The organism is Actinoplanes awajinensis subsp. mycoplanecinus (assembly GCF_001509495.1).
GTDB lineage: Bacteria > Actinomycetota > Actinomycetes > Mycobacteriales > Micromonosporaceae > Actinoplanes > Actinoplanes palleronii.
In genome coordinates this window covers 1-57,671 of the sequence record NZ_LLZH01000002.1, presented here as the reverse complement: position 1 = coordinate 57,671, position 57,671 = coordinate 1, and the positions used below count along the sequence as shown (strand labels likewise).

Below are 57,671 nucleotides of genomic sequence, written 5' to 3'. Positions count from 1 at the left end.
AACACCCACGCGGAGGTGTGCTGCTCGACCGCACCGTCCCAGGCGACCCCGAAGGCGAGCAGGACCACGGAGGTGATCACGGCGGTGCGCAGGTGACCGGTGAGCGCGACGACGACCAGGGCGGCGGTGGCCGGCCAGACCCAGCCGGACTCGATCAGGTGAGCGGTGTGCCAGGCGCCGACGATCGACACCGACGTGACCAGGGTGGTGCGGGGCCAGCGGCGGGCGGCGAAGACCAGCCCCGCCATGGTCACCGCGAGTGAGACGGTCATCACAGTGTCGGCGTCGCCGCCGGTCATGGCGAGCCCGGCGGGCACGCCGAGCAGGGTCGCCAGCGCGGCGAGATAGATGAAGTTCATGGTCAGGACGCTAGGGGCCGGGGCCGGTGCGGCGCGTCGTCCGGCCGTTGTCACCCGCATGGACTCCTCCCGCGTACGAGCTACACCATTCGATGTATGCGGTCTTGCTGGTTAAGGTAGTCCCGTGACCGCCGCGGAACTGCTCGCCGCCTCCGGACGCTTCACGATCGCGCCCGGACTGACCGATCGTGAGGTCGCCGACCTGGAGGCCGAGTTCGCCTTCACGTTTGCCCCCGACCACCGGGAGTTTCTCAAGGCCGGCCTGCCCACCGGCATCGGCTGGCCCGACTGGCGCGGCGGCGACCGCCCCTCGCTGCGGTCGGCGCTGGCCGGGCCGGTCGAGGGTGTGCTGTTCGACGTGGCCGAAAACGATTTTTGGTACGAGGGGTGGGGCTCCCCGCTCGGCGATCGGGTCAGCACCGCCCGCGCGGGCCTGATGATCGCGCCACGGATGATCCCGCTCTACGCGCACAGGTATCTGCCGGCCGTCATCCCCGGCCACCCGGTGCTGTCGATCTACCAGAGTGACGTGCTCTGCTACGGCGTGGACATCAGCGACTGGGTGAACCGCGAGTTCGGCCTCGGCGAGCCGGCCAACCGGCGGGTGCGCCCGACCGTGCCGTTCTGGAGCGCCCTGGCCTCCTGAAGCCGGCTGGTCCTCAGGGGTGCCTCCGGGCCTCGGAGGCACCCCTGAGGACCAGCCGTCAGCCTTCCGCGTCCCGCTTCGCCTTGGCCCGGCGTTTGCCCTCGTGCATCGCCTGCACCCGGGCCACCGGAATGGTGTGCCCCTCCTCGATCAGCCCCGCGCTCAGCTCCTGCGCCGCCGGCATCCCCGCCACCCACGGGTCCCGGTCGCCCAGCAGTTCCGCCGCGTTCAAGATCGTGAAGTCGCCGGGTGTCACGTCGTCCAGGTCGTCCCAGCCGAGCGGGAACGACACCGGCACCCCCGGCCGGATCCGTGGGCTGTAGGCCGCCGCCACGGTCGCCCCACCGGCCCGGGTCGCGTCCAGGAACACCTTGCCGTTCCGGTCCTCCCGGATGAACGCCGTGGTGGCCAGCTCCGGGTCGATCCGTTCGGCGCGGGCCGCGACGGCGCGCTGCGCGGCGGCCACGTCCTCCGGCGCCGGATCACCGGCCAGCGGGACGAAGACGTGCAGCCCCTTCGAGCCGCTGGTCTTCACCGCGCCGCTCATCCCGGCGTCGGCGAGCGCCTGCCGGACCAGCCGGGCAGCGCTCACCGCCACGGCGAAACCACCACCCTCCGGCGGGTCCAGATCCATGATCAGGTGGGTCTGCCGGTGCGGGGTCGCCGCCAGGGCCAGCGCCGGATGGAACTCGACGGCGCGCTGATTGCCGAACCACAGCAGGGTGCGGCGGTCGTTGCCGAGGGCGTAGATCACCTCGCGCTTCGACGCCTCGGCCCACACCGTGGTGCGCGGCACCCAGTCCGGCGTGTATTTCGGCAGGTTCTTCTGCATGAACCGGTCCTGGCCGCGCAGCACCCGGATCACCGAGAGCGGCCGGTCCCGCAGCACCGGGATCAGCCGGTCGGCGAGCACGTCGAGATAGTCGATCAGGTCCCGCTTCGTCGCACCCGCACCCGGGAACAGCTCCTGATCCAGATTGGTCAGCGGCACACCGTCGCGCTCATCGGCCATGCCGTCCATCATCCCCCGGGGCAGCGGGTGTCGCCGCCGCTGAGCTCCACACAATGTCGCGCGGGTGTCGTCGCGACGACCGGCGCCGGTTTCTCCACCAGCCCGGTCTCCCGCAGCCCGCTGAGCGCGATGAGTCCGCCGGCCACCAGACCGGCCAGGCTGAGCACGGCGCAGACGGTCGCGTAGATCTTCCGCTGGTGGCGTACCCCGATCCCGGTCGCGGTCAGCGGCGCGGCGACCAGCAGCACCGCGCAGGCCAGCAGGAACCAGCCGCCCCGCACCGGATTCGCCGGCTCGGTGTCGGCGAAACTGAACAGGTCCCGCAGCGCGAGCAGCGACAACACCGCCCCGCCGACCCCACCGCCCACCAGCAGCCCGGTCATCCAGGCAGCCGGATCCCGCTCCCGAGTCCCTCGCACGCCGCCGACTGTAGATCCCGGCGCGGCCCCGCCGCTCGCCGCGCCCCGCCGCTCGCCTCGGCCCGCCGCTCGCCTCGGCCCGCCGCTCGCTGACGCGGAACCGGCTGGTGCTGAGGGCTGCCTCCGCCGCCGGGACACAGCCCTGAGCGCCAGCCGAGGGCCGGGACACGCGCCGCCACCAAGACCAGGCGTCACCCGCCGCGGGGTCAGCGGGCGCGGCGGTGGAGCCAGGTCAGGAGCAGGGCCGGTGGGACGATGCCGGCCAGGTACCAGAACAGGTCGGCCGGGTCGAAGCTGACGCCGAGGATCAGGCGGGCCGCCACGCTGCGCGCGGAGAGCCACGCCGGGATCGGGCTGAGCTGCAGGAACTCGACCGCCCAGCAGTACCCGGCGGCGATCAGCGCGACCCACCCGGACGCCAGCCGGGGCCACAGCGCCACCACCCCGGCGAAGACGGCCGCCGCGTACAGCGCGGTCCCGGACGCCTGCTCGACCAGGCCGTTGCTCAGCAGCGGGCTGCCGGTGAAGCGCCGGATGCCGAACGCCAGCACCACACAACCCACCGCCGCGCCGAGTGCGGTCACCCGCCGTCCGACGTCCGCAACAGGCTGGACGGTCAGGGGTAGACCCGGGTCGGGGTGATCAGGACGGCGGCGCGGCGGTCGTCGACCATCGTCCGGTCGTACGCGGGCCAGTCGTCGTGGGTGCCCCCGGCCGCCGTGAAGATCTCGCGGAGCAGCAGGCGCAGGCGTTCCGCGTCGAGCCACGGCTGCGGGTCGTCCGGGCCGGCCAGTTGTGCCCGCCCCTCCACGGTCGCGTACCGCCAGCCGCTGCGGAAGGCCACCGCCAGGTCCGGGCGCTCCCGCAGGTTGCGCAGCTTCACCGGCCCGTACGTGACGAACGCCAGCACCGGGGTCCCGTCGCCGGGATGGTTGATCAGACCGGTGTTGACCAGTGTGGACTGCACCGTGAGATCGGCTCGCGCGGTGGACACCACGGCCAGCCCGGTCTCGCCCCGGCTCAACTCCCAGGCACCTTCGAGTGTGGTCACCCGGCCCACGCTACCCGGTGACTAACCTGCCCTCATGCTGATCAGTTTCGGGTGCCCGGTGTCCGGCGCGTGGGCCCAGCCGGAAACACTCACGTCGATCGCCCGGCAGGCCGAGGAGCTCGGCTATCACGGGCTCTGGGCGTTCCAGCGGCTGCTCGCCGGCCGTGATCAGGACCTGGCCCCGAGCTATCAGAGCGTGCTGGACCCGATCGTCGCGCTGACCTGGGCCGGCGCGGCCACGTCCCGGATCCGGCTGGGCGTCTCGGTGATCAACCTGCCGTACCTGTCGCCGGCCTACCTGGCGAAGCAGGTGAGCAGCCTGGACCGGCTCACCGGCGGCCGGTTCGACCTGGGACTGGGCACCGGCTGGTCGGAGCCCGAGTTCGTGGCCACCAACGCCGACCCGCGTCCGCGCGGCCGCCGGACCGAGGAGTACCTCGCGGTGCTGCGCACGCTGTTCACCGGCGAGGAGACCGCGTTCGAGGGCGAGTTCTACCGGGTGCCGCCGAGCCGGATGCTGCCGCGCCCGGTGCAGCCCGGCGGCCCGCCGATCCTGCTCGGCGGGACCGCGGAGGTCGCGTTGCGCCGGGCCGGGCGGATCGCGGCGGGCTGGGTGAGCAGCAGTCGCGCCAGTCTGGCCGAGGTCGAGCACGGGGCGCGGATCGTCCGGCAGGCCGCGGCCGAGGCCGGCAAGAACCCCGATGACGTACGGGTGGTGGTCCGGGCCGCGGTCGACTCCGGGACCGAGTCCTGGGATCAGATCCGGACACGCGCCCGGCAGTACGCGGACGCCGGCGCCACCGAGCTGTTCTACGAGCCGAACTGGGACCCGCGGATCGGTGGCCCGGATGCGGATCCGGACGCCGCCGCCACGCTCGGTAGCGAGATGCTCGTCAATCTCGCACCGGTGTGATCACCGGCGGATCAGGGTGTTTACCCTTGCCGGGTGGACCAGCCCTCTCCGTCCGTCTACCGGACCCGCGCCTGGACGAACCGCAACCGGGCAGTGGCCGGCGCCGCCGGTCTCGGCCTGCTGTTCGTCGGCTATCTGATCGGCCGCTGGCAGGACACGCCCGCCGCGACCCCGGTGCCCGCGTCGATGGCCTCGACCGTGCCGTCCGCCGCGCCGACCACCCCGTCACCGGCGCCGACCACGCCCGCGCCGACCCCGGTGAAGTACCCGCTGCTGCAGGCCGAGTCGGCGAACGAGCTGAAGGGCCTCGAGGCGCAGGACACCGAGGACGAGGGCGGCGGGCAGAACGTCGGCTGGATCAACCGGGGCGACTACCTGCGATTCGACAACTTCGTGTTCGGCGAGGTGCCGGCGACGAAGGCGAAGATCCGGGTGGCGTCCGACGCCGGGGTGGCCGGCCGGGTGCAGATCCGGCTGGACGCGGCGGACGCCGCCCCCGTCGGTGAGCTGTCGGTGAGCAACACCGGCGGGTGGCAGAACTGGCGTACCGACGTCGCGGCGCTGACCCCGGTGACCGGGACGCACACGGTCTACCTCACGTTCACCGCGGGCGACGACAGCGAGTTCATGAACGTCAACTGGATCCAGTTCGAGCACTAGGCCGCGGCGGGCCGGTGCTCAGCGGGCCGCGGCGACCTCGGCCTTGCGGGGCTGGCGCTCGTCGACGACCGGGATGCTCAGGGTCAGCACGCCCTGGTCGTAGCGGGCCTCCAGGCGGTCGGTGTCCAGCAGGTCGGCGAGCTGGACGTCCCGGCTGAAGCCCACCGGGCGCTCCGCGATCACGTACTGGACGTCGGCACCGGCGGCACACTTGCGCTCGGCGCGGATCGTCAGCACCTTGCCCTCGACGGTGATGTCGATCGACGCGGCGTCGTAGCCGGGCAGGTCGATGTCGATGAAGAAGTTGGCGTCGTGGCGGTACGCGTCGATGCGCGCGCCCGCTGTCCGGGTCGAGTTCTCCAGGACCCGGGCGGTGAGACGCTCGAGGTCGCGCACGGTGGGGGTGGTGAGCAACATGGGTGGTTCCTCGATTTCACGTGAGCGTGGGTGACTCGATTCTAAAAACCGAGATTTCCAGGACGCGATTCCCTCGCTTTTTGTGACCGCCGTCGCGTTTTGTCCCCTCAGTAACGGGAACATTTGGGGCCCTTTGCGAGGTGAACCCGACGGGAAGATCGGGAAGTGCTCGAGCGGGTGATCGACCTCTCATAGGGTCGCCGCATGAAGCCGCGGGTCGAGCACCTCGAGGAAGCGTTCGGGATCGGCGAACGGTCGCCACGGCTGTCCTGGCGGCTCCCGCCCGGCGCCGACGCGCAGACCGCCTTCCGGGTGCGGACCACCGACGGCCAGGACACCGGCTGGCTGCCCGGCACGGACCACGTGCTGGTGGCGTGGCCGTTCGCCGCGCTCGGCCCGGCGCAGCGGGTCACCTGGCAGGTCCGGGTCCGCACCTCACTCGGCGAGAGCCCGTGGTCGCCGCCGTGCGTGCTGGAGACCGGGTTGCTCTCCCCCGCCGACTGGAGCGCCCGGTGGATCCGCCCGGCCGAGGACAGCGTCGCGCCGGCCGGGCAGCGCCCCGGGCACGAACTGCGCGGCGAGATCGTCTGCGCCGGGCCGGTGGGCTCGGCCCGGCTCTACGCCACCGCGCACGGCCTCTACGAGGCCTTCGTCAACGGGGTCCGGGTCGGCGATCAGGAGCTGACCCCGGGTTTCACCCAATACGCTTCGCGTCTCCAGACCCAGACGTACGACGTGAGCGCCCTGCTCCGGCCCGGCGTCAACGAGATCACCGTGCTGCTGACCGACGGGTGGTTCCGGGGTCAGGTCGGCCTGTTGCGGGCCGCCGACCAGTGGGGTGCGGCGACCGCCTTCCTGGCCCAGGTGCACGTGGACGGCCGGGTCGCCGGGGGCACCGGGGACGGCTGGACCAGCCGGGTCTCGGCAGTGCGGGCGGCCGACCTGATCGAGGGCCAGCACGCCGACCTCGCCGCCGGGCCCGGGCCCTGGTCTCCGGCCCGGCTCGCGCCGGAACTGGGCTTCGACGGGCTCGTCGGCGCGGTGGCGCCACCGGTGCGCCGGATCGAGGAACTCCGGCCGGTGGCCATCACCACGCTCGCGCCCGACCGGCGGGTCGTGGACCTGGGCCAGAACATCAACGGGTGGGTGCGGCTCACCGGCCCGGCCGGCGCTGAGGTGACGCTGACTCACGGGGAGGCGCTCGGCGCGGACGGCGACGTGGACATGACCCACCTGGCGCCGGCGCTGCCCTTCCTGCCGCATCCGCTGTCGGCCGGGCAGGTGGACCGGGTCACCTTCGCCAGCGCCGGCGTCTTCGAGCCGCGGCACACGACACACGGCTTCCGCTACGTACGGATAACTGGTCTTGCGGATTTTTCGGCCGACGACGTGACCGGTGTCGTGGTGCACTCCGACCTGACCATGACCGGCTGGTTCAGCTGCGACGACGAGCGGATCGAGCGGCTGCACGAGGCGGCCGTGTGGAGTTTCCGGGGCAACGCCTGCGACATTCCGACCGACTGCCCGACCCGGGAACGGGCCGGCTGGACCGGGGACTGGCAGGTCTTCGTGCCGGCCGCGGCGTTCCTCTACGACGTGGCCGGGTTCAGCACCAAGTGGCTGCGCGACCTAGCCGCCGACCAGTGGGACACCGGGGTGGTCGCGAACATCTCGCCGACCCCGCCGGCCGAGGGACGGCACGGGCCGCTCGGCGGCTGGAACGGGTCGGCCGGCTGGGGCGACGCCGCGGTGATCGTGCCGTGGGAGATCTACCGCGCCTACGGCGACGTGCGGCTGCTCGCCGAGCAGTGGGACTCGATGCGGGCGTGGCTCGGCTTCGTCGAGCGATCCGCGGCGGCCGGCGCGCACCCGGACCCGCACCTCTGGGACTCCGGCTTCCACTGGGGTGAGTGGCTGGTGCCCGGTGACGTGATCGGGGACATGGCGACCTACCAGGCGCGGGACTTCACCGACGTGGCCACGGCCTACTTCTACCGCTCCGCGTCCCTGATGGCAGAGATCGCCGCGGTGCTCGGCCACGACCCGGCGCCGTACGCGGAGCTGGCCGAGCGGGTCCGGGCCGCGTGGCAGGCCGAGTTCGTCGCGGCCGACGGCCGGATCCGGCCGGACACCCAGGCCAACCTGGTCCGGGCGCTGGCCTTCGGACTCGTCCCGCCGGAGCACACCCGGGCCGCCGCGGACCGGCTCGCCGCGCTGATCCGGGACGCCGGGACGCATCTGGCCACCGGGTTCCTGGCCACCGCGGACCTGCTGCCGGTGCTGGCCGAGCACGGGCACGCCGCCCTCGCCTACGACCTGCTGGCCCAGGACACCGAGCCGTCCTGGATGACCATGCTGGATCGTGGCGCGACAACCGTCTGGGAGTGGTGGGACGGGGTGAACGCCGACGGGGTGGCGCGGGACTCGCTGAACCACTACTCGAAAGGGGCGGTGATCGGCTTCCTGCACCGTTACACGGCCGGGATCCGGTGCCTGGAGGCCGGTTATCGGCGCTTCCGGATCGCCCCGATTCCGGGTGGCGGGCTCACCCGGGCGTCGGCGACGCACGACAGCCCGTACGGCCGGATCCGCTCCTCATGGGAGATCACCGACGGCGTCCTCCGCCTGACCGTCGAGGTGCCGCCGGGGACGTCTGCCGAGGTCGTCGTGCTGTCGGCGACAGAAGACGTCGGCCCGGGCACTCACATCTTCGAACATGCGTACTAATATGACGTCGTGATCCTGCACGCGGACCTGGACTCCTTCTACGCGTCGGTCGAGCAGCGCGACGATCCGGCGCTGCGCGGCCGGCCGGTCCTGGTGGGCGGCGGCGTGGTGCTGGCCGCGTCGTATGAGGCGAAGGCGTTCGGCGTGCGCACCCCGATGAGCCTCGGCCGGGCCCGCGCGCTGTGCCCGCAGGCGGTGGTGGTGCCACCCCGGATGAGGGCGTATGCCGAGGCCAGCGAGGCGGTGTTCGCGGTGTTCCGGGACACCACGCCGATCGTCGAGCCGATCTCCATCGACGAGGCGTTCCTCGAGGTCGACGGGCTGCGGCGGATCAGCGGCACGGCCGAGCAGATCGCCGCCCGGCTGCGGGCCGAGGTGCGCCGCCGGGTCGGTCTGCCGATCACGGTCGGTGTCGCGGCGACGAAATTCCTGGCCAAGGTCGCCAGCGGCGTCGGCAAACCGGACGGGCTGCTGGTCGTGCCGCCCGGGCAGGAGCTGGCCTTCCTGCACCCGCTGCCGGTCGAGAAACTCTGGGGTGTCGGCCCGAAGACCGCGGCCAAGCTGCGCGAACGCCAGATCCACACGGTCGGGCACGTCGCCCGGGTGGGTGAGGCCGCGCTCGTCGCGATGCTCGGCGCGCACGCCGGCCGGCACCTGCACGCCCTGGCACACAACCACGACCCGCGCCGGGTCACCACCGGCGCCCGGCGCTCGTCGATCGGGGCGCAGTGCGCGCTGGGCCGGGGCCGGCGCTCGTTCGCCGACGTGGAGGCGGTGCTGGCCGCCCTCGTCGACCGGGTCACCCACCGGCTGCGCGGGGCGAAACGGGCCGGGCGGACGGTCACGGTGCGGCTCCGCTTCGACGACTTCGCGCGGGTGACCCGGTCGCGCAGCCTGCTCAAGGCCACCATGCAGACCGGTGCGGTGCTGCGGGTCGCGGTCGACCTGCTGCGCGAGGCCCAGCCGATGATCGACCAGCGGGGCCTGACCCTGGTCGGCGTCGCGGTGAGCAACCTGGACGGTGAGGGCAGTGTCCAGCTCGAGCTGCCGTTCGAGCCGCCGCGGGCGGACGGGCTGGACGCCGCGGTCGACCGGGTCCGCGACCGTTTCGGCGCCGCCTCGCTCCAGCGCGCCGACATGATCGGCCGGACCCTGCACCCCTCGGTGCCCCTGCTCCCCGACCCCTAGGGCCCGGTGAGGCAGACTGCACTGCGTGCGGAAGATCTACGTGATCGGGATCGGCGCGGGCGACCCGGACCATCTGACCCTGCAGGCGGCCAAGGCGATCGGCCGGACCGACGTGTTCTTCCTGCTGGACAAGGGCGAGACCAAGCAGAGCCTGGTCGACCTGCGGGAACGGATGATCCGCGGGTATTCGACCCCGCGCCGCCGGATCGTCGAGGGCCGCGACCCGGACCGTGACCGGGCCCCGGCCGACTACACCGGGACCATCGCGGACTGGCGGACCCGCCGCTCCCAGGTGATCGAGGACCTGATCGCCGAGCACCTGAAGGACGAGGAGACCGGGTCGTTCCTGGTCTGGGGCGACCCGTCGCTCTACGACTCGACGATCGCCATCCTGGACGAGATCCTCGGACGCGGCGCGATCACTTTCGAGTACGAGGTGATCCCCGGCGTCAGCAGCGTCTCCGCCCTGGCCGCCAAGCACCGGATCGGGCTGAACCGGGTCGGGCAGCCGTTCCAGGTGACCACCGGCCGGCGGCTGGCCGAGGGCTGGCCGGAGGGCGCCGACGACGTGGTCGTGATGCTCGACGCCCAGCAGGCGTTCACCGGGCACCCGGACGCGGAGATCTACTGGGGCGCCTACCTCGGCACCGAGGACGAGCTGCTGGCCTCGGGCCGCGTCGCGGACGTCGCCGACGAGATCCTCTCCACCCGCGCCGAGGCCCGCGAACGCCACGGCTGGATCATGGACACCTACCTCCTGCGCCGCCACGCCTCCGACTGACCGCGCCGCGCCTCGCTGTTTCTGGCTGGTTGTCAGGGGTGTCTCCGCAGCGCGGAGGCACCCCTGACAACCAGCCGGGAGAGCACGACCGGGCCGCGCTGGCCCTGGCCGAGTACGCGACCCGGCTGGCCGACCGGCCCGACCCGGTGCCGGACGAGATCTGGGACGAGGCGGCTAAGCACTTCGCGGAGAAGGAGCTGGCGGCGATCGTCCTGTGGATCGCCACCACCAACTTCTTCAACCTGATCAACGCGGCCACCAAGCAGCCGGCCCCGCAGAACGGGGGCTGACCCGCACCACCGGGCGTGTGACGTTCGGGTGCGGAGCGCACCCGGACGTCACACAGCCGGCGACACGCCCGCGGGGCCGGAATCCTCGAGGTCGCCCTCGGTCTCCAGGTAGAGCTGCTGGAGCGCCGCCAGGGTCGCCGGCTCCGGCGAGTCCCACAGCTTGCGCTCGGCGGCCTCCAGCAGGCGCTCGGCGATGCCGTGCAGCGCCCACGGGTTCGACTGCCGCATGAACTCCTGGTTCTCCGGGTCCAGCGCGTAGGACGCGGCGACCTGCTCGTACATCCAGTCGGTGACCACGCCGGCGGTCGCGTCGTACCCGAAGAGGTAGTCGACGGTGGCGGCCAGCTCGAAGGCGCCCTTGTAGCCGTGCCGGCGCATCGCGGCGATCCACCGCGGGTTGACCACCCGGGCGCGGAAGATCCGCGCGGTCTCCTCGGTCAGGCTGCGGGTCCGCGTCGCGTCCGGGTTGGTGGAATCCCCGATGTACGCGGCGGGAGCCTTCCCGGTCAGCGCCCGCACCGTGGCGATCATGCCGCCGTGGTACTGGAAGTAGTCGTCGGAGTCCATGATGTCGTGCTCGCGGGTGTCGATGTTCTTGGCCGCGATGTCCATCCGCCGGTACGCGTTCTCCATGTCCGCGCGGGCCGGCACCCCGTCCAGGTCCCGCCCGTACGCGAAGCCGCCCCACACCGCGTACACCTCGGCCAGGTCGGCGTCGTCGCGCCAGTTCCGGCTGTCCAGCAGCGGGAGGATGCCGGCGCCGTACGCTCCCGGCCGGGACCCGAAGATGCGCATGGTGGCGCGCCGCCAGTCGCCGTGCTCGCCCTGGTCGCGCAGCGCGTGCTCGCGGACGTAGTTGTCCGGCTCGTCGAGCGCCGCGACAAGCGTGAACGCGTCGTCGAGCATCGCCACCACGTGCGGGAACGCGTCCCGGAAGAACCCGGAGATGCGCACCGTCACGTCGACCCGCGGCCGGCCCAGCTCCTCGCGGGCGATCGGCTCGAGGCCGGTGACCCGCCGCGACGCCGGGTCCCAGATCGGGCGGACCCCGATCAGCGCCAGGATCTCGGCGATGTCGTCGCCGGCGGTGCGCATGGCGCTGGTCCCCCACGCGGACAGGCCGACCGATTTCGGCCAGTCGCCGTAGTCCTTGCGGTACCGCTCCAGCAGCGAGTCGGCCATCGCCTGGCCGGTCTCCCAGGCGAGCGAGCTGGGGATCGCCTTCGGGTCGACCGAGTAGAAGTTGCGGCCGGTCGGCAGCACGTTGATCAGGCCGCGGAGCGGGGAGCCGCTGGGACCGGCCGGGACGTACCCGCCGTCCAGGGCGTGCAGCACGTTCGTCAGCTCGTCGGTGGTGCGGGCGAGCCGGGGGACGATCTCGGTGGCGGCGAAGGACAGCACGCGCAGAACATCCGGATTATCGGACAAATCCGAGAAATCGGCAGTGGGCCAGCCGCGCTCCTCCATCGCGATGATCAACGCGCGCGCCGTCGCCTCGACCGCGTCGGTCTCCGACGTCGACGCGTCCTCCGCCAGGCCCAGCGCCTCCCGCAACCCGGGCAGCGCGGCCACCTTCCCGGCCCACATCTGCCGGGCCCGGAGCATCGCCAGCACCAGGTTCACCCGGGCCTCGCCGACCGGGGCGGCGCCGAGCACGTGCAGCCCGTCCCGGATCTGCACGTCCTTGACCTCGCACAGCCAGCCGTCGATGTGCATGATGAAGTCGTCGAACTGCTCGTCGTCCGGCCGGTTCGCCAGGCCCAGGTCGTGGTCCATCTTCGCGGCCTGGATCAGCGTCCAGATCTGCGCCCGGATGGCCGGCAGTTTCGCCGGGTCGAGCGCCGCGATGTTGGCGTGCTCGTCGAGCAGCTGTTCGAGGCGGGCGATGTCACCGTACGACTCGGCCCGCGCCATCGGCGGGATCAGGTGGTCGACGAGGGTCGCGTGCGCGCGCCGCTTGGCCTGCGTGCCCTCACCCGGGTCGTTGACCAGGAACGGGTAGATCAGCGGCAGGTCACCGAGTGCCGCGTCGGTGCCGTCCGACGCGGACATCCCGACGTTCTTGCCGGGCAGCCACTCGAGGTTGCCGTGCTTGCCCACGTGCACCACGGCGTGCGCGCCGAAGTCGTCGGCCAGCCAGCGGTACGCGGCCAGGTAGTGGTGGCTCGGCGGCAGGTCCGGGTCGTGGTAGATGGCGACCGGGTTGGCGCCGAAACCGCGCGGCGGCTGCACCATCACCACGATGTTCTCGTCGCGCAGCGCGGCCAGCACGATGTCGCCGTCGTGGGTGTAGAGCTCGCCGGGCGGCGGTCCCCAGTGCTGCACGATCCGGTCGCGGAAGTCCTCCGGCAGCGTGTCGAAGAACGCCTGGTAGGACGCGCCGGAGATGCGCACCGGGTTGGCCGCCAGCTGCTCCTCGGTGAGCCAGTCCGGGTCCTGCCCGCCGGCCGCGATCAGCGTGTGGATCAGCCCGTCGCCGTCGTAGGAACCGAAGTCACCGATCCGGTAGCCCTGTCCGGCAAACGCCGCCAGCAGCGCCACCGTCGAGGCAGGGGTGTCCAGGCCGACCGCGTTGCCGATCCGCGAGTGCTTGGTCGGGTACGCCGACAGCATCACCGCGATCCGCCGCTCAGCCGGCGGGGTGTGCCGCAGCCGGGCGTGCGCGACCGCGATCCCGGCCACCCGCAGCGCCCGCTCCGGGTCGGCCACGTAGACCGACAGCCCGTCCCGGTCGATCTCCTTGAACGAGAACGGCACCGTGATGATCCGGCCGTCGAACTCCGGGATCGCGACCTGGGTCGCGGCGTCCAGCGGGCTCAGCCCGTCGTCGCTCGCCTGCCAGGTGGCCCGCGAGCTGGTCAGGCACAGCCCCTGCAGGATCGGCACGTCCAGGTCGGCCAGCACGCCGACGTCCCACGCCTCGTCGTCGCCGCCCGCGCCCGCCGTGGCCGGCTTGGTGCCGCCGGCCGCCAGCACCGTCACCACCAGCGCGTCCGCCTTGCGCAGCTCGGCCAGCAGCTCCGGCGCGGCGGTCCGCAGCGAGGCCGTGAAGATCGGCAGTGGGCGGGCGCCCTTGGCCTCGATCGCGTCGCAGAGCGCGTGCACGAACGCGGTGTTGCCGGCCATGTGGTGCGCGCGGTAATAGAGCACCGCGACGGTGGTCCGCACGTCGGCGGCCACTTCCGGCCGGGGCAGCAGGCCCCACTGCGGGCTCTCCACCGGCGGCGCGAAACCGTTGCCGGTGAGCAGCACGGTGTCGGAGAGGAAGTCGTGCAGCGCCACCAGGTTGTCCGCGCCGCCCTGTGCCAGGTAGGTGTGCGCGTCGGCGGCGATGCCGGCCGGGACCGAGGAGAGCTTCATCAGGTCGGCGTCGGGCAGCATCTCGCCGCCGAGCACGAGCACCGGGAGGTCGCCGCCGAGCAGCGCGTCCAGGCCCTCTTCCCAGGCCCGGCGGCCGCCGAGGATCCGGACCACGACCAGTTCGACCCCGTCGAGCAGGGCCGGCAGGTCGTCGACGGAGGTGCGGGCCGGGTTGGCCAGCCGCCAGGCCGAGCCGCTGGCTCGGGCACTGAGCAGGTCCGTGTCGGACGTCGACAGCAGCAGAAACACGCGTGCGCTCCCCTCGGGGTCCGCGCCCCGGGTAGTGGTGAGAAAACGGCGACCGGAGTTCCTGGCTCCCGGGCTCGGTGCAAGCCCGGTGACAGTGGCGGGACCGCGCCGGACTCGCACCGGCTTCCTCCGCGGCGTCGCCGCTCGATTTCGTCTGTTCCGGTACACGGTACTGGAGGCCCGGAACCGCTCCGGTTGTGATGCTGCCGACCCGAGGATGTGATCGCGCCGGAGCCCGCCCGTAGTATCCGGGCCGTGACACCCCTCCGTCAGTCCGACACCGACGCCTGCCCCGGCGCGCTGCGGCTGCATGCCGCCGCCGACGGGCTGCTGGCCCGGGTCCGGCTGCCCGGTGGCTCGCTGACCGGCGCTCAGCTGCGCTCGCTGAGCACGCTCGCCGCGGAGTTCGGCGACGGTCGCCTGGAGCTGACCTCCCGGGCGAACCTCCAGATCAGAGGCCTGAAGCAGGACCACGCGGAGACGTTGGCGGTCCGCTTGCGCGCCGCCGGTCTGCTGCCGTCGGCAAACCACGATTCGGTACGGAACATCGCCGCGCCGCCCCTCGCCGACATCGGCACCCGTCACCTGGTGACCGCCCTGGATGCCGCCCTGCTCGCCGAGCCGGCGCTCGTCGCGCTGCCCGGCAAGTTCCTGTTCGCGATCGGTCACGTGCCCCTCGCCGCGGACGTCGCCGCCGTGCCGGACGGCCCCGGGTTCGCGATCCGGTTCGCCGGCCACGACACCGGCCTGCGGGTGGCCGCCGGCCGGGTGGTGGCCACGCTGATCGCCGCCGCGCACGCGTTCCTGGCCGAGCGTGCGGCGCAGCGCGACGACCGGGCGGCCGGGGCGGCCTGGCGACTGCGGGAACTGGCCGACGGACCGGCGCGAGTCTCGGCCCGGGTCACCGCGGCGACCGGGGTGACCGCGGTGGACGTGCCCGCGGCGACGCCGGTCGAGACGGTGGAGCCGAGCGCCCTGGTCGGCGTCGTGACCGGGAATGGTCAGAGCGCTGCCGGCGCGTCGGTGCCGCTGGGCCGGCTCGAGAACGTACCGGCAAAGGTGTTGTCGGACGCGGAGCGTCTGGTTGTCACGCCGTGGCGTGGGGTCCTGGTGCCGGACCTCACCGAGGCCGCGGCCGCCGCCTGGACCGACCGGATGGCCGCGACCGGCCTGGTGGTCACCGCGACCTCGCGCTGGACCGGGGTGAGTGCCTGCGCGGGCCGGCCCGGATGCGCGAAATCGCTCGCCGACGTGCGGGCCGACGCCGAGAACGCGACCCGGTTCGTGGCCGGGCTGCCGGTGCACTGGGTCGGCTGCGCCCGGGCCTGCGGGAGCCCCGCGGGCCGGCACGTGCGGGTCGAGGCGACCGATTCCGGCTATGCCGTGAGCCGCCGGGACGACCCGGACACGGCAACGAGGACATTCCCGGCGACGAGCGACGCGGCGCTGGGCGAGACGGTGGCGGGGGCGAGGAGAGCCTGATGGAGTACGAGAAGGACGGCGCGGAGATCTACCGGCGGTCGTTCGCCACCATCCGGGCCGAGGCCGACCTGGCCGGGCTGCCCGAGGACGTCGCCCGGGTGGTGGTCCGGATGATCCACGCCTGCGGCATGGTCGACCTGGTGCGGGACGTGCGGTTCAGCCCCGGTGTGGCGACCGCGGCCCGCAAGGCGCTGCTCGGCGGCGCGCCGATCCTGTGCGACGCGCAGATGGTGGCCTCCGGCATCACCCGGTCCCGGCTGCCCGCCGCCAACGACGTGGTGTGCACACTGCGCGACCCGGCCGTACCGGAGATCGCCCGGACGATCGGGAACACCCGCAGCGCCGCGGCCATGGACCTCTGGGGTGACCGCCTCGGCGGCGCCGTGGTGGCCATCGGCAACGCGCCGACCGCGCTGTTCCGTCTGCTGGAGATGGTCGCGGCGGGCGCGCCGCGACCGGCCGCGGTGCTCGGCATCCCGGTGGGCTTCATCGGCGCGGCCGAGTCCAAGGACGCGCTGGCCGAGTCCGGACTGGAATACCTGATCGTGCGCGGGCGGCGGGGTGGCAGCGCGATGACCGCGGCCGCGGTGAACGCCCTGGCCCAGGAAGCGGAATGAGCAAGATGACGAACGACGTGCGCCCCGGCCGGCTCTACGGTGTCGGGCTCGGTCCCGGCGACCCGGAGCTGATCACGATCAAGGCGGCCCGGCTGATCGCGGCGGCCGACGTGATCGCCTACCACGCGGCGCGGCACGGTCGCAGCAACGCCCGCGCGATCGCGGCCGGTCACCTGCGGGCCGACCACGTCGAGGAAGCCCTGATCTACCCGGTGACCACCGAGACCACCGACCACCCCGGTGGCTATCAGGGCGCCATCGACGATTTCTACGAGCAGGCCGCGGCCCGGCTCGCCGCGCACCTGGACGCCGGGCGCGACGTGGTGGTGCTGGCCGAGGGCGACCCGTTCTTCTACGGCTCCTACATGCACATGCACAAGCGGCTCGCGCACCGCTACGAGACCGCGGTGGTACCCGGCGTGACCTCGGTGAGCGCGGCCTCGGCGGTGCTCGGGCGGCCGCTGATGGAACGCGACGAGGTGCTCACCGTGCTGCCCGGCACGCTGCCGCCGGACGAGCTGGCGCAGCGGCTGGCCGGCACCGACTCCGCCGCGGTGATGAAGCTGGGCCGGACGTTCGACGGCGTACGGTCGGCCCTGGAACAGGCCGGGCGGCTGGACGACGCGTTCTACGTGGAGCGCGCCACCATGGCCGAGCAGCGGGTCGGCCGGCTGGCCGAGGTGGACCCGGCGACCGTGCCGTATTTCTCGCTGGCCCTGCTGCCGAGCCCGGCGGCGACCGCGTTCGTCGACGGTCCCCCGGCGGAGTCGGCGGAGCAGCAGCCCGGCGGGGTGACGGTGGTCGGGCTGGGTCCCGGCGCGCGGGAGTGGCTCACCCCGGAGGCGCGGGCCGCGCTGGCCGGCGCCGACGACGTGGTCGGCTACACCACCTATGTGGATCGGGTGCCGGTGCGCCCGCGGCAGCGGCGGCACGCGTCCGACAACCGGGTCGAGGCCGAACGCGCCGCGTTCGCGCTGGACCTGGCGAAACAGGGCCGCCGCGTGGTGGTGGTGTCGTCCGGCGACCCGGGGGTGTTCGCGATGGCCGCCGCCGTGCTGGAGGTGGCCGAGGACCCGCAGTGGAAGGACGTACCGGTGCGGATCGTGCCGGGGCTGACCGCGGCGCAGGCGGTGGCCAGCCGGGCCGGCGCGCCGCTCGGGCACGACTTCTGCGTCATGTCGCTCTCCGACCGGCTCAAGCCGTGGTCGGTGATCGAGAAGCGGCTGGCCGGTGCGGCCGCCGCGGACCTGGTCATCGCGCTCTACAACCCGGCCTCGCAGACCCGCAAGGAGCAGCTGGTCCGGGCCCGGGAGCTGCTGCTGGAGCACCGGGCGGCGAGCACCCCGGTGGTGGTCGGCCGGGACGTCGGCGGGCCGGAGGAGTCGGTGCGGGTCACCACGCTGGGCGAGCTCGACCCGGCGACCGTCGACATGCGCTGCCTGCTGATCGTCGGCTCGTCGCAGACCCGGGCGGTGACCCGGGGCGACGGCGACACGGTCGTCTACACGCCGCGGCACTACCCGCAGCCCGCCTAGCCTGCGCACAGCCGTGGCCGACCATCGGCTACGAGCGGGGAAATGAAGCCGGTGCTTTTGTCCGCTCCCGAACCGCAACGGAGGGCAACCGCACTGCACGGCGAGTTGACTGACGGCGGTGCCGGCACAGCCGAATGAAGAGGGGCCACCCGAAAAGCACCTTCAGCAAAGGGCCCCCACCTGATGACTCGCCATGGTCGCCGCGCCGCTGTCCTGGCTTCCTCGCTGCTCCTGTCGGTGTTCGCACAGACCGGTGTGGCGTCGGCGGCGGCCAAGAGGCCCGCCCCCGCGCCGGCCGCGACGAAGAAGCCCGCCGCCAAGCCCCCCGCGAAGCCGGCCACCAAGCCGGTGGTGAAGCCCACGCCGTCGAAGGCCGCCGGCCCGGTCAAGGAGGCCGCGCCGACCCTGGCGAACCGGCTGGCCGCGGTGCGGACCGCCAAGACGATCAACTACTACCCGTCGAACGCGGGCTGGTCGGCGATGTGGACCCACTTCGACGCCGTGAAGATCGAGGCGGACCTGACCAAGGCCGCGGCGCTGGGCGCGGACACGGTCCGTGTGATCGTCTTCCCGACCGCGTTCGGCTACCCCACGCCGAAGGCCGACTACGCCACCAAGCTGAGCAAGTTCGTCAGCATCGCCGACGGCGAGGGGCTCTCGGTCAAGCTGACCCTCTTCGACTGGTGGGCCGGGTACTCGGACGCGGCCGGCAGCGCCGCGTGGGCGAAGGCCGTGCTCGCGCCGTACGCGAACGACCCGCGGGTGCTCTCCGCCGAGCTGCAGAACGAGTTCGACCCGACCGACGCGGACGCCGTGGCCTGGATCCGGAAGCTGATCCCGGGTGTCCGGGCGGCCGTGCCGACGATGCCGCTGACGCTCTCCGTCTCCGGCACCACCGGCCAGGCCGGGCTCACCCGGATCCGCACCGCGCTCGCCGGCACCCCGCTCGACTACCTGGACTTCCACTTCTACGGCAACTCGGAACGGGCGCTCGCCGAGATCCGCAAGGCGCAGGCCGCGGCCGCTCCCTACCCGATCGTGATCGGCGAGACCGGGCTCAGCACGGCCACCGGCAGCGAGGGTGAGCAGGCCGCGTACCTGGCCCGGGTGTTCGAGGCGGCCAAGGTGGCCGGCATCGGCTCGGTGGCGCCGTGGACGCTCTCCGACTTCAGCACCGGCGCGATTCCGGCCAACTCGGCGGTCTCCAAGATCCCGGCGCAGTACAAGTTCGGCCTGTACCGGGCGGACGGTTCGGCGAAGCCCGCGGCGGCCGTGGTGAAGACGTACTGGACCGGTCAGGCGATCACCAGCGCCAGCGTGCTGGACCTGGGCTTCGAGGCGGCCGCGGGCAACTCGCCGTGGCGTCCGTACCTGGCCGAGGACGGCGCCGCGGTCCGGGCCAGGGACGCCGCCCGCACCGGGACCTGGTCGGTGAAGTTCTCCGGCACCAACCGCAGCGACACCGGCCTGCCGTCGGTCCGGACCGCACCGGTCACCCCGGTGCAGCCCGGCCAGAAGTGGCACGCCGAGGCCTGGGCCAAGGGCCAGAACGTGACCGGCACCAGCGAGATCGCGCTGAGCTGGTTCGACGCCGGCGACAAGTGGCTGGGGCAGGCCTCGTCGAAGCCGGTCCCGGCCGGCACCAGCGGCTGGACCCGGCTGACCGTGGACACCACCGCGCCGGCCGGTGCGGCCAGCGTCCAGCTTCACCTCAAGTCGGGTGACAACAAGGGCGCCGTCTGGTTCGACGACGTGACGCTCTCCTGATCGATCCCGATCCGGGTGAAGAGGCGCTGATACGCGTCGAGGGTCCGCTCCCAGGAGGACGGATCCGCGTGCCGCCGGCCGGTCAGGCCGGCGGCACTCTTGATCCCGGCGGCCAGTTCGCCCGGCTCGGCCGGCGGGACGAAAACCGTTCCCGGGTACGGCCCGGCCGCCTCGACCAGCCCGCCGACCGAGGTGACCACGACCGGCAGCCCGTGACTCATCGCGATGTGCAGCGGCCCGCTGGCCGAGCTGCGCCGGTACGGCAGCACCACCGCGTCGGCCGCCGCGAAGTAGTCGTTCACCTCGGTGTCCGGCACGTACCGGTTGACGAAGGTGATCCGGTCCCGGGCCGGCGAGGACGCGATCAGCTCGGCCGGCCGGGTCCAGCCCTCCCAGGTCTCGCCGACCACGGTCAGGTGGTACTCCGGTCCCAGCGTCCCGAACGCCTCGATCAGGTCCTCGAGACCCTTGTACGGCCGGATCGTCCCGAAGTACAGCAACCGGCACACCCCGTCCGGCCCGGGTGTGCGCGGCGTGTCCACCACGTGGTGATCGAACGGCCCGTGCAGCGCGATCTCGGCCGGCACCCCGGCCAGGTCGTACGCGCAGGCCAGCGCGTCCCGGTCGTACGCCGAGTGCACCACCACCCCGGCGGTGCGCCGCAGCAGCGGGCGGATCGCGGCCCGGACGTACCGGGCCGCCCACCGGTGGCGCAGCTCCGCGGTGTCCTGCACCTCGTGGAACTCCACCACCACCCGGATGCCGAGCCGCCGCGCCGCCAGCGCCAGCGCCAGGTACGAGTGCAGCACCGCCCCGGTCCACCACTGCAGCACCAGCACGTCCGGCTGTTGCTCGCGCAGGAAGCGGGTGGCCCGCCGCACGCTCGGCACGACCCACCAGTCGATGCCGTCGAAGACCCGGACGTCGTCGGCGTACCGCAGGTCGCTGAGCGGCTGACCGACCCGGTCCCGGCCCGGGTAGAGCCGGGCCGGCAGCAGCCGCCGCATCAGGATGGTGCCGACGTCGTAGCGCTCCTGCAGCGCGTTGCTGAGCCGGCAGGTGTAATAGCTGATGCCGGACAGGAAGTGCCAGCCGGAGCCGACCACCACCACCCGGGTCCTACTGGAAAGCGGCGATGCAGGCACGGTAGACCTCCTCGATCTGCGGAACGACCCGGGCCGCGGTGAAGTCCAACCCGCGCTGCTGGCCGGCCGCGCGCAACCGCGCGGCCAGGTCCCGGTCGGTGAGCACCCGCAGCAGCGCGGCGTGCAGCGCGACCGGGTCGCCGGGCGGCACCAGCAAGCCGGTCACCCCGTCGGTGACGACATCGGTGAGGCCACCGGCGGCCGAGGCGACGAGCGGCGCGCCGGCCAGCATGGCCTCCACGGCGACCTGACCCATCCCCTCGTTCAGGGACGGGACCGCGCCCGCGACGGCGCCCCGCCAGGCGGCCATCACCTGCGCGTGCGGCACGTCGTGGCGGATCAGCACGCCGGGCGGGGGCGGCGGGGTGTCGTCGCGGCGGGTGCCGAGGCAGACCAGGGCCGGCGCCGGTCCCGGCCCGGCCCAGCCGGCGACCAGTTCCCGGTACGCGTCGAACAGCACGTCGATGCCCTTGTGCGGCCCGAGCGCCCCGACGAAGAGCAGGTAGTCGCCGGTCGGCAGCCAGTCCGGCCGGGGGGTGTCCCGGGCCAGGGCGTCCAGGCCGTCCGGCACCAGGCTGGAGACCACCTGGACGGGCAGGTCGCCGGGCAGCCGCGCCTGCTCCAGGGCCTGCGCGACCGAGGTGGAGATCGCGGTGAGCGCGTCGATGCCACGGTGCCGGTGCGCGTGCAGGCCGGTGGTGAGCGCGATCGAGCGGGGCCGGCCGTACTGGGTGGTCGCGCAGCTCATGCACTTGGCCAGCGCCGGGCCGGGGCAGCGGCCGCCGTCGCGGGCGAACGTCTTGCGCACGCAGGTCAGCCCGAAGTCGTGCGCGGTGTGCACGTGCGGGCGGCCGATCCGGGAGCGCCGCAGCGGCAGGTAGCTGTACATCAGCCAGTCGTGGCTGTGCACCACGTCGTACTGCTCGGCACGCAGCAACCGGGCGATCGCGGCCGTGGTCAGCGGGTCGGGAGCGGTCGGGTGGAACGGCTTGCCGGGATCCTGGTTGATCAGCGGCAGCAGGGTGTTGGCGACGCTGCGGACCCGGTGCACCCGGACCCCGTTGATCGTCTCGTCGCCGGGCGCCCGGGGGGTGGCGAGGGTGAGCACGGTGACCTCGTGACCGCGCCGGACCAGCTCCTCGCTGCTGGTCGCGATGCTGCGTTCCAGGCCGCCGATCACCGGGGCGTACAGGTTGGACAGGTGCAGGATCTTCATCGGCTCTCCTTTCTGGAGCTCAGGACCACCGCGCCGACCAGCAGCGCGCCCGCCGTCTGGCCGGCCAGCCAGGCGACGCCGGCGCCGGTCACCCCGGCACCGGGCAGCAGCAGCCAGGCCAGGCACAGGCAGCTGACCGCGCGGACCGCGTTGACCCGGCGGCAGAGCCGGAACTCGCCCCGCGACCGCCAGTGCGCGACGGCCAGGTTGGTCACCGCGTCCGGGAGCGCGGCCAGCACCAGGATCTGCAGCAGCAGGCCGCCCTCGGCCGCGTACCCGGCGCTGAACAGGCCGAGGATCCGGTCGCCGGCGATCAGCAGCAGCGCGGCCGGGCCGCCGACCATCGACAGCACCACCAGGGCGGCGCGGCGCAGGCCGACCCGGGCCGCGTTGGTGCGCTCGGCGTAGAGCGCCGAGGAGACCGCCGGGGACACCATGAACAGCATCGACGCGGTCATCCAGGCCAGGTAGAAGTGCGCGTTGGCGCCCGGGCCGAGCACCGCGGTGACCAGCACCGGCAGCAGCGCGGCCGGGCCGGCCTGGGTCAGGTTGATCAGGTGGTGGCCGGTCAGCGCGGCGCGCAGGTGCGGCAGCTCACCGGCCAGCCCGGCCAGCCGCAGCCGGACGCCGGGCCGCAGCCGGCTCAGCCCGGCGGTCATCGTCGCGACGCTGACCAGCAGGATCGGGAGGGTCCAGGAGAGCACCACGGCGCCGGCCGACTGCGCGCCGGTGGCCAGGATCGCGATCAGCGCCAGGATCTTTCCCCCGGCGAGGAGCAGATTTCGTACGAACATGCCGTGCCCGGCGCGGTGTGCCACGTAGACGTTGTCCAGCAGCGTGGTGGCGGTGACCGCGACCGCGGCACAGATCAGCGCGGTGGCGCCGACCGGGCCGGCCAGGAAGCCGAAGTTGACCGCGACCATCGGGACCAGCACCGCCCCGGCGGCGGCCAGCGCCGCGGTGGCCGCGCAGCCGGCTGCCAGACCGCCGCTGACGATCCGCGACCAGGCGTCCGGGGCGCTTCCCGGCAGCCGCTGGATGAACATGTGCCCGGCGCCCAGGTTGGCGGCCATGCTGATCGCGGTGGCCGCCGAGATGAGCGCGGTGGCCGTGCCGATCTGCGGCTGCGGCAGCGCGCGGGCGGCGAGCATCCAGTACAGGTAGCCGAGCCCGCCGTTGGCCACCGTGGTCGCCATGATCAGCAGGCTGTTGCGGGCCAGCGAGTCGTTCAGCACCCGCCGGGTCGCCACGATCAGCACGCGGCCCGTCCGGCGGTCTTCGCTGCCCCGGCGGTCTTCGCTGCCCCGGTCGTCGCTGGGCCGGTCTTCGCTGGGCCGGTCTTCGCTGCCGCCGCGGTCTTCGCTGCCGCGGCTGTGCTGGTGGTCGTCGCGGAGCGGGCGTAGAAGACCGTGCTCGCGCCGCCGACGCTGATCCCGACCGCGCGCAGGCAGCCGTCCGGTGGCAGCGGCGGGACCCGGACGCTCAACGCATAGACCTTTCCGGTCATCACGGTCACCGGGCGGGCCGCGACCACCACGCCGCCGACCCGCATCCGCAGCCACTGGGTGGTGGTCGGCAGACCGGAATTGGTCACCCGGACCGGCACCGCGAGGCCGCGGGCCGGCACCGTCACCGGGTGGGTGATCCCGGCCGCCCAGCCGTTCAGCGCCACCGTCAGATAGCCGGGCAGCTCCGGGTGCGACCCGCGCTCGACACCGCGGACCGCGATCCCGCCCACCACCAGGGCCAGCGCGATCGGGATCGTGACGGCAGCGGCGGTCCGCGACGTCGCGGCCGGTTCCTCGGCCTCGGCCGCCGGGAAAGCGGGCGCCGGCCCGGCGAGCCGTTGAACCGGCACACCGGGCCGGCCGCCGTCACCGGCCCGCCCGAACCGACCGCGGCCGGTCAGCAGGCTGAGCAGCTCCCGGCCTCGGCTGGCTCTCAGGGGTGTCTCCTCAGGGTCGAGGCACCCCTGGAAGCCAGCCGGGTCCGGGAACCGCGCCGCGGTCCGGGCGTGGCTGGCTTCCAGGGGTGTCTCCTGAGGGTCGAGGCACCCCGGAGAGCCAGCCGGGATGCGGGACCGGGCCGCGGACCGGGTGGTGGCGTGGCCGAGGAGGAGCCGGAGCAGGCCGGCCGCGCCGAGCACGGTGGCCAGCAGCGCGGCGCCGGCGATCAGCGGGAGCGGCGTGACCCGCATGCCGAGCGGATGCAGCAGCAGCGCCAGCGCCGGCAGGGTGAGCAGGCCGGTCAGCACGACCAGGCCGGCCCGGACCGCCGGGAGGCCGGCCTCGGCGGGCCGGCCGGTGACCGCGACCAGCCACAGCTCGCCGATCGCGAGCAGGGCCAGCAGGCCGGCCGGCAGCAGCACCGGCCAGGGCAGCCCGGCGTCCGGCAGCAGGACCGACAGGCCCGCGTACGCGACCACCAGCGGCCGGAAGATCGTCTTCATCGGTTTCCCTCGCGGGCCGGCCGGTCCCGGCGCGCGGTCCGGTCCAGGCTGCCGAAGTCGAAGCGGTAGATCGCCAGGTGCGGGCCGTCGTAGATCTTGATCAGCCAGGGCATCGAGTCAAACTTGGTCAGCTGGGAGCGATCGAAGGCCGGCACCCCGTCGTGGCGCAGCGGCTCGTTCGTCTCGAAGTAGATGTTGATGTCCGGCACCTGCTCGGCCATCCGCCGGTCGACGATCAGGAACGCGAAGCGCCAGTCGCGCAGCTGGGTCAGCAGCGCCGGCGAGATCGGCTGCCCCGGCTTCGCCCGGTAGAGGTCGTAGGCCGGGAAGCTCTCCGAGCCGGTGTTCGGGTGCTGCTCGCCGTAGGAGCCGAGGACCAGACCGGAGTAGCGGTCGGCGACCAGCCGGAACCCACCACCCTGGGTGTCGCGCAGCCACTTCGCGGCGGCGAGCACCTCCGGGGTGGCCGCCCGGGTGTCCGAGCCGTAGACCGGCGGGCCGGGGAACCGGTAGGACGGGTTCATCCCGGCCGCGTTGTTGCCGACCAGCATCAGCGCGCAGACCGCGAGCAGACCGGTGCCGGCCGCGATCGGGCCGGCCGGTGCGAACCGGGCCGGCAACCGGGCCGGCCAGTGCCGGGCCTGGTCGAGCAGCGCCACGACCACCGGCGCGACCACGATGGCCAGGCCGAGATAACTGAACGCCCAGGAGCGGCGCGCGCCCTCGGCGCCGGCCGGGGTGAGGATCAGCAGGGTGGCCGGGAAGTACAACGCGCCGACCAGCAGCAGCGCGGAGGTGCCGGCCCGGGTGATCGGGTCGTCGGTGTACCGGCGGTGCCACCACAGGGTGACCGCGGCGAGCATCCCGGCCAGCGCGACCCCCGGCGTGATGTACGCCGCGGTCTGCTCCCACCAGGGCAGCACCGACTTGCTGAACAGCTCCCGCCCGCCCTCGTCGCCCCCGGCCAGCCCGCTGATCTGGTCCAGCGCCCGCCCCAGGTACGGGTCCAGGTAGCTGCCGGTGCGCGGCGCCACGATGCCCAGCCAGGCGGCCACGATCAGTGCGGTGCCGGAGGTGAGCGCCCAGGCCACCCGGGCCGGGGTGACCAGCTCCCGGGCCTGGATCGAGTGGATCGTGCAGACCACCGCGAGCAGGCCGAGGATCCCGGTCATCCACAGCGCGGTGAGGTGATGGGTGGCGGTGGTCGCGCCGGCGAGCAGCAGGGTGAGCCCGGCCCAGCCGAGACGGGACGGCACCGTGGTGGCGCGGGTGGCCCGGATCGCCGCGGCGAGCGCCCAGACCAGCACGCCGATGGCCAGCGACTCGTACCCGAGCTGGGTGTCGAAGAACAGGAAAGAGCTGTTCAAGCTGTAGACGATCGCGGCCGCCGCGGCGATCCGCTGGTCCGGCCAGAGCTGACCGGCCAGCACCGCGACGCCCAGGGTCAGCAGCACGTGCGCGGTGGTCAGCACGAACAGCGCGGCCTGCCAGATGCTCAGGCCGGTGAGCGAGGCCAGCGACGCGACGCAGGCGTGCAGGCCGGGGTAGTCGCCGATCACCCGGACGATCGAGTTGGCCTCGAAGAGCCGGCCGTCGGCCAGGATGCCGTGGCTCTGGCCCCAGTGGGCGTACTCGTCGTGGTAGAGCGGGCCGCTCGGGTGGCGCAGCAGTTTCGGCAGGTAGGTGAAGGCGCCGTAGCCGATCAGCACGGCCATCCGCAGCCGGGCCGAGGTGGCCCGGCGGATCGACCACCAGGCGACCGGCAGCGTGAACACCAGCATGCCGGCCCAGAACCAGCCGAACTGGCCGCCGGCGCCCCACTCGGCCCGGCGGTAGGCGATCACGATGGCGGCGGCGCCGGCCGCGCCGGCCACGGTCAGGGTGACCGCGCACCAGATCGCCTCGGCCGCCGGGCGGGGCGCGCCGGTGCGCGCCCCGGTCAGTCCGGGCGCGGGCCGCTCGGTGACCGCGCTCATCGGCCTCCCGCTCCCGCGCCCGTTTCCGCGCCCGTTTCCGCCGGACCGGGTCGCGCTTCCGGCCGCGGGCCGGGTGTGATCGCGGCGGTCGGTGCGGGCACCGGGATGCCGGTGATCGCGGCGTACACCTCGCGGGTCGCGGTGACCACGTCGTCCCAGGTCGGCAGCGGCGCCGAGACCGACGACCGGCCGGCCGCCGCGGCGTCGCGCAGCGCGTCGGCCAGGGCGTCCGGGTCCTCCGGGTCGGCCAGCCGCAGCCAGGCCGAGGCGCCGGCCAGCCCGGCCAGCTCCTGGTGCGCCGGGATCGGCGCGGCGACCGTGGGGATGCCGGCTGCCAGCGCGTCGGCGACCGTCATCCCGAACGCCTCGTGCGCCGAGGCGGAGACCGCCACCGACGCCCGGGCCAGGCACCCGGCGAACGCGGCGTCGTCGAGCCGGCCGTGGAACACCACCCGGCCGGCCACCCCGAGGCGGCCGGCCAGTTGCTTGAGCGACGACAGCGCCGGGCCGTCGCCGACCACGTCCAGCCGGTACGACGGCCCGAGCGGGACCACCGCCCGGATCACCCGGTCCACCCGCTTGTAGTGCTCGAGCCGGCCGACGCAGAGGATGCCGCGCACCCCGGTCCGCCGGCCGGGCACCACCGGGCGCGGGTCGGTCCCGTTCGGTACGACCACCACCCGGCCGGCGACCTCGGGGAAGTCCCGCAGCACCAGGTCCCGCTCGGCGCCGGTGACACAGACGATCCGGCCGGCCCGGCTCATGATCCGACGTCCGAAAGGCCGGTAGATCGGGTGTAGCGCGGCCCGAAGCCGGGTATGTCCGGTTCCGTGGTAGTGCGGGGTGAAAACCAGCGGAGTGCGGTGCCGGCCCAGCGCGGCGCCGAGCGACACCAGCGCGTGATAGCTGTGGGTGTGCAGGACGTCGTACTCGCCGGCGTTCTCCCGCACCCATCGCCACAGTGGCAGCGAGACCCGGTAGTCGCGGGCCGGCAGGGTCAGCGGGAACCGGCGGACCAGCACGCCGTCCACCATCTCGGTGGAACGGACGGCGTGCTGGGTGAGCACCTCGACGTCGTCGCCGGCCGCGGCCAGCCCGGCGCACAGGCGCCGCACGTGCGTCTCCACCCCGCCGATGTCGGGGTGGTAGGCGTTGGAGACGACGCCGATCCTCATCGGACAGCCCGCTCGGGGGCCCGCCGGAAGGTCCGCCGGCGGCCACGCGGCCACTCGCGGGCGATGGTGCGCAGCACCCGGATGCCGTCGGTGAACGCGTTCAGGTTGCTCACCCCGTGGATCCGGTCGTGCTCGAAGCTGGACACCTCCTCGATGGCCAGGCCGGCCCGCGCGGCACGCAGGTTGAGCAGGGTCTCGATCTCGAAGCCGTCGCCCCAGAGCCGCCCGTCCGCACCGGCCGGCGCGGGTGAGGTGCTGTCCAGGTCGAAGACGTCGAGGTGGCACGCCCAGAACGCGTTGTAGCCGTAGCAGAGGTCGCTGTACGTCGTACCGAAAAGGACGTTGACCAGAAGGCTGAGCATCTTGTTGCCGGCCCGGCGCAGCCGGGTGATGTCGGCGCTGCCGCCGCCGGCCCGGAACCGGGAGCCCTTGGCGAAGTCGGCACCGTCGCGCAGCGCCGCGACGAAGCTCGGGATCTCGCCCGGATCGGTCGACCCGTCGGCGTCGATCATCACGATGATGTCGCCGGTGCAGGCGGCGAACCCGCAGGCCAGGGCGTTGCCCTTGCCGCGCCGGTTCTGGGTGACGACCCGGATGTCCGGGCGCAGCTGCCGGGCGACCGCGACGGTGTCGTCGGTGGAGCCGCCGTCGACCAGGATGATCTCGTCGACCTGGGGCAGGCGGGCGAAGACGTGCGGCAGGTTCCGGGCCTCGTTGAGCGCCGGCACCACCACGCTGATGATCGGATCGGGGTCGGAATCGGGATCGGGTCGAGTCGGCGGCTCGACGGCGGTGAGTTCTGTGCCGGTCTCGGTCGGGAGCACACGGTCGACCGTGGGCATTGGTTGTCTCCGATCGGGCAGGGTGGAGGCGGCCCCGGCGGGCCGGGCGCTTGGGTTTCGGGTCACAGATGCCGGGCGGCTGCGGCGCCGGCCCGGGGATGACGAGGAGGCCGGCACCGCTCGCGCGGCACCGGCCGGGTCGTCACGCCTTCGGCGCGTCGACCGTCCAGTCGTAGACGTCCTGGTGCGACTTCAGGTCGCCGGTGGCGCCGGTGAAGCCGACCCAGCCGTCCCGGACCCCGGTCCAGCGGGCCAGGTCGACGTCCTGGTCGAGCATCAGCTTCTCCTTGGCCAGCCGGTACGTCCCGCGGACGTAGACGCGCAGGTTCGCCGCGGCCGCGTCGTAGGTGATCCGGGTCAGGAACGGCTTGCCGTACAGCGGGATCGACGACTTGGCGATCTTGGTGTGCTTGTCCGGGTCGCCGCCCAGCACCACGGCCAGGGAGTTGCTGTCCGGGTCGGGAGTGTTCTGGTACGTGTCGAACTCGATCGCGACGCTCTTGCGCAGGCCGCGGTAGCCGAGGCCACCGCCCCAGCCGCCGAGCGCGCGCGGGCCGTGGCCCTGGGCCAGGAACGCGATGCCGTCCGCCCCGGGCCGGTTGTGGTGCAGGAACACCTTGAACGAGGTCTCGAAGGACTTCGTCAGGTCAACCCGTCCGGTGGACCAGGCGGAGCCGATCTGCTTGTACCCGCCGGTGGTCAACTGGATCACCCGCTTGCCGGTGCCGACCCGGGTGATCATCGCGGCGGTGCCGTTGAGCTCCAGGTCCTTCCCGGCGTCATCGGTGATCGGGTGGGTGGTGCGTACGGCACCGGGCGCGGCGGACGCGGCGGCACAGGGCAGGGAGGCGAGTAGCGACAGCACGGCGGAAGCCAGCAGGCCACCCCGCGCCAGTCTCGACGTACGAGAGAGACGCACGACATGCTCCATTTCAGTCGATTTGCCCGACTTAGACCTGGCCTAAGCTAGGGCAGTCTCCGGAGCCGCGTGCGCGAGTCGTGGTTATTTACCCAAGACGGTTCCGCCGAGCCGATCGCGCACCCAATCGTGGAATGTCGCGATGTGATGCTCGCTCGGGACCAGCACGCCGCCCTCCGCATATGCCCGCGACGACATTCCCGGCTGGCAGCGCTCGCAGGCGTCGAAATCCTGACGATTCACCCGATCGAAGAGCTCTACCGACGGATCCAGGTCGGCGCCGGACTCCACCACGTCCGGGCGGAACAGCCAGTCGCACTCCACGATCGTGCGGTCCGCGGCCATCGGGTACATCCGGTGCATGATCGCGTGGTCCGGCACCAGGTTGACGAAGACCTGCGGGCGGATGGTGATCGCGTAGTACCGGCGGTCCTGCTCCGGGGTGATCGTGTCGATGGCCGCCTGACCGGCGCTGCCGTCCACGGTGAACCCGGCGACGTCCGGGCCGAACTCGGCGCCGTGGCCGACGTAGTACTGGGCCGCGTAGCCACCGGCGAACTCCGGGAGCACGTGCACCAGCTCGGGGTGGATGGTCGAGCAGTGGTAGCACTCCATGAAGTTCTCGATGATCAGCTTCCAGTTGGCCTTCACGTCGTACCGGATCCGGCGGCCCAGCCGCAGGCTGTCGAGCTGATAGCGGTCGATCGAGGCCAGGTCGCCGAGGCGCTCGACGCACGCGCCCATCACGTCGGCCTCGAACGACGGCGCCTCGTCGGCCAGGCAGACCCAGACGTAGCCGAGCCACTCCCGGACGTGCACCCGGCGCAGGCCGCGCTCGACCCGGTCCACGTCCGGCATCTTCACCAGGTTCGGCGCGGCCACCAGTGTGCCGTCGGTGTCGTACGCCCAGGCGTGGTACGTGCAGCGGAACGTCCGCTTGACCGAGCCGGACTCCTCGGCGCAGAGCAGCGCGCCGCGGTGCCGGCACACGTTCAGGAACGCCCGGGCCCCGCCGTCGCGGCCCCGGGTGATCAGCACGCTCTCCCGGCCCACGGTGACCGTGCGGAAGTCACCCGGCGCGGCCACGTCCGATCCGCGGGCGGCACAGAACCACATCTTCTCGAAGATCTGCTCCTGCTCGGCCGCGAAGATCGCCGGGTCGGTGTAGTACCGGCCGGCCAGGGTGGGCTGCAACGACGCGGTCATGAGACGAACCTCCGGGGGTCGAAGAGGCCGATGTCGTACCCGGTGGTCCCGGTCGTCGCGAGGTCGGCCAGGACCTCGCCGACCACCGGGACGAACTTGAACCCGTGCCCGGAGAACCCGCAGGCCACGGTGACCGCGTCGTGCGCCGGATGGCGGCTGATCACGAAGTGCTCGTCCGGCGTGGTGCTGTAGAGGCACGGCTCGCCGCGCAGGTGCGCGCCGGGCAGGCTGGGCAGCACCCGGCCGGCCGCGGCCGCCATCTCGGCGATCTCCGGCGGGTGCACCCGGGTGTCCAGGTCCTCCGGCGTGGTCGGCGTGCCACGCCGGAAGAACGCGATCTTGGCACCGCCGTCCGGGCCGTCGATCGCCGGGAAGCCGTAGACCTGGGTGCCGTCGGCGCTCTCCCAGATGTAGATCGGGTGCCGGTCGGGAAGGTACGGCTCCACCCCGCCGGTGGGGCGGAACCAGTGCTGCACCTGGCGCTCGATCCGGATCGGCACACCCAGGTCGTCGAGCAGCTGCGGCGCCCACGGGCCGGGCGTGATGATCAGCTGGCCGGCGGTGTAGACGCCGTTGCGGGTGACCACGCGTACCCCGTCGCCGGCCGGCTCCCAGGACAGCATCGGTTCCTGGAAGCGCAGCTCGGCGCCGTGCCGGTCGGCCAGTTCGAGCTGGGCCAGGACGGTGCGCTCCGGTCGCACGAAACCGGCCTTGGCCTCGTAGAGCGCCACCTCGTCCGGGTTCGGCGCCATGGTCGGGAACCGGCGGCGCAGCTCGGCGGCGTCGAGCATCTCGTGCTCCAGGCCCCACTTCTCGGCGCTGGCCCGCGCACCGGCCACCGTCCGGCTGTCCGGCAGGCCGACCATCACCCCGCCGGTCAACGTGATCACGTCCCGCTCCGACTCGGCGGCCAGCCGGTCGAACAGCTCGTACGCGCGCAGCAGCAGCGGCACGTACTCGACACCCTCGAAGTACGACTGCCGGGTGATCCGGGAGCCGCCGTGGCTGGCCCCGCGGTCGTGCGCCGGGCCGTACTTCTCCAGGCCGAGCACCCGCTGGCCACGCTCCGCGAGGTGGTGGGCGGCGGCACTGCCCATGCCCCCGAGTCCGACGACGATCACATCGTAAGCGGGCATCTCAGCTCCTCAGCCGGTCGTGCTTCGGATCGAACAGCGGCTCGGCGGCCACCGTGGCCGCCAGCCGCCGATCGAAGTATCCGATCTCCAGGTGGGTGCCGGGCACGGCCAGGGCGGACGGCAGCCAGGCGTACGCGATCGGCGCACCGATCGTGTGCCCGAACGCCGCGCTCGTCACGTGCCCGACCGGGACGCCGTCGGCGTAGACCGGCTCGCGGCCCAGCGGCACCGCCCCGGCGTCCGCCAGCACCAGGCAGGTCAGCCGCCGGTCCGGTTCCGCCCCGGCGGCCAGGCCCGCCTGGTACGGGTCGTCCTCGGTCGTCATGTCCACGCCCCAGGACCGGTACCCCTTCTCCAGGCGCAGGCTGGTGAACGCGGCCCGGCCGGCGGCGATCACCCCGTGCTCACGGCCGGCCGTCCAGAGCGTGTCCCAGAGTTTCAGCCCGTGATCGGCCCGTGCGTAGATCTCCCAGCCCAGCTCGCCGACGTAGGAGAGCCGCAGCATGGTGACCGGGACCGTGCCGATGTGTCCCTGCCGGCACTGGAAGTAGCGGAACGCGTCCGGGGACAGGTCGATGTCGGTGAGCGGGGCGACCAGGTCCCGGGCCCGCGGACCCCACAGGCCGAGGCCGCACGTGCCGCCGGTGATGTCGCGTACCGTGACCGGTTTTCCCAAAGCTTCCCGGAGCAGATGATCCAGGTCGAGCGGGCCGTTCGCGCCGACCTGGAACCGGTCCTCGGCGAGCCGGGCCACGGTGATGTCGCTGCGGATCCCGCCGGCCGCGTCGAGCAGCAGCGTGTAGACCACACTGCCGACCTTACGATCCACGTTTCCGCTGGTCAGGTCCTGCAGGAAGGAGACCGGGCCGGTGACCTCGAGCCGGGTCAGCGGGGTCATGTCGTAGAGCGCGACCCGCTCCCGGGTGATCCGGGCCTCGGTCTCGGCGATCGGCGACCAGTGCCGCGACGACCACTCGTCGCGGGGGCGGGGCTCGGGTGGTGGCGGGTTGACGGCGTACCAGAGTGGTCGTTCCCAGCCGGTCGCGGCCGACTCGCCGAAGACCGCGCCGAGCTCGGTCTGCCGGGCGTGGAACGGGCTGACCCGCACGTCGCGCACCGACGGCGGGTCGAGCGGGTGCACGATGTCGTAGACCTCGGCGAAGCTGCGGATCGACCGTTCCCGCACGTAGGCCGGCGTCAGCTGGGCCGGGTCGAACCGGTTGAGGTCGCATTCGTGCAGGTCGAGCGAGGACCGGCCGGTGACCATCCACTCGGCGAGGGCCCGGGCCGCCCCGGCCGAGTGGGTCACCCAGATCGCCTCGGCGGTCCAGAACCCGGGCAGGTCGCGGGACTCGCCGAGCAGCGGGAACCCGTCGGCGGTGAACGAGAAGACGCCGTTGAAGCCGTCGGCGATCCGGGCACCGGCCAGCCCGGGCAGCAGCCGGGTCGCCGCCGTCCACGACTCGTCGAAGGTGTCGGGGGTGAACGGCATCATCGAGGGGTGGTCGCCGCCGGGCAGGTCCGCGAGGTCCACCGGCATCGGCTCGTGCAGGTAGGAGCCGATGCCCAGCGCGTCGCCGTGCGCCCGGAAATAGAGGTCACGGTCCTGGTGGCGCAGGATCGGCACGTCGTCGGTCGCGCCGGCCGCGGTGGTGCGGACGTATTGGTGGGCCATCGGGAGCAGTGGGATCGGCACGCCCGCCAGCGTGCCGACCCTGGGCCCCCAGAAGCCCGCACAGCTAACCACTATGTCCGATTTAAACGACATTTCCTGGGTACGAACACCGCTCACTCTCCCGCCTTCTCGGAGAATGTCGACAACTTCAGCATGTCCGATGAATCGGGCACCTCGCGACGTCGCGCGCGCGGCCTGCGCCTCGCAGGCCGCCACCGCGAGGGCCAGCCCATCACTCGGCACGTGCAGGCCGCCGAGGATCAGGGCGTCGTCCACCAGCGGAAACATCTCCTTGACCGCGGCCCTGTCGACGATCTCCGACCGAATGCCCCAGGACTGGCCGAACCCGAACCGCCGGTGCAGCTCGGCCAGTCGTTCCGGGGTGGTCGCCACCTCCAGGCTCCCCACCGGACGGAAACAGTCCAGCGCGAGGAACTTCTCCACGGTGTACCGGGCCATCCGCGCCATGGTCCGCGACGGATTGGTCTGGAAGACCAGACCCGGTGCGTGCGAGCTGGACCCGCCGGTGACGAAGAGCGGCCCGCGCTCCAGCACTGTCACGTCGGTCCAGCCGCGGGCGGTCAGCTCGTCCGCGAGGGCGCAGCCGACGATGCCCGCCCCGATGATGACGACCTTCGGTCCGGGCATCGGTCAGCTACCGGCCGGGATCCACGGCTTCCAGGTGGACTCGTGCTCCTTCACCCATTTCTCGGCGGCCTTGTCGGCGTCCATACCCTGGTTGGTGAGGTAGTCCGAGACCAGGTTCTGGTCGTCGTTGGTCCAGGTGAAGTTCTTGATCAGCTGGTAGGCGGCGCCACCGGAGTCGGCGAACTTCTTGCTGACCACCTTGTCGAGCTTGTAGTCGGGGTAGTCGCAGGCGACCTTCTTCGGGTCGGCGTCACAGCCCGCCGTGTAGGCCGGCAGCTTCACCCGGGCGTACTTCTCCTTGGCGAACAGCCACTGCGGCTCGTAGAAGTAGAAGAGCAGCGGCTTCTTCTGCGCGGTGGCCTGCTGGGCCGCCTTGATCAGCGCCGCCTCGCTGCCGGAGTAGACCACCTTGTAGTTCAGCTTCAGGTTGCTGACCAGCGCCTCGTCGTTGGTGACGTAGGACGGGTCGCCGTCCAGCAGCTGACCCTTGCCACCCGACTCGGAGGTCTTGAACAGGTCCGCGTACTTGTTGAGGTTGGCGCCGTCGGTGATGTCCGGGTGCTCGTCGGCCAGCCACTGCGGGACGTACCAGCCGATCGTCCCGGTGTTGCCGGTCGGCCCGGCGTCCACCGCGGTCTTCTTCTCCTCGATGTAGGTCTTCTTCAGGTCGTCGTGGCCCCAGTTCTCCAGGACCGCGTCCACCTCGCCGGTCTCGAAGCCCTGCCAGGAGATCTCCTCCTTCAGGTTCTTCTTCTCCACGGTGTACCCGAGCTCGTGCTCCAGCAGGTATCCGACGACCGCGGCGTTCGCCTCGTAGCCGACCCACGGGTTGATCGCCAGTTTGACCGTGCCCTTGCTACCGGCGCTGGGCGCGCTCCCCCCGGCGTCGGAGGTGGCACCGCCACAGCCGGCCAGCAGGACGGAGGCCAGGACGGCTGGCAGGAGTTTTCTCATCTGGACGGACCCTTCGTACGGTTGAACCCTTGAGTGAGGCGATCCAGCAGCACGCCGAGCAGCACGATGGCGAACCCGGCGGCCAGTCCACGGCCGAAGTCCTCGCGCTGCGAGAACCCGGCGACCACGTCGTAACCGAGTGCGCCCGCCCCGACCAGGCCACCGACCACGACCATCGCGAGGACCATCACGATCCCCTGGTTCGCGGCCAGCAGCAGTCCGCCGCGGGCCATCGGGAGCTGCACCTTCCAGAGCAGCTGGCCCGGCGTCGACCCGGCGGAGAGCGCGGCCTCGACCACGGTCGGCGGCACGTCCCGGATCCCGCGCTCGACCAGCCGGACCACCGGCGGGACCGCGAAGATCACGGCGGCCACGATCGCGGTGAACCGGCTGGCGCCGAAGAGCGCCACGGCCGGCAGCAGGTAGACGAACGACGGCATGGTCTGCGCCGCGTCCAGCACCGGCCGCGCCACCGCGGCCAGCCGGTCGTTCCGGGCGCAGAGCACCCCGGCGGCGATACCGATCAGCATCGTCAGCGCGGTCGCGACGAGCACCGTGGCCAGGGTCTGCATCGCGTGCTGGTAGAGGCCCAGACCGGACAGCCCGGCCGCCGCCAGCGCGGCGACCGTTGCCGCCCGCCAGCCCGCGAGCAGCAGGCCGAAGACCAGCACGGCCAGGACGAAGAGCCACCACGGCGTGGTCACCAGCAGGTTCTCCAGCGGGTTCAGCAGCACCGCGCTGACCGTGTTCTTCAGCCACTCGGTGCCGTCGTACCAGTGCAGTTCCAGCCAGCCGGTCAGGTCGTTGACCGGTTTCGCGAAGGAGACCGTGGGCAGGTCACCGGGGATCGGCAGGGCGGCGATCAGCGCCGCGGCGGCGAGCACCGGCACGGCGAGCCGCCAGTCCCGGTGCTGCCTGCGGGCCGCGGCCGTGGTGACCCGGTCCAGCACGATCGCCATCAGCACGATCGCCAGACCGGCGTCGAACGCGGCGCCGACGTTCACCCGTTCCAGCGCGCGCAGGATGTTCACGCCCAGGCCGGGCGCGTCGATCAGCGCGGTCACCACGACCATCGAGAGCGCCATCATGATCGTCTGGTTGACCGCGAGCACCAGGGTGGGCCGGGCCATCGGCAGCCGGACCTTGGTGAGCAGCTGCCGGGCGGTCGAGCCCTGCGCGGTGGCCGCCTCCACCGCGCTCGGGGCGACCCCGGCGATGCCCAGCTCGGTGATCCGGATGGTCACCGGCACCGCGTAGATCAGGGTGGCCACCACCGCGGCCGGCGAGCCGATCAGGAAGAGCAGTGTCATCGGCGCCAGATAGGCGAAGGTCGGCAGGATCTGCATCACGTCGAGCACCGGCCGCAGCGCCGTGCCGAACCAGCCGACCCGCGCCGCCAGCACGCCGATCGGCACCCCGATCAGCACCGCGAGCAGCACCGCGGTCAGGGTCAGGGCGAGCGTGTCGACGCTCTCCGGCCAGAGGCCGAGGAACCCGAAACCGAGGAACCCGGCGACCGCCAGCAGCGCCGGTCGCCAGCCGCCGAGCACGAAGGCGACCGCGCCGGCCACCGCGACCAGCCCGGGCAGTCCGAGACCGGTCAGCCCCGCCTGGATCCCCTCGACCAGCACCCGCACACCGAGACGCAGGTAGTTGATGCCGTACAGGAACAGCGGGTGGGTGTCGCGGTTGTCGTCCACCCAGTCCCGCACGTCGCCGAACAGCCGGAACGCCGCCGCGTCGGGTGCGTCCGCGGCCGCCGTCGTGCGAAAGATCAGATACGCGACCACGGTCGCGACGACCGACAACCCCATCACGGTACGACGGGTGAACGGCTCCTTGCGCCTGCTCCACGCGCCCCGCGGGTTCCGCCCGTTCCGCTCCCGCGGCGGCGCCGGCTTCGCGAGGACGGCGGTCATGCCGGGACCTGGCGCCGGTGCCCCAGCAGCGCGGGCAGCAGCCGTTCCGCGTCGACGACACCTACCCGCTGATCACCATCGGTCACCAGGATCGGGCGGGCGGCCCGCAGCACCCGCGGCACGGCGTCCCGGATCACGGTGTCCTGCGGCAGCGGGGTGTCCTCGTACTCCTCGCCGTCGACGGCCGGGCGCATGATCCAGCGCAGGGTCAGCACGTCGGCACGCGGGACGTCCCGGACGAAGTCCTCGACGTACCCGTCGGCCGGGGCGCCGACCAGCTCCTCCGGCGTGCCCACCTGCACCAGCTCGCCGTCGCGCAGCACCGCGATCCGGTCGCCGAGGGTCAGCGCCTCGGCCAGGTCGTGGGTGATGAAGACCATGGTCTTGCCCACCTCGGCGTGCAGCCGGCGCACCTCGGCCTGCATGTCCCGGCGGATCAGCGGGTCCAGGGCGCTGAACGGCTCGTCGAAGAGCAGCACCTCGGGGTCGGTGGCCAGCGCCCGGGCCAGACCGACCCGCTGCTGCATGCCGCCGGAGAGCTCCTCGGGCAGCTGCTGCTCGTGGCCGGTCAGCCCGACCAGCTCCAGCACCTCGGCAGCCTTGCGGTACCGGTCCGCGCGGGACCCGCCCTGGATCTCCAGGCCGTAGGCGGCGTTGTCCAGCACCGAGCGGTGCGGCAGCAGCCCGAAGTGCTGGAACACCATGGCCACCCGGTGCCGGCGCAGGTCGCGCAGCCGCTTCGCGCTCATCGCGCGGACCGCCTCGCCGTCGATCTCGATCTCGCCGCTGGTCGGCTCGATCAGCCGGGTCAGGCAGCGGACCAGGGTCGACTTGCCGCTGCCGGAGAGCCCCATGACCACGAAGACCTCGTTGCGGGCCACCTCGAAGCTGACGTCCCGGACCGCGGCCAGGCAGCCGGTACGGGCGCGCAGCTCGGCCCGGGGCAGGTCGGCCAGCGGGGAGCCGACCACCCGGTCCGGGCGCGGGCCGAACACCTTCCACAGGTTCCGCACCGCGATCGTCGGGGTCACCCCGGTCACCTCCGCCGGATCAGGTCGGCGGCCCGCTCGCCGATCATCAGCACCGCGACCATCGGGTTCACCGTCGGCATGGTGGGGAAGATCGAGGCGTCCGCGACACGTACGTTGTCGAAGCCCTGCAGCCGCAGGTCCGGCCCGACCACGGTGGCCGGGTCACCCGGCGCGCCCATCCGGCAGGTGCCGGCCGGGTGGTAGACGGTGTGGTGCGCGGCCCGCCCGTACGCGGAAAGCTCCTCGTCGGTGCGCAGCAGCGGACCGGGAGCGATCTCGCGGGCGATCCACGACGCGAACGGCTCGGTCGCCGCCACCTCGCGGGCCAGCCGCAGCCCGTCGACGATGGTCCGCTCGTCGTAGCCGTCCGGGTCGGTGAAGTACCGGAAGTCCAGCAGCGGCTTCGTCGCCGGATCGGCGTCGGCCAGGGTCAGCCGGCCCACGCTGTGCGGGCGCGGCACGTTCGGTGTCATCCCGAAGCCGTGCTCCGGCACGTCGTAGCCGAGTCGCGCGGTGTTGACCGTGAACGGGATCTGGTAGAGGTGGAACATCAGGTCGGGGCGGTCCGCCGCCGGGTCCCGCCGGACGAAGAGCCCGGCGTCGGCGTCCATCACCGACATCGGCGGGATCGGCCGGCTCGCCTCCCAGAGGATCAGCGACTCCGGGTGGTCCAGCAGGTTCTCGCCCACCCCGGGCAGGTCGAGGCGCACCGGGACGCCGAGCCGTTTCAGGTCGTCGGCCGGTCCGATCCCGGAGAGCAGCAGCAGGCGCGGGGTGTCCACCGCGCCGGCGCAGAGCACGTACTCGTGCCGGGCCGTGATCAGCCGGTCCCCGCCGGCCGTCCGCACCGTCACGCCGCGCTCCGGGTCCAGGTGGTACGCCCAGGTCTCGGTCATGATCGTGAGGTTCGGCCGGTCCAGGTGCGGGTGCAGGTAGGCGACCGACGCCGAGGAGCGGATCCCGGTCTCCGGGTGGTAGCCGACCGGCAGGAAACCGGCCCCGTCGGCGAACGGCGCGGCGTTGAAGTCGTCGGTCACCGGCACGCCGAGCGCGCTGTGGCAGGCGGCCACGAAGTCCGCGGCGAGCGGGTTGCGATCCTTTTCGGCCACCTGGGTGATATTGATGGCGAGCCGCTCCCAGTAGGGCAGCATCTCCTCGAAGGACCAGCCGGTCGCGCCGGCCGCCACCCAGTCGGCGAAATCCGCCGCGGGCGGCAAAAAACTGATCATGGTGTTGTGCGAGGAACAGCCGCCGAGCACCCGGGCACGCGAGTGCCGGATGTGCGAGTTACCGCGCGGCTGGGGCACCGTCGGATAGTCGTAGTCGAATGCGGTCTCCAGCAGGTTCAGCCAGTTCCGGAGCCGGAGCACCCGGTCATCGCCGACATCGGACGGTCCGCCCTCGATCAGACACACCCTGAGCTGCGGATCTGCCGACAGCCGGGACGCCACCACGGAACCTGCCGTGCCGCCGCCGACGATCACCACGTCGTACTCGATCGTTTCCAGTTCCCTGCCGCCCTCCACGCACGTGGGATAAGGATCATCAGAGCAATGTCGATGGTCAATGCCCGTCGGCTTCTTTTACGTCTTCGCAACAACCCCGGCATACTGCTCTTGTGGATCATGCTTACCTCGACGCGCCGAAACCGCTGGCGTTCGCCCATCGCGGCGGGGCGGCGGAGGGTGACGAGAACACCGCCGCGGCGTTCGCCCGCGCGGTCGGGCTCGGTTACCGGTACGTGGAGACCGACGTGCACGCCACCGCGGACGGCGTCCCGGTCGTCATCCACGACGACCGGCTGGACCGCGTCGCCGGGCGCCCGGGCCGGGTCGCCGACCTCACCTGGGCCGACCTGTCCACGGTGCGGGTCGGCGGTGCCGCCGCGGTGCCCCGCCTGGACGAGGTCCTGGACGCCTGGCCGCAGGTCAGGTTCAACGTCGACGTGAAGTCCGACGCGGTCGCCGAACCGGCGGTGGCCACGGTCCGGCGGGCCGGCGCCGAGGACCGGGTGCTGCTCGCCTCGTTCAGCGACGCCCGGCTGGCCCGGGTGCGCGCGCTCGCCGGCCCGCGGGTGGCGACGTCGGTCGGCAGGCGCGGCGTGGCCCGGCTGCGGCTGGCCTCGATCACCGGGATGCCGGTGCGCCTGCCGGAATCCGTGGCCGCCGTGCAGATCCCGGTCCGGCACGGCCGGTTCACGGTACTCACCCCGCGATTTCTCACATACGTCCATCGACTTCGCCGGGAAGTGCACGTGTGGACGGTCGACGATCCCGAAGAAATGCGCAGGCTGCTCGACATGGGCGTGGACGGCATCATGACCGACCGCGTCGAAGTGTTGCGGGACGTTTACTCTGCGCGTGGGCTGTGGTTGAGTTAGACCAGGTCAGAGATTTTTTTCGTGATCTTGTTGAACCCCCGGCATCATCCGTTCGGTGGATGCCCCCCGGTTCACCGCCCGACTCATATCTTTTCTTTAAGTTTTGGCCGCAAGAACCTTAAATAAAGTTCCGGAATTGCTTTCTGTGAGAGGTGCTCCTAACGTCTGGGCGTCGGCGCCACACGAATGGCGGACGCCACATATGGAGGGGCACGTCATGGGAAGCTCGGGCAACCGTCGTACCGGCCTAGCGGCCGCCGGGTCGGGTCGCACCCGGCTGCTCGCCGCCGGGGCCGTGGTCGTCGCCGTGGGTGGCGTCATCGGTTTCACCCAGCTGTCGCACGCCGACGAGACACCGTCCACCAAGGCTGCCAGCGAGAGCGGCGCCGGCAAGATCGTGAACGGGCAGAAGATCCTCACGGACACCTGCATCGACAGCAACCTGACCGCGCACGACGGTTTCCAGAAGGGCGACCGCTGCGTCTCCACCGAGTTCGGTGAGGTGGCCTCGGCCGCCAACGACGCGTCGCTGCTGATCACCGAGGCGCCGGCCCGGGTCGCGCCGAACACGCCGTTCACCCTCAAGGTGAGCACCCGGAACCTGATCCGCGACCGGTTCCTGGCCGCCGGCCAGGGCGGGTACTACGTGGAGTCCAGCGTTCTGCAGAACGGGATCGTCCGCGGCCACTTCCACACCGCGTGCCGGCTGCTGGCCAGCACGAAGGAAGCGCCGGACCCCGCGCCGGTGCCGGCGTTCTTCGTCGCCACCGAGGACAAGAAGGGTGACCGCGCGCCGGACACCGTGACCATCCAGGTGCCGGGGCTGCCCGCCGAGGGCACCGCGCAGTGCGCGTCCTGGGCCGGTGACGGGTCGCACCGCACGCCGATGATGGAGCGGGCCAACCAGACCCCGGCCATCGACGCCGTACGGATCACCGTCTCCGCCGCGGGTGGCGGCAACAACGGCGGCAACCAGAACAACGGTGGCAACAACCAGGGTGGCAACAACCAGGGTGGCAACACCGGTGGTGGCAACCAGAACAACGGTGGCAACAACCAGGGCGGTAACACCGGCGGCAACAACACCGGTGGCAACAACCAGGGTGGTAACAACCAGAACAACGGCGGCAACACCGGCAACAACACGAACACCGGTTCCGGGAACGCCACCGCCACCCCGAAGGCCACGGTGAAGACCACGGTCTCGCCGAACGCCACGAAGACCACCACCGCGGGCTCGACCGGTGGCTCGACCACCGACGACGAGACCACCACCGGCACCACGAAGACCACGATCTCCCCGAACCCCAAGCCGACCACCAAGCCGGCGCAGACCACCACCAAGTCGACGACCTCGGACAACGACTCCGATTCCGCGGAGGAGACGGAGTCCACCACCGAGGAGACGACCACCAAGGCGCCGACGAAGAAGCCGAAGCCGCAGGTCACCGAGAGCGAAGAGGCGGCCGGGTCGGCCGACTACGGCGTGGACGGTGGCGAGCCCGACCAGGCCGAGCCGACCAGCACCTCCGACGCGGTACTCGCCGAGCCGGCGGCCGGTAACGACGCCAAGGGCGGCCCGCTGACCCTGCTCGGCGACCACCCGGCGTGGTTCGGTGGCGGTGCGGTGCTGGTGCTGCTGGCCGTGATCGCGTTCGCCTTCGCTCGGTCGCGCCCTCGGCGGTACTGATCCGTCGTACCGAAAAATGATCGGTCGTCACCGGCAACTGCCGTGACCGACCAGAAATGATCAGCTGTGACGCGGGGCCTGCCGGATGTTTCCGGCGGGCCCCGCGCCGCTTCCAGACCTTGCGGCGACCAGGACCTCGCGCTGTTCCGAATCTTGCGGCGCTTCAGGTTGGTAAATGTCGCTTTCTCACCTTTTGGGGGTGACGGGGTCCACCGCCCGGCTGTTTCTTTCCGGCCGAATCGGGTAGTCGGCACCCGGGAACAATGCGCTGACCAGCATGGACAGCGTCCGAAGTGCCCGCCGCCGGCAAACCCTGGCGGCGTGTCGGGAATCCGAAAATTGCGCGCGGGGCACGGACGATCGCCGGGAATAAGGGTAGCCTTACTTGCCGAAGATCCTTCCGCCCGCAGTGAGGTACAGACATGGCGAACAGACCGGCGCGACCTGCCCACGAAGGTGTGGTGACCCGGGTCGAGCAGCTCACGCCGCACATGGTGCGGGTGGTCATCGGCGGTGAGGCGATCGCCCGGATCGACGCGGGCCGCTACACCGACCACTACATCAAGGTGATCTTCCCACCGGCCGGCGTGGTCTACCCGGAGCCGTTCGACATGAACGCGATCCGGGAGACCCTGCCGCGCGAGTCGTGGCCGGTGGTGCGGACCTACACGGTCAGCAAGTGGCTGCCGGAGACCGCCGAGATGTGGGTCGACTTCGTGGTGCACGGCGACGCCGGCATCGCCGGGCCGTGGGCCGCGCGGGCGAAACCGGGCGACGTGTTCCGGTTCATGGGCCCGGGCGGCGGCTACTCCCCCAGCCCCGAGGCCGACTGGCACCTGCTGGCCGGTGACGAGAGCGCCCTCCCGGCGATCAACGCCGCGCTGGCCGGGATGCCGGCGGGCGCGACGGTCCGGACGTTCATCGAGGTGGACGGGCCCGACGAGGAGCAGAAGCTGGACACCTCCAGCGCCGTCACCTGGCTGCACCGCGGGGCGCGGCCGGTCGGCGAGGCGCTGGTCGAGGCGGTTCGCGGGCTGGAGTTCCCGGCCGGGCGGGTGCACGCGTTCGTGCACGGCGAGGCCGGCTTCGTCCGTGAGCTGCGCGGGCACCTGCGGCTCGACCGCGGGCTGACGATGGATCAGCTGTCCATCTCCGGGTATTGGCGCCGCGGCCTGAACGAGGACGGCTGGCAGTCGAGCAAGCGCGATTGGAACGAGCAGGTGGAGCGGGAGCAGGAATCCGCTTCTGCTTCTGCCTCCGCTTCCGTTCCTGCCGCTGCTCCCGTCCCTGCCGCCGCTCCCGCTTCTGCCTCTGGTCCTGGTCCTGCCTCTGGTCCTGCCTCTGCCTCTGCCTCTGCCTCTGCCTCTGCCTCTGCCTCTGCCTCTGCCTCTGCCTCTGCCTCTGCTTGATCAACTTGCTTTGCCTTACTTGATCGACTTGCTGTCGCTTCTGTTGATCGACTTGTAATGACCGTTGGCCGGGCCGGGCATATACCTGGTCCGGCTTTCGCGCAGGCCGGGGCGTGGTGAGGCTGCGCACGCTGATTCGCGGCGGCACCGCCCCGGGGCGAAGATGGTGCCGTGGCAGTGCTCGAGGAACAACGCATCCGGCCGCGCAGCGGGCAGGTCTTCACGCTCGTCGCGCTGGTGCTCGCGGCGGTCAACCTGCGGCTCGCGGTGACAAGTGTCGGCCCCGTGCTCACCGAGATCCGGGACGGGCTCGGCATGGGCGGGGCGGTGGCCGGGCTGCTCACGTCCGTACCGGTGCTCTGTTTCGCCTCTATCGGCCTGCTCGCGCCGCGGATCGCGCGGCGGCTCGGCGCCCCGCCGGTGATCGCCGGCGGTCTGCTGTTGCTCACCGCCGGGCTGGCGGTCCGGCCCTACGCGCCGAACTCGGTGCTGTTCCTGCTGCTCAGCGCGGTGGCGCTGGCCGGAATCGCGCTGGTCAACGTGCTGCTGCCGTCGATCGTCAAGGACCGCTTCCCGACCCAGGTCGGCACGGTCACCGGGCTCTACACGGTCGCGCTGAACATCGGCGCCACCACGGCGGCCGCCGCGACCGTCCCGCTGACCAAGAGCTTCGGCGACTGGCGGCTCGGGCTGGCGTGCTGGGCGCTCTGCGCGGTGATCGCGCTGCCGCCGTGGCTGCTGATGGCCCGTTCTTCCCGCAACGGCACACCGGCCACCACCCGGAACGACGGCGCACCGCCGATCCGGGTGATCCGGCAGCCGGTCGCGTGGGCGCTCGCCGTGTACTTCGGCATGCAGTCCACCTCGGCCTACGTGATCATCGGCTGGCTCCCGCAGATCTACCGGGACGCCGGGCTCTCCGCGGAACTCGCCGGGCTGCTCTTCGCGACCACCTCGCTGCTCGGGGTGCCGCTCGGGATGGGGCTTTCCGCGCTGGCCGGCCGGGTGCGCTCGCAGAGTGGCATTGCGGTCGGGCTGGGGCTTTTCGGTATTGCAGGTTATGCCGGCCTCTGGGCGGATCCGGCGGCGGCGCCGTGGCTCTGGGCCGTCCTGCTGGGCATCGTGAACACGGCGTTTCCACTGGTCCTGACCATGATCGCGCTGCGCGGGCGCACGCCGGGGACGGTGGTGCGACTGTCCGCGTTCGCCCAGGGCGTGGGGTATCTGATCGCCATCCCGGGACCGATTCTGATCGGGGCGTTGCACGACGCCACGGACGGGTGGCGCGCACCGCTGGGCGTGATGGTCTGCCTGATGGTCCCCCAGATCATCGCCGGCTTCTTCGCCGGCCGAGACCGCCAGATCTGACGTCCCGCCCCAGCCTTGCGTGTGAAGTTACGGCGCCCTCCGCACCCAAACTCCCCACAACGCCTACCCCACGCTTACGTGGGGAATTGCGGCGCGCTCCGCACCCAAACTCCACACACTCCGGGGGTCAGCGGCGCCAGCCGGCGGCTTCTAGCGCCTGTCGGAGCTGGACGGCTACCGCTTCCGGCTGGGAACGGATCATCGCGGCCGGGAAACGCAGGATCCGGTCGCCGTCGATCCACACCTGGTTCTGCCGGATCATGTCGCTCTCCCAGTGCCCCGCGTCGATGTGATGTGATCCGTCGATTTCGACGTGCAGGCGCCACCGTTTCCAGTAGGCGTCCAGGAATCTGATCCGCCCGGACCGATCCCTGCGACGTTCCTGACGGTCGGGTGCCGGAAAGCCGAACCTCCGGCACAGCTCCATGAAGTCGATTTCCGACAGCGCCTCCGCACCGCCCGCGACATCGTTGAGGGTCGCCTTGATCAGAGCGAACCTCGGCAACCGCCGACGCGTAGCCAGCACCGTGAAGATCTCGGCCGGGGTGACTCGGCGCTGCTGGCAGGACGCGGCGATCACGGTGCGGGCGGCGTCCCACGTCGGCGCCCAGACCGCCGCATCCACCACGGACCGGGCGACGATCATCCGCGGCGGGCTGCCGGCCTGCCGGTGCTCGTCCGGCAGCAGCCGGGTCCGGGTGATCCGGACCGGTGGCATGTCGGACGGGAGCCCCGGCAGGCGCAGTGTCCGATTCCGCTCAGCCGGCACCAGGACCCGGATGCCGGGGTCCCGGAGTCCGCGGACGCCGGCCTCGGCAAGCGCGGTCACCCCGGCGAGGGCCGCGCCTCGTCCGGCGAGCAGGAGAGCCGCCCACAGCTGCTGCCGCCGGAGAAGCTCACCGTTCGTCGTCGTGACGATGCCACGGCACACCTGGCGCCATCGACCGGCGTTCACGTGACCTCGGGCGATGCCACGCCCCAGAAGGCGGACGGCTTGCGCCACGGTGAGAACGCCGGCCTGCTCGAGGCAGGTCCGGGCGAACTCGTCATCGTCGGATCCGGGAAGCATCGCGCCACGGTCGCAGATTCCGAGCCGCCTCCACCGAAGCCCTGTGGACAACCCGACAAGCCGGTCGCCACCCTGTGGACAAACCCGGGAGGCGTAACGCCGGGGATGGTCCTAGCCTCGAAGGATGGGGGACATCTCCTGGCAGGTGGGTGATGCCTACGAGGCCTACGTGGGCCGGTGGAGTCGCCGGGTCGCGGAGGTGTTCGTGGGCTGGATCGGCGTGCCGGCCGGGCGGCGATGGCTCGACGTGGGTTGCGGGACCGGGGCACTTTCCGGGCAGATCCCCGCGCCGGCCCTGCTCGTCGGCGCGGACTCGTCACCAGGCTTCCTCACCGCGCTGCCCCGCTCGCCATCCGAACCGTCACGACACGCGCCATCTGAACAGAAGCCGTACACAGCACACCCGCAGGTGCTGCCGTGCGCTGCGGATGCCGCGGCATTGCCCCTGGCCAGCGGCTCTTTCGACGCCATCGTCAGCGGCCTGGCGCTCAACTTCGTGCCCCATCCCGAGGCGGCCGTCGCCGAGTTCTGCCGGGTGGCGACGCCCGGCGCGGTGATCGCCGCCTACGTCTGGGACTACGCCGGCGGCATGGCGATGATGCAGCACTTCTGGGCAGCGGCCGCCGACCTCGATCCGGAGCTGGGCAACCGGGACGAGGCGATCCGATATGCGTTCTGCCGCGACGACGTGCTGGCCGCCTGGTGGTCCGGGGCGGGGCTGCGGGACGTGACCACCCGGCGGATCGAGATCCCGACGGTGTTCCGCGACTTCGACGACTTCTGGACGCCGTTCCTGGGTGGCCAGGGAACCGCGCCGAGCTACCTGAGCACCCGGAACGACACGCAGCGCGACGCGTTGCGGGAGTCGCTCCGGGAACGGTTGCCCTCCGGGGCGGACGGGTCGATCCCGCTCACCGCCGCTGCCTGGGCGGTCCGAGGCGAAAGATCCGGCCTCACCCGGCGCTGACCGGCTCGGTCGCGCGCAAACGCTGCAGCACCGGGGCGAACTCCTCCAGGAACATGCCGTTCACGGCGAAATACGAAAAACCGCCCTCCGCCCGTCGCCGGCGCAGCTCCTCGGCGGCCTGATCCACGTCACCGATCAGGAAGGCCGCGGCGCCGGACGCCGCCATCTCCCGCGGATCGCCGCCGACCTGCCGGGACAGCCACTCCGGCAGGGCGAGAACGCTCGGGGCAAAAGCGGTCACGGCGGCCAGCAGCTCGACCTGGTCCGCGCGGTTCGACAGCGCTCGGAACGACGCGGCGGCGCGGAACAACTCGGACGGCGTGGTGGCCGGCGGCAGCCCGAACGTCACCACGTCGGCCTGCTCCGCGGCGAGCCGCATCATGCCCGGCTTGGACGCCGCGACCAGCACTTTCGGCGGGTCCGGCAGGGCGCGGGCGGCCGCGATGGTGTCTGCGGTCCGGTGCAGCCGCTCCCCCGGGGTGCCCCACATCCCGCCGAGCGCAGCGGTGTCCGCGTGCCCGTTCGGCCGGCCGCCGCCGACACCGAGCTCGAACCGGCCGTCGCTGATCGTCTGCAGACTGGCCGTCTCCCAGGCGACGTGCGCGGGCGTGCGGTTGGGCGCGTTCAGCACGTAGGTGCCGAGCCGCAGTGAGCTGGTCACCGCGGCGGCCGCCGCCAGCGCCGCGAACGGCGACAACGTGGTGAGGGTGTCCGGGATGAGCAGGGTGTCGTACCCGAGCTCGTCGGCGCGCCGGGCGGTCGCCGCCCACTCCGCGCCGGTGCGGGCCTGCCCGGCGATGACTCCGAAACGAAACGCACGCTCAGTCATCTGCCCACTGTCGCGGACGCGACGCGGGACCGCGTCCGCTCCGGGACGGACCTTCCGGTACGCCCATGGGCGTACCGGAAAGCAGCGGCCTGCTCCCCACGGCTCACCCGCAGCCGAAAAGCCACCCGCACCCCGCCGCAGACGGACCGCCCGGACCGGCCGGTTCAGTTCAGACGGGGCTCGCCGTGCAGCTGGGCGTTCAGGCCCGCACGGTCGATCTGCATCCAGTACTCGGTGATCCGGCCGTCCTCGACGTGGTAGACCACCGCGTTGATCTGCCGGACCACCCGCCCGGTCTCGATGTGCCGCCCGGTCTGCGCCAGCCGGACATACGCCCGCGGGCCGTCCACCAGCAGATCCTCGACCTGGAGGTGGAAATCGCCCCAGGTGTCGACCATCTCCTGAACGTGCTCGGCATAGTCCGCGGGACTCCGCATGATCGTCACCGGGTCCTCGGACTGCACCTGATGGGCCCGCACCTGCGGCGCCATCAGCGAAACGGCCCGGCTCGGATCACGCCCGGATCGCACGTAGGCCAGGAATTCGGTGACCACCCGCCGGGTGACGTCCGCATTGATCATGACCGCACTGTCGCACAACGGTCACGAATAGTGTTGGAGCCCCGGCCAGAGCGTGTGCCAGGGCACAGTCAAACGGCAGACATAGATGTGCGCCTCCTCGGTCTCCTCGTTCTCGACACCTGCCACGTTCCGCAGCGCGCCGCGCTCGGTGCACGTGCCGGCCCAGCGCGGCGGCGACTGCAGCACCGCGATCACCACGTCGTGATCGTCCGGCGGCGGGCCGAACCGGTGCATCTCGTTCTGTCCGCTGTAGACCTGGGGCAGGCCGAGCGGGCGGCCGAACCGATCGAGCGCACCGGCCTCGCCGTAGTTGCCGGTGAACAGCACCGTGCGGGCCTGATCCGCGGCCGGCAGCGCGCGGTAGACCGCGGCGACCTGCGCCATGTACTCCGGCCAGCCGATCTGATCGGCGATCGTCTGGTTCACCTCGGCCGGGAACGAGCCGGCCAACCGGCTCTCCGGAATCACCGGCAGCGACGTGATCATCCCGATCGCACTGAAGATCACCAGCCCGGTGACCAGCTGATACTTCCGGGAGGGCCGGCCGGCGAGCCAGCGCACCGTGGGCACGGCGCCGATCGCGAAGAGCACCGTGAGCAGGGCCAGCGGATAGTAGGGCTGCCCGCCGATCACCAACAACAAGATCAACATCAACGGGTACGCCACGGCGAACGCCCGGATCGGCCGCCACCGCGGGTCGCGCAGCAGCGTGACGATCCCGGCGATCCACACCGGAGGCAGGCCGATCAGCACGAACTGGAACGGCACGAGCAGCACCCGGGACTCGGCGCCCTTCTCCTCGGCCAGCGCCCGGGCCATCTCGGCCTGCGGAAAGTCGTTCGCCACCTGATAGATCAGGTTGGGCAGGCCGACGAGCACCGCGATCGCGACGCCGCCCCACAGCCACCGGGAGCGCAGCACCCCGCGCGGGCCGACCAGCAGCAGACCACTGGCCAGGCACAGCAGAAGCAGCACGACCAGGTGTTTGTTGTAGAGACCGAGCCCAGCGACCAGACCGGCCCACAGCCAGGACCGTGGCCGGTCGTGCAGGAGCGCACGCAGCACGAAGAGGCTCACCCCGAGCCAGACCAGCAGGTCAGGTGCGGCGGTGGAGCCGACGTGCGCGGCGGTGAGCGGGAACGTGCCGAAGACCACCGACGCCGCGACCGACTGGGCGCCGGCGCCACCGCCGACCTCGCGGGCGATCGCCGCGGCGAGCAGGGCGGCGAGGCCGAGCATCAGAGCGCCGGGGAGCCGGATCGCCCAGAGGTGATCGCCGAGGAACTCGATCGCCAGGCGGTCGAGCAGCGGGGTGAACGGCGGCTGGTCGACATAACCCCAGGCCGGGTGGGCACCGAGCAGACGGAAGTAGAGCTCGTCGCGGTGATAGTCGTACCGACCCGCGGTGATCAGCAACAGCAGGGTCGCGGCGGACGCGATCAGGCCGACCGGCCACCAGGCCATCGGCTGGCGGCCGACGTCCTCGCGAGGCGGTTTCTCGGTCACGGTCCCAAAGTACGCAGCCCCACCGACATTTTTTCGTACGAGCGCCGCCCGGAAGATCGCCGCCCGAAACTACGACCTGGGTCCGATGTGCCGGGTCGCCCATCGGTGCCACCATGGGGCTCCGAGCAACGCCGATGTCCACGAAGGACGGAGCCATGACCGAACCCGATCTCACCCCGGAGCCCGCCGAGCGGGCCCGCGCCGGTGTGCGCTCCTGGGTGCGGGACACCGGGCGGCGGGCGCGGGAGCGGGTGCAGGGCGCCAGTCCGTACGCAATCTTGGCCTTTCTCACCGCCTCCGCCGTCGCACCGGTCGCCGGCGCCGGGCTCGGTGTCTCCGCCGAGTTCGCCGTGGCGCTGGCCCAGCTCGGCGGCCTGGGCAGCAACTTCCTCGCGGACACGCTGGCCGGTACGGCGCAGCGGATGCGCGGCACCGGCCCGATCACCGAGACGCAGTGGCGGGATGCCGTCGCCGACGACCTGCTGCCCCTGCTGAACGCCGGCGACCAGCAGAGCCGGCAGCTGCAGGCCGAGGTCTCCGCGCTGCTGCACGGCGTCGACGCGGTCGCCACGGCCCTGACCGAGGCCGCCACCGCCGACGACGACCTGCGGCAGCAGCTGGAGCAGGCCTTCGACGAGTTGGGCAGCGACGTCGGCGCGCTGCAGTGGATGCTCACCGACGTCCGCCGCTCGATCGACGACCTGCGGCAGCAGTTCGCCGGGCAGAGTTTCCTGCTCAACCAGCAGCTCGAGCAGGTCCGGCGCCAGCTCGTCGCGGTGACCCTGGAGCCGCTGCCGGCTCCGGAGGCGTCCGCCGGTTCCGTCCCTCCTTATCCCGGTCTGGCCAGCTTCCAGCCCGCCGACGCGCCGTGGTTCCGCGGGCGCGAGGCGCAGGTCGCCGAGCTGCTGGCCCGGCTGAGCGAGCAGACGGTGGGCGGGCCGCCGCTCGTCGTCACCGGTGTCTCCGGTGCCGGCAAGTCGTCCCTGCTGCGTGCCGGTCTGCTGCCGGCGATCGGCGCCGGCCGGCTGGGCCCGGAGGCGACGCGGTGGCCCTGGCTGGTGCTGACGCCCGGCTCGACACCCCTGCACGACCTGGTCCAGAGCCTCACCGGCCTGATCCGGCACCCACCCACCGGTCAAACGCTGCCGTCGGCCGGCGAGATCCGGCGGGAGCCGCAGCTCCTGGGGCGCCTGGCCGGGGCGGCCGCGGACCAGGGGCGGCGGCCGGTGATCGTGGTGGACCAGTTCGAGGAGCTGTTCACCCAGTGCCCCGACCCGGCCGAGCGGCTCGCCTTCGCCGCGGCGCTGACCGGCGCGGCGCCGGCGCTCGTGGTGATCGCGGTGCGCTCCGACTTCTATCCGGCCTGCGTCGCGTTGCCGCCGCTGGCCGAGCTGCTGGCCGCCGGCCACGTGGTGCTCGGCCCGCTGGACGCCGAGGCGCTGCGCCGGGCCGTCGTCGAGCCGGCCGAGCAGGCCGGGCTGACCGTCGACCCCGGCCTGCCCGAGCTGATGCTGAGTGACCTCGGCGCCGACTCGCTCGGCGGCCGCCCGGCCACGGCCGGCGGGGGCTACGAGCCCGGAGCGCTGCCCCTGCTCGCACACGCGTTGCGGGCCACCTGGGAGCGCCGGCAGGGCGACCGGCTCACCGTCGAGGCCTATCGGGAGACCGGCGGCATCCGGCACGCGATCGCGGAGACGGCCGAGCGGATCTATCTGGACCTGACGCCGGAGGACCAGGAGGTGCTGCGCGTCGCGCTGCTCTCGCTGGTCACGGTGACCAGCAACAACACTGTCGTCCGCCGGCGCGGTGAGCGGAGCCCTGGCGGTTCCCGGGTGCTGGACCGGCTGGTCGCCGAGCGGTTGGTCACCGCGGGCACGGACACCGTCGAGATCAGCCACGAGGCGCTACTGACCGGCTGGCCGCGCCTGGCCGGGTGGGTGTCCGACGCGGAGGCCGACCTGGAGCTGCGGCAGCGGGTCATCGAGTCCGCCGAGGACTGGGAGCGATCCGGCCACGACCCGGACCTGCTGCTCCGCGGCGCCCGGCTGCTCGCCGCCCGGGAGCGGCTGACCGACGCGGGCGGGCTGCCGGCCGAGGCGCGGGCGTTCCTGGCCGCCGGCGCGGAGGCCGCGGAACGCACCGAGACGGCCCGGCGCCGGGCGAACGGGCGGCTGCGCCGGCTGGTCGCCGGGCTGGCGGTGGCGCTGCTGCTGGCGGTCGCCGGCGGTCTCGTGGCGGTGAACCAGCAGCAGGTCGCGGTGGAGAAGAAGCAGGAGGCGCAGGCCAGCCGGCAGAACGCGCTGTCCCGGCAGTATGCGGTGGAGGCCCTGAACGCGCTGGACCGGAACGAGATCACCGCGGTCCGGCGGGCGCTGGACGGCTGGCAGGAGTCGCCGACCGTGGAGGCGCGCGGCGCACTGCTCTCGGCGCAGATGGCCAACTCGATCGGCACGCTCGGCACCGAGCCGGGCGGCCACTCCGCGGCGGTCAGCCCGGACGGCGCGCGGATAGCGATCGGCTACCCCGACGGCACGATCCGGCTCTGGGATGCCGAGACCCTCGCATCCATCGGTGAGCCGCTGGTCACGCCGGGCGAGGACACCCAACAGCCGGTGGTCTCGGTGGCGTTCTCCGCGGACGGCCGGTTCCTGCTCTCCAGCGCCCTGGCCGCCGGCAGCCTGCAGATCTGGGACGCCGGCACCGGGCGGCCGCTCCGGAGCCTGCCGGGCGGCGCGGCCGCGACCTGGCTGCCCGGGACGTCCACGGTGGTGGCGTCCCGGACCGATCTCAAGGTCAGCGGCGCCCAGCTCGGCATGTGGGACGCGGCGACCGGCCGGCTCATCCGGTCGATCCCGGTCGGCGACTACTTCGCCTACGACATCACGGTCAGCCCGGACGGCGCGTACGTGGCGATCGGCAAGAGCATGACGGCTCCGGCCCGGGTCTGGCGGCTCAGCGACGGCACAGTCGTGACCGACATCCCGGAGACCGTTCACGTGGCGTTCGCGCCGGACGGCACCCTGGTCGGAGCGAACCGGTTCGGGCAGCTCGCCCAGTGGTCGGTGCCCGCCGGCAAGAAGCTGCGCACCATGATCCCGGACGCCGGCACCCCCGGGGCCGGCCGGATCGCGACCACCCCGGACGGCGCGGTCATCGCCAACAACGGCAACCGGAGTTCGGTGGTGTTCTCGCTGACCGGCGACACGAAGACGACCCAGGACACCGGCGTGGCGGCATACACCGCGGCCGCCGTCTCGCCGGACGGTCACCTCGCCGTGGTCACCGGCCTCGACGCACCGACCGCGGTTTTACGGCGCACGACCACCTGGCTCCGGCACGACGGGCTGGTGCTCAGCAGCTCGTTCTCCCCGGACGGCCGACGGCTGGCCACCGCGGTCGAGGACGGCCGGGTGCGCGTCTGGGACACGGCCTCGCGCCTGCTGGTCACCGAGATCCGGGCCGGTGGCGGGCTCGGCCGGGCGTCCTACGCGGCCGGCGGCACCCTTGTCGTCGCCACCGGCGCGCACACGCTCGAGGTGCGGGACGCGGAGACCGGCCGGATCCGGGAGACCGTCCCGCTCGCCGGGCTGCCCAACGACCTGGCCACCTCCGCGGACGGCGCACTGGTCGCGGTCGCCACCGGCACGAACGCGCGGGAGATCTTCGACCCCGCCGCCGATCGGGAGAACGCCGCCGAGATCGTGCTCTACGACGTGGTCCGGCGGGAGGTGCGCGGCCGGTTCCGCCCGGAGCCGAAGGACACGTTCTCGCCCTACGCCGTGGCGTTCAGCCCGGACGGTTCGACGCTGCTGGCGACCCTGACCTCCTCCGTACCGAATAGGTTCTCCTCGGTCCTGCGACGCTGGCACACGGCGGACTTCGCGGAGGCCGGCAGCCTCCCGCTCGGGGCCTACCAGGCCCTCGACCTCGCGGTGTCACCGGTCGACGGCACCCTCGCGGTGGCCGGGACCAGCGGCCACGTCGAGGTCCGCAGCCCGGACGGCACCCAGGTGCGCTGGCACACCCCGGATCAGATCCAGCAGGTCGACGCGGTCGCGTTCGCCCCGGACGGCCGGACGATCGCGTCGACCGAGTTCAACGGCCGGGTCCACCTCTGGGACACCGGCAGCCGGCAGCTGGCCGCCACCCTGACCGGGCACCAGGACCGCAGCGGCGCGCTGGCCTTCTCCCCGGACAGCCGGCTGCTGGTGAGCTCGGGGTTCGAGTGGACGTTCGGGGTGTGGCAACTGGACCCGGCCGTGGCCGTGCACGACCTGTGCCGGATCGAGAAGATCGCCAGCCGCAACGAGGGAAGCCAGGCCTCGCCGCTCTGCTAAGTGAGGGCACCCGCTGCAACGTGGTCGCGCCCGGGTCGACCGACACCCCCGCGCCTGAGCAGAGGCTAGCGAGCCGGGTGGGTGACGACGGCGGTCAGGATGAGACCTCGATCGACGAGGTAGCGGCCGGACATCCGGCTCAGCGGACCGTCGATCAGGATGTGGCCGGTGAACGTTCCGGCTTCCGGGTCGATGTCCAGCCGCGCGTCCTCGAAGCCCAGCCAGCGGCCGGTCACCGGGAACCACGCCTTGTAGATCGACTCCTTGGCACTGAACAGCAGCCGGTCCCAGCACACGTCCGGGTGCGTGACGGCGAGACGGGCCAGCAGGTCACGATCGGCGGGAGTGGTCACCGTGCCGAGCACGCGGGGCGGCAGCGGGGCATGCGGCTCGGCGTCGACGCCCACGCTCGCGATGTCGCCGGCGGGCGCCACGACCGCGGCGCGGAAGCCGGCGCAGTGGGTGATGCTGCCGACCACCCCGTCCGGCCAGATCGGCTCCCGCCGGGGGCCGCGGAGGATCGGGGCCGGGGCACGGCCGAGGGCCTGCAGCGCCTCCCGGGCGCAGCGGCGGGCGGTCAGGATCTCCCGGCGACGGCCCGGCGCAGCCGATGCGACCAGGGCTTCCTCGCCCGGATAGCAGGCCTCGTCCGGGTCGTCGGTGAACGCGACCGCGGAACGCACCGGGTACGGCAGCAACTGGTCCAGCACGCGCAGGAGTGTCCCACCTGCACCGGGCAGCGGAGCAGGTGGGACACCAAGTCCGGCAGCCAACCCGACTTTGGTTAGGCTAGCCTAACTTGGGAAGTGGCTCAACGTCTGCGCCTCGGAGAAACGTGCCTCGTTTCAGAGAACTGACGAATCCCGGATGATCAGCCGGGTCGGGTGCCGGTGCGGGCCCGGTGCCGGGTTTCCGGCGATCGCGTCCAGCAACAGCCCGGCCGCCGACCGACCCAGGCCCTCCAGGTCCATGTCCACGCTGGTCAGCGGCGGCCGGCTGGCCTCGGCGATGACGTCCCAGTTGTCAAAACCGGTCACCGCGACATCCCGCGGCACGTCCCGGCCGGCCTCTCGCAACGTCTCCGCCACACCCCGGGCGATCTGGTCGTTCCCGCAGATCACGCCGTCGAAATCGCCCCCACGGGCGAGCAGCAGCCCAGCCGCCCGCCGCCCCCACGCCTCGCTCCACTCGCCGAAGAGCGGCGCCGCCACCAGCCCGGTCAGGGCCTCGGCGCGCACCCGGGCGGAGTGATGGTGTTCCGGACCGGTCACGTGCACCAGCCGCGACCGGCCGGTACTGCGCAGATGCTCCGCGGCGATCCGGATCCCGGCCGCCTCGTCCGGGACGATCGAGCAGTCCGCCGGGTCGGCCGAGGCGAGGAACGCGTACACCACCGGAACGGGCAGGCCGGCCCCGATCGGCGCCCGCGTCCCGGCCCGCCGGCCGGTCACGATGATCCCGTCGACTCGGCGGCTGAGCAGCACCTGCAGGTGGTGCCGTTCCCGGATCGGATCGTCGCGCGCGTCGCAGAGCAGCACGGACACCTGCCCCGCGCCGAGAATGTCCTCGGCGCCGATCAGCAGCGGGATGCTGAACCGCCCGATGGTGTCCGTGGTGATCATCCCGACCGTGTAGGTCCGGTCCGCGTGCAGGCTGCGGGCCGCCTCGTTGGCCCGGAAGTCGAGTTGCCCGGCCGCCTGCCGGACCCGCGCCACGGTCTCCGCGCGCAGCGAGCCGCGCCCGTTCAACGCCTTCGACGCGGTGCCCACCGACACCCCGGCCAGCGCCGCGACGTCACGAATGGTGGCGGGACGCGGTCGGGACATGCCAGGAAACGTACCGCCTCGCCGATCCGCCCGCTCCGCCGTGCCACATCAAGATCAAATTCATGATGTCGTGCGTCCGCCGGGGTACAGACCGCCGCTCCCGCCGCGTGCGTCCGCCGGGGTACAGACCGCCGCTCCCGCCGGGACCCCTGCGGGCTTCGCAGGCCGCTGGCGCGTCCCGAACGCGAAACCCTCCGGGGCGACGCCCGCGGGTGGTCACGGAAAACCCCTGGCCGCAGCGTTTCCGGAGAGGTCCCGTTTTTCCACCGTCCAGAGTTCTCCACAACGCGCCCCCACCCCCAACCCCCTCCCCGCCACACTGTCAAAGGGGGAGCCCCCAGGGAGGGCGGGCTCTGTGTGGGGACTTTCGGCGCGCTCCGCACCCGAACTTCACACACACGCCCGGAAACCCTGCAGCGTGGGGACTTTCGGCGCGCACCGCACCACAACTTCACACACACGGCCGGAAACAGCACAGCGTGGGGACTTTCGGCGCGCTGCGCGCCGCAACTCCACACACAGCGGGGGGCTATGCCGGAGCTACTGGGGTGCCGAGTTTCAGGTGGCCGGGTTGGAGCACGTCGGCGTACACCCCGAAACACGCGGCCTTGCCGTCGCCGAACACCCTGACCCGGTAATGCCTGGCGAGGGTCCGCAGCACCGCCGGGTCGGCCGGCAACCCGGTCTGCCCCAGCCCCGGCACCACACAGCGCGGCGTGCGGAACAGCACCCGCAGCACCACGTCACCGATCCTCAGTTCGGCGCCCGGCTCCGGGTCGGCATCCGCCGTGATCACCAGGTTGGGCCGGAACCGGTCGGCCGCCACCGGGCGCCCGACCCGCTCGGCCAGTTCGGCCAGCGCCCCGTGGTGACCAGGTGCACCGCGCCGAAGTCGACGAACCGCCCGGTCCGCGCATACCCACCGGACTCCTCGAGCCGTTCCTGCCCGGGTCGCAGCTCGGCGAGCCAGTCCGGCACCATCCCGGAGTCGTCCGGCAACAACCGGTGGATCCGCGGCTGCGCCGGCACGGTACGGGTCAGCCGCACCGGCCGCCCGAGATGCTCGCCGAGCGCTTTGTCCGCTTCGGTGCTGCCGGCCCCGTACCGTGACCCGCCCACCTCGATCGTGGCCGGCTCCCCCGCCGCGGTCACCTCCAGGAGCCCACCCCACCGGCGCGGATGCTTGGCGCTCCCGATCGTCTGATCCGCGTCGTCGACACAGGCCCAGGTCCGGTCCCCGGCCAGCCCACCGCTCTCGACCGACACCTCGCCGAGGCTCTCGCCGCGCGCACTCTTCACCGGATACCGCCGGATCCCGGCAACTTCTCCCATAACGCCCGTGCCTACCAGACCCGGCCCCGCCCCGATGCCCCGTCCCTCCACATGAGCGGGTGAGGTTGCGACCCGAATCCCCCACACACCAGTGAAAACAGCCGAGCGTGTGAAGTTCGGGCGCGGAGCGCACCCCAAGCCCCGCCGGGGCGGCGGCGGGCCGCAATCCAGTAGCGCGGACGTCTACCGCCCACCCCTGGGCGGCAAACGCACGCAATCAGGCATCGCGGATCCGCGTCGCCCTTCAGAACCAGCCAGGCTCGCTCAGCTGACCCTCACGGCCGCTGTCACCCACCAGAACACGGCGCGGAGACGCCCAGCTGGACCTGACTGCCTTTATGAACGCCCGAATAGGGCCGTGAGAACCAGCCGAGGCCGCGACACGCGCCGCCACGAACGCCCGAATAGGGCCGTGAGAACCAGCCGGGGCCGCGACACGCGCCGCCACGAACACCCGAACAGGGCCGCGAGAACCAGCCGGGGCTGCGGCACGCGCCGCCGCACCCCCGGGGCTCGGGCCAAGGCGAGCGGGGACTCCCCGACGGCGAGCTGGACGAAATGGGTGGAGCACGAGGCAAGCCGGGCGCGACAGGCCGTGGGCCGGGTGTGGGCG

45 protein-coding genes, 2 pseudogenes and 1 riboswitch (1 of these 48 running past the window's edge) are annotated in these 57,671 nt (G+C 72.4%); of the genes and pseudogenes, 17 read left to right on the top strand and 30 right to left on the bottom strand.

The window, feature by feature from the left end:
* A protein-coding gene (locus tag ADL15_RS01450) for a sensor histidine kinase (RefSeq protein ID WP_232343844.1) crosses the window boundary here: on the bottom strand, window positions 1-359 show its 5' portion. Its footprint begins 712 nt before the window's first position; only the first 359 of its 1,071 coding nucleotides appear in the window; its start codon is at window positions 357-359; its stop codon lies beyond the left edge, outside the window.
* A 124-nt stretch (window positions 360-483) separates the two neighbouring features.
* Here ADL15_RS01450 and ADL15_RS01445 point away from each other — a divergent pair, with 124 nt between their 5' ends.
* Window positions 484-1,005: a hypothetical protein gene (locus ADL15_RS01445; protein ID WP_067684334.1), complete on the top strand. Its 522-nt coding sequence runs from the start codon at window positions 484-486 to the stop codon at window positions 1,003-1,005.
* Window positions 1,006-1,063: 58 nt separating this feature from the next.
* Here the strand turns inward: ADL15_RS01445 and ADL15_RS01440 are convergent, their stop codons facing one another.
* The 4 genes from ADL15_RS01440 to ADL15_RS01425 form a co-directional block, all read right to left on the bottom strand.
* Window positions 1,064-2,026, bottom strand: a complete 963-nt coding sequence (locus tag ADL15_RS01440; protein ID WP_067684331.1) for a DNA polymerase domain-containing protein — start codon at window positions 2,024-2,026, stop codon at window positions 1,064-1,066.
* Complete coding sequence (locus tag ADL15_RS01435) at window positions 2,026-2,436, bottom strand: hypothetical protein (protein WP_157441091.1); 411 nt, start codon at window positions 2,434-2,436, stop codon at window positions 2,026-2,028. Before ADL15_RS01435 ends, ADL15_RS01440 begins: the two co-directional genes overlap by 1 nt.
* 206 nt (window positions 2,437-2,642) lie before the next feature.
* Entirely contained in the window at window positions 2,643-3,020 is a 378-nt protein-coding gene (locus tag ADL15_RS52510; RefSeq protein WP_198170447.1) for a ribosomal maturation YjgA family protein, read from the bottom strand.
* A 32-nt stretch (window positions 3,021-3,052) separates the two neighbouring features.
* Window positions 3,053-3,487 (bottom strand): TIGR03618 family F420-dependent PPOX class oxidoreductase, encoded by a 435-nt coding sequence (locus ADL15_RS01425; RefSeq protein ID WP_067684475.1) that lies wholly within the window; start codon window positions 3,485-3,487, stop codon window positions 3,053-3,055.
* A gap of 34 nt (window positions 3,488-3,521) precedes the next feature.
* Here ADL15_RS01425 and ADL15_RS01420 point away from each other — a divergent pair, with 34 nt between their 5' ends.
* Window positions 3,522-4,400 (top strand): TIGR03619 family F420-dependent LLM class oxidoreductase, encoded by an 879-nt coding sequence (locus ADL15_RS01420; RefSeq protein WP_067684325.1) that lies wholly within the window; start codon window positions 3,522-3,524, stop codon window positions 4,398-4,400.
* Between the two features lie 33 nt (window positions 4,401-4,433).
* Entirely contained in the window at window positions 4,434-5,060 is a 627-nt protein-coding gene (locus ADL15_RS01415) for a carbohydrate-binding protein (RefSeq protein WP_067684322.1), read from the top strand.
* Window positions 5,061-5,078: 18 nt separating this feature from the next.
* Here the strand turns inward: ADL15_RS01415 and ADL15_RS01410 are convergent, their stop codons facing one another.
* Window positions 5,079-5,477, bottom strand: a complete 399-nt coding sequence (locus ADL15_RS01410) for an Hsp20/alpha crystallin family protein (protein ID WP_067684319.1) — start codon at window positions 5,475-5,477, stop codon at window positions 5,079-5,081.
* Window positions 5,478-5,681: 204 nt separating this feature from the next.
* Here ADL15_RS01410 and ADL15_RS01405 point away from each other — a divergent pair, with 204 nt between their 5' ends.
* Genes ADL15_RS01405 through ADL15_RS01390 form a run of 4 tightly spaced genes read left to right on the top strand, consistent with a single transcriptional unit; the run spans window position 5,682 to window position 10,463 of the window.
* Window positions 5,682-8,204, top strand: a complete 2,523-nt coding sequence (locus ADL15_RS01405; RefSeq protein ID WP_067684316.1) for a family 78 glycoside hydrolase catalytic domain — start codon at window positions 5,682-5,684, stop codon at window positions 8,202-8,204.
* Window positions 8,205-8,213: 9 nt separating this feature from the next.
* Window positions 8,214-9,392 (top strand): DNA polymerase IV, encoded by a 1,179-nt coding sequence (gene dinB, locus ADL15_RS01400; RefSeq protein ID WP_067684313.1) that lies wholly within the window; start codon window positions 8,214-8,216, stop codon window positions 9,390-9,392.
* Between the two features lie 25 nt (window positions 9,393-9,417).
* Window positions 9,418-10,173: a precorrin-6A synthase (deacetylating) gene (gene cobF, locus ADL15_RS01395; RefSeq protein ID WP_067684310.1), complete on the top strand. Its 756-nt coding sequence runs from the start codon at window positions 9,418-9,420 to the stop codon at window positions 10,171-10,173.
* A gap of 38 nt (window positions 10,174-10,211) precedes the next feature.
* Window positions 10,212-10,463: a carboxymuconolactone decarboxylase family protein gene (locus tag ADL15_RS01390; RefSeq protein ID WP_232343843.1), complete on the top strand. Its 252-nt coding sequence runs from the start codon at window positions 10,212-10,214 to the stop codon at window positions 10,461-10,463.
* Window positions 10,464-10,511: 48 nt separating this feature from the next.
* Here the strand turns inward: ADL15_RS01390 and cobN are convergent, their stop codons facing one another.
* A complete protein-coding gene (cobN, locus tag ADL15_RS01385) occupies window positions 10,512-14,072 on the bottom strand; it encodes a cobaltochelatase subunit CobN (RefSeq protein ID WP_067684307.1) in 3,561 nt (1,186 codons plus the stop codon).
* A 37-nt stretch (window positions 14,073-14,109) separates the two neighbouring features.
* Window positions 14,110-14,251: riboswitch (cobalamin riboswitch) on the bottom strand.
* A 76-nt stretch (window positions 14,252-14,327) separates the two neighbouring features.
* Here cobN and ADL15_RS01380 point away from each other — a divergent pair.
* From ADL15_RS01380 to ADL15_RS01365, 4 genes are all read left to right on the top strand, one after another.
* Entirely contained in the window at window positions 14,328-15,554 is a 1,227-nt protein-coding gene (locus tag ADL15_RS01380) for a precorrin-3B synthase (protein ID WP_067684473.1), read from the top strand.
* Complete coding sequence (locus tag ADL15_RS01375; protein ID WP_067684304.1) at window positions 15,554-16,171, top strand: precorrin-8X methylmutase; 618 nt, start codon at window positions 15,554-15,556, stop codon at window positions 16,169-16,171. The genes ADL15_RS01380 and ADL15_RS01375 overlap by 1 nt, the downstream gene beginning before the upstream one ends.
* On the top strand, window positions 16,168-17,706 hold the full coding sequence (locus tag ADL15_RS01370) for a precorrin-2 C(20)-methyltransferase (protein WP_067684301.1): 1,539 nt from the start codon (window positions 16,168-16,170) through the stop codon (window positions 17,704-17,706). The genes ADL15_RS01375 and ADL15_RS01370 overlap by 4 nt, the downstream gene beginning before the upstream one ends.
* Window positions 17,707-17,889: 183 nt before the next feature.
* Complete coding sequence (locus ADL15_RS01365; protein WP_067684298.1) at window positions 17,890-19,473, top strand: cellulase family glycosylhydrolase; 1,584 nt, start codon at window positions 17,890-17,892, stop codon at window positions 19,471-19,473.
* Here the strand turns inward: ADL15_RS01365 and ADL15_RS01360 are convergent.
* From ADL15_RS01360 to ADL15_RS01290, 15 genes are all read right to left on the bottom strand, one after another.
* Window positions 19,413-20,618 (bottom strand): glycosyltransferase, encoded by a 1,206-nt coding sequence (locus tag ADL15_RS01360; RefSeq protein WP_232343842.1) that lies wholly within the window; start codon window positions 20,616-20,618, stop codon window positions 19,413-19,415. The genes ADL15_RS01365 and ADL15_RS01360 overlap by 61 nt on opposite strands.
* Window positions 20,593-21,834, bottom strand: coding sequence for a glycosyltransferase family 4 protein (locus ADL15_RS01355; protein WP_067684295.1), 1,242 nt, complete (start codon window positions 21,832-21,834; stop codon window positions 20,593-20,595). The genes ADL15_RS01360 and ADL15_RS01355 overlap by 26 nt, the downstream gene beginning before the upstream one ends.
* Window positions 21,831-23,093 (bottom strand): lipopolysaccharide biosynthesis protein, encoded by a 1,263-nt coding sequence (locus ADL15_RS01350; RefSeq protein WP_067684292.1) that lies wholly within the window; start codon window positions 23,091-23,093, stop codon window positions 21,831-21,833. The genes ADL15_RS01355 and ADL15_RS01350 overlap by 4 nt, the downstream gene beginning before the upstream one ends.
* Window positions 23,087-24,283, bottom strand: a complete 1,197-nt coding sequence (locus ADL15_RS52505) for a hypothetical protein (RefSeq protein ID WP_067684289.1) — start codon at window positions 24,281-24,283, stop codon at window positions 23,087-23,089. The genes ADL15_RS01350 and ADL15_RS52505 overlap by 7 nt, the downstream gene beginning before the upstream one ends.
* Complete coding sequence (locus ADL15_RS01340; RefSeq protein ID WP_067684286.1) at window positions 24,280-26,259, bottom strand: hypothetical protein; 1,980 nt, start codon at window positions 26,257-26,259, stop codon at window positions 24,280-24,282. Before ADL15_RS01340 ends, ADL15_RS52505 begins: the two co-directional genes overlap by 4 nt.
* Window positions 26,256-27,434, bottom strand: coding sequence for a glycosyltransferase family 4 protein (locus ADL15_RS01335; protein WP_083970817.1), 1,179 nt, complete (start codon window positions 27,432-27,434; stop codon window positions 26,256-26,258). Before ADL15_RS01335 ends, ADL15_RS01340 begins: the two co-directional genes overlap by 4 nt.
* Window positions 27,431-28,276 carry a glycosyltransferase family 2 protein gene (locus tag ADL15_RS01330; protein ID WP_067684283.1) on the bottom strand — a complete coding sequence of 282 codons (846 nt, stop codon included), beginning with the start codon at window positions 28,274-28,276 and terminating at the stop codon, window positions 27,431-27,433. The genes ADL15_RS01335 and ADL15_RS01330 overlap by 4 nt, the downstream gene beginning before the upstream one ends.
* Before the next feature lie 142 nt (window positions 28,277-28,418).
* Window positions 28,419-29,195: an L-type lectin-domain containing protein gene (locus ADL15_RS01325; protein ID WP_067684468.1), complete on the bottom strand. Its 777-nt coding sequence runs from the start codon at window positions 29,193-29,195 to the stop codon at window positions 28,419-28,421.
* A gap of 84 nt (window positions 29,196-29,279) precedes the next feature.
* The gene (locus tag ADL15_RS01320; protein ID WP_067684280.1) at window positions 29,280-30,401 is read right to left on the bottom strand and encodes an aromatic ring-hydroxylating oxygenase subunit alpha; all 1,122 of its coding nucleotides are present in this window, start codon (window positions 30,399-30,401) and stop codon (window positions 29,280-29,282) included.
* Complete coding sequence (gene solA, locus ADL15_RS01315) at window positions 30,398-31,537, bottom strand: N-methyl-L-tryptophan oxidase (protein ID WP_067684277.1); 1,140 nt, start codon at window positions 31,535-31,537, stop codon at window positions 30,398-30,400. Before solA ends, ADL15_RS01320 begins: the two co-directional genes overlap by 4 nt.
* A gap of 1 nt (window position 31,538) precedes the next feature.
* Window positions 31,539-33,860 (bottom strand): GcvT family protein, encoded by a 2,322-nt coding sequence (locus ADL15_RS01310; RefSeq protein ID WP_067684274.1) that lies wholly within the window; start codon window positions 33,858-33,860, stop codon window positions 31,539-31,541.
* A 3-nt stretch (window positions 33,861-33,863) separates the two neighbouring features.
* Window positions 33,864-34,814: an ABC transporter substrate-binding protein gene (locus ADL15_RS01305; protein ID WP_067684270.1), complete on the bottom strand. Its 951-nt coding sequence runs from the start codon at window positions 34,812-34,814 to the stop codon at window positions 33,864-33,866.
* Window positions 34,811-36,733 carry an ABC transporter permease gene (locus tag ADL15_RS01300; RefSeq protein ID WP_067684267.1) on the bottom strand — a complete coding sequence of 641 codons (1,923 nt, stop codon included), beginning with the start codon at window positions 36,731-36,733 and terminating at the stop codon, window positions 34,811-34,813. Before ADL15_RS01300 ends, ADL15_RS01305 begins: the two co-directional genes overlap by 4 nt.
* Window positions 36,730-37,764 (bottom strand): quaternary amine ABC transporter ATP-binding protein, encoded by a 1,035-nt coding sequence (locus ADL15_RS01295; protein WP_067684466.1) that lies wholly within the window; start codon window positions 37,762-37,764, stop codon window positions 36,730-36,732. The genes ADL15_RS01300 and ADL15_RS01295 overlap by 4 nt, the downstream gene beginning before the upstream one ends.
* Before the next feature lie 5 nt (window positions 37,765-37,769).
* Entirely contained in the window at window positions 37,770-39,290 is a 1,521-nt protein-coding gene (locus tag ADL15_RS01290; protein ID WP_232343841.1) for a GMC family oxidoreductase, read from the bottom strand.
* A 92-nt stretch (window positions 39,291-39,382) separates the two neighbouring features.
* On the opposite strand from ADL15_RS01290, the gene ADL15_RS01285 reads away from it, so the two are divergent.
* The 4 genes and pseudogenes from ADL15_RS01285 (at window position 39,383) to ADL15_RS01270 (ending at window position 44,611) form a co-directional block, all read left to right on the top strand.
* Window positions 39,383-40,144: a glycerophosphodiester phosphodiesterase gene (locus ADL15_RS01285; RefSeq protein ID WP_067684264.1), complete on the top strand. Its 762-nt coding sequence runs from the start codon at window positions 39,383-39,385 to the stop codon at window positions 40,142-40,144.
* A 403-nt stretch (window positions 40,145-40,547) separates the two neighbouring features.
* Window positions 40,548-41,087: pseudogene (locus ADL15_RS54895) on the top strand (hypothetical protein); the annotation flags it as partial.
* Between the two features lie 1,169 nt (window positions 41,088-42,256).
* Window positions 42,257-43,081 (top strand): annotated as a pseudogene (locus ADL15_RS01275) (siderophore-interacting protein); the annotation flags it as partial.
* 333 nt (window positions 43,082-43,414) lie between these two features.
* Window positions 43,415-44,611 (top strand): CynX/NimT family MFS transporter, encoded by a 1,197-nt coding sequence (locus ADL15_RS01270; protein ID WP_067684258.1) that lies wholly within the window; start codon window positions 43,415-43,417, stop codon window positions 44,609-44,611.
* Between the two features lie 127 nt (window positions 44,612-44,738).
* Here ADL15_RS01270 and ADL15_RS01265 read toward each other — a convergent pair whose 3' ends face one another.
* A complete protein-coding gene (locus ADL15_RS01265) occupies window positions 44,739-45,680 on the bottom strand; it encodes an endonuclease domain-containing protein (RefSeq protein WP_067684255.1) in 942 nt (313 codons plus the stop codon).
* A 124-nt stretch (window positions 45,681-45,804) separates the two neighbouring features.
* Here ADL15_RS01265 and ADL15_RS01260 point away from each other — a divergent pair, with 124 nt between their 5' ends.
* Complete coding sequence (locus tag ADL15_RS01260) at window positions 45,805-46,647, top strand: class I SAM-dependent methyltransferase (protein WP_067684253.1); 843 nt, start codon at window positions 45,805-45,807, stop codon at window positions 46,645-46,647.
* On the opposite strand, the gene ADL15_RS01255 is transcribed toward ADL15_RS01260, so the two are convergent.
* From ADL15_RS01255 to ADL15_RS01245, 3 genes are all read right to left on the bottom strand, one after another.
* Entirely contained in the window at window positions 46,634-47,476 is an 843-nt protein-coding gene (locus tag ADL15_RS01255; protein ID WP_067684251.1) for an LLM class flavin-dependent oxidoreductase, read from the bottom strand. The two genes, ADL15_RS01260 and ADL15_RS01255, sit on opposite strands and share 14 nt — an antisense overlap.
* 164 nt (window positions 47,477-47,640) lie before the next feature.
* Complete coding sequence (locus ADL15_RS01250; RefSeq protein WP_067684249.1) at window positions 47,641-48,057, bottom strand: ester cyclase; 417 nt, start codon at window positions 48,055-48,057, stop codon at window positions 47,641-47,643.
* 21 nt (window positions 48,058-48,078) lie between these two features.
* Complete coding sequence (locus tag ADL15_RS01245; protein WP_232343840.1) at window positions 48,079-49,563, bottom strand: glycosyltransferase family 39 protein; 1,485 nt, start codon at window positions 49,561-49,563, stop codon at window positions 48,079-48,081.
* Window positions 49,564-49,718: 155 nt separating this feature from the next.
* Here ADL15_RS01245 and ADL15_RS01240 point away from each other — a divergent pair, with 155 nt between their 5' ends.
* Complete coding sequence (locus ADL15_RS01240; protein WP_067684246.1) at window positions 49,719-53,900, top strand: NACHT and WD repeat domain-containing protein; 4,182 nt, start codon at window positions 49,719-49,721, stop codon at window positions 53,898-53,900.
* A gap of 65 nt (window positions 53,901-53,965) precedes the next feature.
* Here the strand turns inward: ADL15_RS01240 and ADL15_RS01235 are convergent, their stop codons facing one another.
* The 4 genes from ADL15_RS01235 to ADL15_RS01225 form a co-directional block, all read right to left on the bottom strand.
* Window positions 53,966-54,610, bottom strand: a complete 645-nt coding sequence (locus ADL15_RS01235; protein ID WP_067684243.1) for a 4'-phosphopantetheinyl transferase family protein — start codon at window positions 54,608-54,610, stop codon at window positions 53,966-53,968.
* 135 nt (window positions 54,611-54,745) lie between these two features.
* A complete protein-coding gene (locus ADL15_RS01230; protein WP_067684239.1) occupies window positions 54,746-55,726 on the bottom strand; it encodes a LacI family DNA-binding transcriptional regulator in 981 nt (326 codons plus the stop codon).
* Between the two features lie 529 nt (window positions 55,727-56,255).
* Window positions 56,256-56,552, bottom strand: coding sequence for an MOSC domain-containing protein (locus ADL15_RS54890; protein WP_232343839.1), 297 nt, complete (start codon window positions 56,550-56,552; stop codon window positions 56,256-56,258).
* Complete coding sequence (locus ADL15_RS01225; protein ID WP_232343838.1) at window positions 56,519-57,058, bottom strand: MOSC N-terminal beta barrel domain-containing protein; 540 nt, start codon at window positions 57,056-57,058, stop codon at window positions 56,519-56,521. The genes ADL15_RS54890 and ADL15_RS01225 overlap by 34 nt, the downstream gene beginning before the upstream one ends.
* Window positions 57,059-57,671 lie beyond the last annotated feature (613 nt).

Bases quoted from the DNA above. Each gene is read 5' to 3' on its own strand.
- ADL15_RS01265 (WP_067684255.1), bottom strand. From the start codon at position 45,680: ATGCTTCCCGGATCCGACGATGACGAGTTCGCCCGGACCTGCCTCGAG.
- ADL15_RS01320 (WP_067684280.1), bottom strand. From the start codon at position 30,401: ATGACCGCGTCGTTGCAGCCCACCCTGGCCGGCCGGTACTACACCGAC.
- ADL15_RS01370 (WP_067684301.1), top strand. From the start codon at position 16,168: ATGAGCAAGATGACGAACGACGTGCGCCCCGGCCGGCTCTACGGTGTC.
- ADL15_RS01365 (WP_067684298.1), top strand. From the start codon at position 17,890: ATGACTCGCCATGGTCGCCGCGCCGCTGTCCTGGCTTCCTCGCTGCTC.
- ADL15_RS01230 (WP_067684239.1), bottom strand. From the start codon at position 55,726: ATGTCCCGACCGCGTCCCGCCACCATTCGTGACGTCGCGGCGCTGGCC.
- ADL15_RS01340 (WP_067684286.1), bottom strand. From the start codon at position 26,259: ATGAGCGCGGTCACCGAGCGGCCCGCGCCCGGACTGACCGGGGCGCGC.
- ADL15_RS01305 (WP_067684270.1), bottom strand. From the start codon at position 34,814: ATGAGAAAACTCCTGCCAGCCGTCCTGGCCTCCGTCCTGCTGGCCGGC.
- ADL15_RS01255 (WP_067684251.1), bottom strand. From the start codon at position 47,476: ATGACTGAGCGTGCGTTTCGTTTCGGAGTCATCGCCGGGCAGGCCCGC.
- solA (WP_067684277.1), bottom strand. From the start codon at position 31,537: ATGCCCGCTTACGATGTGATCGTCGTCGGACTCGGGGGCATGGGCAGT.
- ADL15_RS52505 (WP_067684289.1), bottom strand. From the start codon at position 24,283: ATGAAGACGATCTTCCGGCCGCTGGTGGTCGCGTACGCGGGCCTGTCG.
- ADL15_RS01250 (WP_067684249.1), bottom strand. From the start codon at position 48,057: ATGATCAATGCGGACGTCACCCGGCGGGTGGTCACCGAATTCCTGGCC.
- ADL15_RS01310 (WP_067684274.1), bottom strand. From the start codon at position 33,860: ATGCCCGGACCGAAGGTCGTCATCATCGGGGCGGGCATCGTCGGCTGC.
- ADL15_RS01405 (WP_067684316.1), top strand. From the start codon at position 5,682: ATGAAGCCGCGGGTCGAGCACCTCGAGGAAGCGTTCGGGATCGGCGAA.
- ADL15_RS01440 (WP_067684331.1), bottom strand. From the start codon at position 2,026: ATGGACGGCATGGCCGATGAGCGCGACGGTGTGCCGCTGACCAATCTG.
- ADL15_RS01225 (WP_232343838.1), bottom strand. From the start codon at position 57,058: ATGGGAGAAGTTGCCGGGATCCGGCGGTATCCGGTGAAGAGTGCGCGC.
- ADL15_RS01335 (WP_083970817.1), bottom strand. From the start codon at position 27,434: ATGAGGATCGGCGTCGTCTCCAACGCCTACCACCCCGACATCGGCGGG.
- ADL15_RS01410 (WP_067684319.1), bottom strand. From the start codon at position 5,477: ATGTTGCTCACCACCCCCACCGTGCGCGACCTCGAGCGTCTCACCGCC.
- ADL15_RS01300 (WP_067684267.1), bottom strand. From the start codon at position 36,733: ATGACCGCCGTCCTCGCGAAGCCGGCGCCGCCGCGGGAGCGGAACGGG.
- ADL15_RS01330 (WP_067684283.1), bottom strand. From the start codon at position 28,276: ATGCCCACGGTCGACCGTGTGCTCCCGACCGAGACCGGCACAGAACTC.
- ADL15_RS01420 (WP_067684325.1), top strand. From the start codon at position 3,522: ATGCTGATCAGTTTCGGGTGCCCGGTGTCCGGCGCGTGGGCCCAGCCG.
- ADL15_RS01355 (WP_067684295.1), bottom strand. From the start codon at position 21,834: ATGAAGATCCTGCACCTGTCCAACCTGTACGCCCCGGTGATCGGCGGC.
- ADL15_RS01375 (WP_067684304.1), top strand. From the start codon at position 15,554: ATGGAGTACGAGAAGGACGGCGCGGAGATCTACCGGCGGTCGTTCGCC.
- ADL15_RS01260 (WP_067684253.1), top strand. From the start codon at position 45,805: ATGGGGGACATCTCCTGGCAGGTGGGTGATGCCTACGAGGCCTACGTG.
- ADL15_RS01240 (WP_067684246.1), top strand. From the start codon at position 49,719: ATGACCGAACCCGATCTCACCCCGGAGCCCGCCGAGCGGGCCCGCGCC.